We start from the raw sequence: 57,671 nt of genomic DNA, 5'->3' as shown, positions 1-57,671 counted from the left end.
GATGATGACTGACCCGCAAGGGATCATCTCCGACGTCAACAAACAGATGATGGCGCTGACCGGTCGCACCCGTGACGAGCTGATCGGCGCGCCGTGCAAAAACTTTTTTACCGATCCTGCGCGTGCGGACGCTGCCATCAAACGGGTGCTTAGCGAGAACAAGGTCAGTGATTACGAACTCACCGCCCGCGCCTACGATGGCACTGAAACCGTGGTTTCCTATAACGCGGCGACCTTTCACGACCGAGATCGCAAGCTGCAAGGCGTATTTGCGTCCGCGCGGGATGTCACCGAACGCAAACGTTTCGAGCGCACCCTGGAAGAGAAAAACATCGAACTGGAACGCGCCAGCAACATGAAGTCCGAGTTTCTGGCCACCATGTCCCATGAGCTGCGCACGCCGCTCAACGCGGTGATCGGTTTTTCCGAGGTGCTCAAGGACGGGATGGTCGGACCGCTCAGCGACACCCAGCGCGAATACATTACCGACATCTTCACCAGCGGCCAGCATTTGCTGTCGCTGATCAATGACATCCTGGATCTGTCCAAGGTCGAAGCGGGGATGATGGCGCTGGAACTTGAACCCGTGGAGCTGGCAAGCCTGTTGAGCAACAGCTTGCTGATCGTTCGCGAAAAAGCTGCCGGACAGCGCCTGCAACTGAAGCTGGAAACCGACACGGACTTTGGCGAGCTGGAGCTCGATCTGCGCAAGACCAAGCAGATCGTCTACAACCTGCTGTCCAACGCGGTGAAGTTCAGCCAGCAAGGCGGATCTGTGACACTGGCCGTGCGCCCCGTGCCGCGAGATCAGGTAGGACGCATCGCAGGCGACTGGCCCGTGCATAGCTTTCAAGTCCCGCATAGCGATTACTCGCAGTTTCTCGAATTGAGCGTCAGCGATGACGGCATCGGGATCGACGAGGAGGACATGAGCAAGTTGTTCAAGGCCTTCAGCCAGATCGACAGCAGCCTGGCACGCAAATTTGATGGCACGGGCCTGGGCCTGGCACTGGTCAAGCAATTGACCGAACTGCACGGCGGCAGCGTCGCGGTGTCGAGCCGAAAAGGCTTTGGCGCGCGTTTTGTCGCCTGGCTGCCATTGCGTCCGGCAGGCAAGGAGGCGCCGTGGCCGACATCCTGATCATCGAAGACAACGCGGCCAACATGCGCCTGGCATGCTTGTTACTGAGCAACGCCGGACATGGCGTACTGAGCGCGACCGACGCCGAAACCGGCCTGGCGCTTGCCCGCGAACGCCAACCCCAGTTGATCCTGATGGACATTCAGCTTCCCGGCATGGACGGGCTGGCCGCCACTTCGCTGCTGAAACAGGACGTGCGTACGGCGACGATTCCCGTGATCGCGCTCACGGCAATGGCGATGAAAGAAGACGAAGAAAAAACCCGCCTGGCGGGCTGCGACGCGTACATCGTCAAGCCACTGCGCTACCAGGAGTTGTATCGGGTGATCGACGCTTTGCTGGAAAAAACACTGCCCTCGCAGCCCCTTGCCTGAGTCCACGCTATGCCAGAAACCGCCGCTACACTGTTGATCATCGATGACGAACTTCATGTCCAGAAGCTGCTGCGACTGGTATTGAACAAGGAAGGCTATCGAACCCTCGCCGCCCGCTCCGGCGCCCAGGCGCTGGCAATGATCGACAAGAACCCGCCCGACCTCATCTTGCTGGACGTGATGATGCCAGGCATGGACGGCTACGAAGTAGCGCGCCGGCTGAAGGCGAACAAGATGACGGCGAACATTCCGATCATCATGTTGACCGCACTGGACGACCACAGCGCGCGGGTGCAGGGACTTGAGGCCGGCGCTGAAGAATTTCTCAGCAAACCGGTGGAGACCGGCGAGCTGTGCCTGCGGGTGCGCAATCTGTTGCGGCTCAAGGCCTTTGGCGACTACCTCAAAAGCCGCAGTCTGATCATTGAGGAACAGCTGCAACAGCGAACAATCGATCTGGAACGCTTCCGCTCGGCAATGGATGCCTCGGACGCCTCAATCTTCCTGATCAGTCGCACCACCATGGAACTGATCGAATTCAACCGGACCGCGTGCACCGTCATGGGCTACACGCCTGAGGAACTGCTGCGTCTGAGCCCTGCAGAACTGAGCGATGCCTCGATCCCCGAACTTGAGGTGCTGTACGACCAGATCATCGCCGGCAACGGTCCCAGCGAACCGGTTGAAGGCCGTATCCGCTGCAAGGACGGCAGTCATGTGCCGGTAGAGATATATCGGCAGGCCTACAAGACGGGCAATGACTGGATCATCGTCGGTATCGTGCGAGACATCACCCACCGCAAGGAGGCTGACCAGCGCCTGCTGAAAATGGCGCACTACGACACCCTCACCGGCCTGCCCAATCGCAATCTGTTCTACACCACGCTGCAAATGGGCCTGACCCAGGCGGCCATCAGCGGCTGGCAACTGGCTGTTGTCACGGTGGACCTGGACGATTTCAAAATGGTCAACGAGACCTGGGGCCATTTGATCAGTGACCAGATGCTGCTCGAGCTGAGTCAACGATTGGGCAACTGTCTCAACGTCAGCGACACACTGGGTCGAATGGACGGTGACGAGTTCGCAATGATCCTGATGGTGCGCGACGGTCAGGCGGGCACGCAGCAGATGATCGAACGTATAAGCGATGTGCTGCAAAGCCCGTACAAACTCAGCGGCCATGAAACGTCGATGACAGCGAGCATGGGGATTGCTCTTTACCCCGATGACGGGGACAACGCCCATACCCTGACCCAGTACGCCAACACCGCGATGAGTCGCGCCAAGCAGGTCGGCCGAAACACGTACCGGTTCTATACCGCACAGATGAACGCCGATGCCCTGGCGCGGGTAGAAATGGAAAGTGCCTTGCGCCAGGCCGTGCAGGACCAGGCATTTCAGTTGGTCTATCAACCCAAATTCAGATTGAGCGACGGTCAGGTGTGTGGGCTGGAAGCACTGCTGCGCTGGCCAAGGGTCGGTCTGCCCCACGTATCGCCAGCCGTGTTTGTGCCCATGCTTGAAAGCATGGGGCTGATCTCACGTGTTGGACGATGGGTGATTACGACGGTGTGCGAGCAGATTTCCCTTTGGCATCGTACAGGCCACCCGCAGTTGCAGGTCGCGGTGAACGTGTCGGGTCAGCAAATCATCCAGGGCGACCTGATTGGCGACATCAGCCTGGCGCTCAAAGACAGTGGGATCGAGGCGCGCTGGCTCGAACTAGAGCTGACAGAAAGCTCGTTGATGGATAACACCGCCCACACCATTGCCAGCCTGCAGCGCCTGCGCACGCTCGGGGTGAAAATCTCCATCGATGATTTCGGTACCGGATACTCCAGCCTTGCCTACTTGCGCAGATTTCCCATCGATAAACTGAAAATCGATATCGCCTTCGTCCGCGAAGTGACGAGCAACCCTCAAGACGCCGCCATTACGCGAACGATCATTGAGCTGGCACACAGCCTTAATCTTCAAGTGATTGCCGAGGGCGTGGAAACGAAGGAGCAATGGGCGCTGCTCAAGGAACAGGGCTGCGATCACGGTCAGGGGTATCTGTTCAGCAAGCCGCTTGCGCTGGCAGAACTCGAAACGCTGCTGGCCAAGGTGGAATGCGCCAAATGCTGAGTACAAAAAAAGGGCGAAAAACCACCCCACGCAAAAGCTTCGACGGTATGACTGTGCGAGTTGGCGTGAGGCTACTCACAAATCCGGGCTGTTCGAGATTCGTAAGAGCGTTGATGCCGCATCTGGGATAACGCTCATCCACTTCCGGAGCCATCCAACCAGCGCGGGCAATGTTGCGATCATGGAAAAAATCCCAATCACTGCGGCAAGCCTGAATCTCAATCCAAGTACCGGTGATGAAGAGGACTTGTTTTGCTGGCTCATCGTAAGCTTTCTCTGTGGCAAACGCATACAACAGGACGTTGCAGTGTCCGCTTACCGCGCCATCGTCGAGGCTCACAAAATCAACAGCGTTGAAAAGATGGCGGCTTGCAGCCATCGACAACTCGTAATCATGCTCGGCGAGGGCCACTACGTCAGATATGACGAATCCACTGCAACGCGATTGACGGCACTGTGCCGCAAGCTCATCGACCACTACGACGGTCAGGTTTCCAGGCTTGTTCAGCGCAGTCTCGATTCAAAGGACTTAACAAGACGGTTGCAAGAGTTTGACGGAATTGGGCCGAAAACAGCGGAGATCTTCATGCGTGAGTTGGCTTTCAAATGACAACTTTTAAAACCTTACTCAAAACCTTCTGGATCGCGCTCACAATGGCCTTCACTGGTTGTGGCTCACCGCCGCAAGGCCAAGCTGAGATCGGCTCGGTGCTGCCGATCAGGGTCGGCATTTATATCGACGAATCTCAGACATGCGCTGATCCTGCGAATGCAGGACTGCTGAGCTATGACGGCGAAGGTTTAAGCGGAGCACATACTCACGACTGCCACATGATCGTCGAGTCTCACCAAAGCAAGCTCTTCGCTTACTCACAACAGTGCGTGGATACGGGCGTCGGCTACGGCCCCGTCATCACTGAAAAAGGGCTCATGACCATCGAAAGCGACAAACGGTTTTTGCTGCACCGAAACGCAGGGCAGACGGCATTTACGTATTGCGCCCCTTCAGCGCTTCCACCAGAAATACCTGTGCCGCAGAGTAACGTGCGTCGCCTGCTCGATCACTAGCACAGGCCATCCTTTTACCATCAAAAAAACCCGCCGAAGCGGGTCGTTTTTCTCATCAATGCCATTCCAACATCCTGTCGGAAGCGGGCCAGGCTATAGCGATCATCCTTGACCTTAAGCGCCGGTTGTCCATTGTAGTCAAGGCATTTCCCGTCCTCCTCCTTGCTTTTAACCTCATCCGGTACTACATGTTGATTGGTTGCCTTGCTGCGACCATTTCACGAAACATAAAAATTAAGGCATTTATGTCGGGGCTTAGCTGCTCAATCAGAGCTGCGATTGTACTTGGAGTGGTCAGTGCAGGGATTTTGACATCCGGTTGCGCGACTAAACGTGGTCTATCGTTAGTGGATTACCAGTCGGTCAAAGCTGCACAGCCCCCGCAAACCTTAGCTACCCTATGGGCAGGCCCTCTACCTGGCGGAACATTATTGGTTGAAGTTTTTAGAGATGGCAGGTTGCGCAGCTGTTTAAGCGCACCTCCGTATTATCACCAGATGGCTGGGAAATATTCGGAGCAGGCTTTTTATTTTGAGGACGGATCCCGGATCGAGATCGAAGCTAGCAATAACGGCCACGAGATAACCATATATTCTCCGCCCGGAAATCCCCTCGCCAGGCTCACGCCTAATGCTGGAGGCCTTGAAGCTGCGGACTGCTTTGCGCGAGCCCCCATAGCAACCCACTAATCAGCGACTGCTTTTACCGGGTCAGGGGTGCGGCCCTTAGCTGGGAAAAACGAGCACCTGACCAGCGCCGTTCAGGTATTCGACGCGTTACGGCGATGAACTCGACTGCACGTCTGATGACATAAGGGTCGGAGAGAATACGCTTTTGACCGAGCCCTCTGGCATCTATCAAAGTCCAGCGCGTCCATGCCACATACAGTGCCTGCGCTTGTGCTATGGCTTTAGCACTGTCATCAGAATCATGAATTATCAAACCCGGATGCGTAAGGCCTACGGACAGCGCCTGGGGATCAATGGAGTCCAGAGTGACCCCTATGAATGTTTCCACCCAGGCAAAAATTCCGACTGAGAGTTCGCAATGCGGAGATCACCAAACGCGTCTACAGGCATGTGGGCGTGGAAGACCTAATCACAGAAACGAAAAAGCCCCGCAAATGCGAGGCTTTTTCACTGTGTTTGGCGGGGAACTAGGGATTCGAACCCTAGAAACGCTATTAACGTTCGCCGGTTTTCAAGACCGGTGCATTCAACCACTCTGCCAATTCCCCGTGCTACTGACCAAGTAGGCCAGTGCGTTGCGGGCGCCATAATACCCGAATGAAACACGCTGTCAAACTCTGCGACTACCCCATGGCAAGCGCTCTGTTATGATCTTTGCAACTTCACATTTCAACCACCAGGAGTAGCGCCATGCGCGAACAGGATTACGCAGTCAACAACAGCGTGCAGGTCGAGCAGCTAGAGGTTAGCCGCGTCCTGCGCAACACTTACGGTCTTCTGGCCCTGACCCTGGTTTTCAGTGGTGTCATGGCTTTCGTCGCTCAGCAGATGAACGTTCGTTACCCCAACGTTTTCGTGGTGCTGATCGGTTTCTACGGTCTGTTTTTCCTCACCAACAAACTCCGTGACTCGGCCTGGGGCATTGTTTCGACCTTCGCCCTCACCGGTTTCATGGGCTTCATCCTTGGCCCGATCCTCAACCGCTACTTAGGTATGCAGGGCGGCGCTGAAGTGGTCAGCTCGGCATTTGCCATGACCGCGTTGGTATTCGGTGGTCTGTCGGCCTACGTGCTGATCACCCGTAAGGACATGAGCTTTTTGGGCGGCTTCATCACCGCTGGCTTCTTCGTCTTGATGGGTGCGGTTCTGGTTAGCCTGTTCTTCCAGATCAGCGGCCTGCAACTGGCGATCAGCGCAGGTTTCGTGCTGTTCTCCTCGGCAGCGATTCTGTTCCAGACCAGCGCGATCATTCAGGGTGGCGAACGTAACTACATCATGGCAACGATCAGCCTGTATGTGTCGATCTACAACCTGTTCATCAGCCTACTGCAGATCTTTGGCATCATGAGCCGCGACGACTGATCACTGACCGCGTATCAACAAAAAGCCCGCTTCGGCGGGCTTTTTGCTGTCTAGGGATCGTGAATTCTTTATCATTGCGCCTATAGCCATGCCCACCCGCCGACAGAGCCGATCATGAAGTTCGCCATCGCCCTATATTCCGCCGCTCACGCGCCCTCCTCGCGCCGAGCGCTGCTGTACGCTCAGGCAGTTCTGGCGAGCGGGCATGAAATCGTGCGGTTGTTCTTTTATCAGGACGGCGTATACAGCGCGTCGGCCAACGTGGTGGCGCCTCAGGACGAACAGGACATTGCTGCCCAATGGCGAGCGTTCGTGTCCGAGCATCAACTCGACGGCGTGGTCTGCATCGCTGCCGCCCTGCGCCGTGGGGTACTTAATGAAGAGGAAGCCCAGCGCTATAGCCGACCTGCGGCAAATTTGCCAGCGGCATGGGAGTTGTCGGGTTTGGGCCAGTTGCACGATGCGGTGCAATCGGCTGATCGACTGATCTGCTTCGGAGGGCCCTGAAATGGCCAAATCTCTCTTGATCGTCAGCCGCCAGGCGCCATGGTCGGGCCTGAGTGCCCGTGAGGCTCTGGATATTGCGTTAGCGGGCGGCGCATTCGATTTGCCGATCGGCATGCTGTTTCTCGACGATGGCGTATTTCAGCTTTCGTCCCGGCAAGACGCCAGTCAGCTTCAGCAGAAAGACCTGATTGCGAACCTGAAGGCGCTGGCGATGTTTGGCGTTGAAGACGTCTACGCCTGCGGTACCAGCCTCGGAGAGCGAGGCATACTGCCCGATGAATTGAACGTCGAGCCGCTGACCCTGGTATACGACAAAGAGTTGGGCGCGCTCATGGACCGCTATGACCAGGTGATCACGATCTGATGTCGACCTTACACGTTCTGTCTCACTCACCTTTCGCCGACACCCGTCTGAGCACGTGCCTGCGCCTGATCGGAACCGAAGACGCCATCTTGCTGTGTGGCGATGCCACCTATGCCCTGACCGAATCGAGCGTCCCCTTCAAAGCGCTTGAAGCCCGGGTCGCTGAATTCACGCTGTTTGCCCTCGACGAAGACATCAACGCACGCAGCATTCCGGTCCCACATTGGGTAAAAACCGTTGATTACCCGGCCTTCGTTGCGCTGTCGATCCAGTACGACATGGTCAACACCTGGCTATGAAAAAGCTCATCGTCGACGGTCGCACCATCGCGCTGGACAAGGACGGGTATCTTGAGGACCTTCACGACTGGTCCAAACCTGTCGCCGAGTCACTGGCCCTCGAAGAAGACATTATCCTGACCGCCGAGCATTGGGAGATCCTTGAGTTGCTGCGCGCGTTCTACGCCGAGTTCCAACTGTCCCCCGCCACTCGCCCGCTGGTCAAATACACCGCGCTGAAACTCGGCACCGAAAAGGGCAATAGCCTGCACCTCAATCGCCTGTTCAACGGCACTCCCGCCAAACTCGCCGCCAAGCTGGCGGGCCTGCCCAAGCCGACCAATTGCCTATGAACATCCCCACCGCTCTTGTTACCGAAACGCCCGCCGAACACCCGTTTGCTCCTTTTGTGCGAATCCTTGGCAAAGGCAAACGCGGTGCTCGCAACATGACTCGCGAGGAGGCCCGCGAAGCGATGGGCATGGTGCTCGACGAAAAGGTCGAAGACACGCAATTGGGCGCGTTCCTGATGCTTTTGCGTCATAAGGAAGAAAGCGCCGAGGAACTGGCCGGTTTCACCGAAGCCGTACGCGAACGTCTCGACGCCCCGGCGCTTGCGGTGGACATCGACTGGCCGACCTATGCCGGTAAAAAGCGTCATTTGCCGTGGTACTTGCTGGCCGCCAAATGCCTGTCGCAAAACGGTGTGCGGGTCCTGATGCATGGCGGCGGCGCCCACACCGCAGGTCGCCTCTATAGCGAGCAATTGCTCGACCTGCTGGGCATCCCGCTGTGCCGTAACTGGCAAGAGGTGGGCGACGCGCTTGAGCGACAAAATCTGGCCTTCATCCCGCTGGTGGACTGGGCGCCGCAGCTTCAGCGCATGATTGATCTGCGAAATACCCTGGGGCTGCGTTCGCCAATCCACTCACTGGCCCGAATCCTCAACCCGCTGGGCGCACGCTGCGGCCTGCAGAGTATTTTCCATCCGGGTTATCAGGCGGTTCATCGCGATGCCAGTGGCCTGTTAGGGGACCACGCGATTGTGGTGAAGGGTGACGGCGGCGAAGTCGAGATCAATCCAGACACCATCAGCCATCTGTACGGCACCACTGACGGCCACCCGTGGGATGAGGAATGGCCAGCACTGTCGGATCGACGCCATGTCAAACCGGCGACCCTCGATCCTGCGCATCTGGTCGCGCTCTGGAAAGGTGAGGTGCAGGACAGCTACCCGCAACTGGCGCTGATTTCCACCATGGCATTAGCGCTCAAAGGCTTGGGCTTGAGCCGCGACGAGGCGTTTGTAAAAGCCGAACAGTTCTGGCTGAACCGCAACCCATCTATTTAACCGATCATTAGCGCCGATCCTTTGCGCTATTCGTTCGAACGATTGCCCTTAAACTGCTCTCCAACGTGCGTAAGTACACAAACTTTGGAGTCAGACATGGGCCTGCTCGTTGAAGGACGCTGGCAAGACCAGTGGTACGAAAGCAGCAAAGACGGGGCGTTTCAGCGCGAGCAGGCGCAACGCCGCAACTGGGTCACCGCCGATGGCAGACCCGGCCCATCGGGCGAAGGTGGCTTCAAGGCTGAGTCCGGGCGCTACCACTTGTACGTCTCGCTCGCCTGCCCATGGGCGCACCGAACGCTGATCTATCGCAAGCTCAAAGGCCTGGAAAACCTGATCGACGTCTCTGTGGTCAGCTGGCTGATGCGTGAAAACGGCTGGACCTTCGACACCGAAAAAGGCTCCAGCGGCGACGCTCTCGACGGTCACGAATTTTTCTACCAGCGCTACCTGGCCGACACCCCGAACTACACCGGGCGCGTCACAGTGCCGGTGCTTTGGGACAAAAAACTCCAGCGTATCGTCAGCAACGAATCGGCGGAAATCATCCGCATGTTCAACTCAGCGTTTGACGACCTGACCGGCAACGAGCTGGATCTGTACCCGGACGCATTGCATTCGTCGATCAACGAGTTGAACGATCGCATTTATCCCGCGGTGAACAACGGTGTTTATCGCGCAGGCTTCGCCACTTCCCAAGGTGCCTATGAGCAGGCTTTCGATGAAGTGTTTGCCGAACTAGATGCGCTGGAAACAATACTGGGGGAAAAGCGCTATCTGACCGGGGAATATCTGACTGAAGCGGACATCCGGCTGTTTACGACGATTGTGCGGTTCGATGCGGTGTATCACGGCCACTTCAAGTGCAATCAGCGCCGAATCGTGGACTATCCAAACCTGAGCAACTGGTTGCGTGAGCTGTATCAATGGCCGGGTGTGGCCGAGACGGTCGATTTCTACCACATCAAGCATCACTACTACGCCAGCCACAGCACCATCAATCCGACAGGCATCGTGCCGAAAGGGCCGAAGCAGGATTTGAATACGCCCCATGACCGCGAGCGGTTGAGTGGCCAAAGCATTTGGCGAAACGCGTAACCCTGTAGGAGCGAACTTGTTCGCGAAGCGGTCTCATGGCTCACCGCCAGAGCAGTCTCGCCAACAAGTTGGCTCCTACAGACTAAAAAGCAATCAAACGCTGGCCTGAGCCCCTTCGAACCAGGCCAGTTTCTCACGCAGCATGACCACTTCTCCCACGATCACTAGCGTCGGCGCATGCACTTCATGCTCCGCCACCAGTTGCGGCAGGTTGGCCAACGTTCCGGTAAACACTCGCTGATTAACCGTCGTACCCTGCTGAATCAACGCAGCCGGCGTGTCTGCCGAGCGGCCGTGCTTGATCAGCTCGTCACAGATGATCGGCAAGCCAATCAGACCCATGTAAAAGACCAGCGTTTGCCCGGGGGATACCAGGTCGCTCCACGGCAAATCGGTAGTGTTGTTTTTCAAATGGCCGGTCACGAACCTGACGGACTGCGCATAGTCGCGATGAGTCAGCGGAATACCCGCATACGCCGCGCAACCGCTGGCGGCCGTAATACCTGGCACCACCTGAAACGGAATGCCATGGGCCGCTAGTTCTTCGATCTCTTCGCCGCCGCGTCCGAAAATGAACGGATCGCCGCCTTTCAATCGCAGAACACGCTTGCCCTGTTTGGCCAGTGTCACCAATTGCTGATTGATTTGATCCTGCGGCAACGCGTGATCGGCGCGCTGCTTGCCGACGTATACCCGGTCAGCATCGCGACGGCACAATTCGAGAATCGCTGGCGCCACGAGCCGGTCATACAGCACCACATCGGCCTGTTGCATCAGGCGCAGCGCCTTGAAGGTCAGCAGATCCGGATCACCTGGCCCTGCGCCGACCAGATAAACCTCGCCAGCTTCACTGGGCGCCTCTCCGTCAATTTTGGCCTGCAACAGGCGCTCGGCTTCAGCGCCCTGCCCGGCCAGTTGCCGATCGGCAATGGGCCCCTGAAACACGTCTTCCCAGAACGCCCGACGCTGCTGGACATTGGGAAACAGGTTTTTGATCTGGTGCCTGAAACGCGCTGCCAAACCGGCCAGATGCCCGTAAGTCGGAGGGATCCAGGTTTCGATCTTGGCGCGAATCAACCGCGCCAGTACCGGGGCATCGCCGCCGCTGGAGACCGCGATCACCAATGGCGAACGATCGACGATCGCCGGGAAAATCACGCTGCACAGCGCAGGCGCATCCACGACATTGACCGGGACACAACGCTTGCGGGCATCGTGAGAAACCTGCGCATTGAGCGTCTCGTCGTCAGTGGCCGCAATCACCAAGACGCAGCCGTCAAGGTCGGACTCGGCATACCCGCGCAATACTTGCTCACCGCCACTGCTGTGGATCAGCTCCCGCAGTTCCGTACCAATTTCCGGTGCGACGACCTTCAGGACTGCGCCGGAGTCAGCCAGCAGGCGGGATTTGCGCAAGGCAATCTCGCCACCGCCGACGACCAGCACATGGCTGCCGCGAAGTTTGTGGAACAGCGGCAGAAATTCCATTTAACCGATGACCTCAATGCCGCCCATCCAAGGCTTGAGCACCTCAGGCACACGGATCGAGCCATCAGCCTGCTGGTAGTTTTCCAGCACTGCCACCAGCGTACGACCCACCGCCAGCCCGGAGCCGTTGAGCGTGTGAACCAGCTCAGGCTTGCCGGTTTCCGGGTTGCGCCAGCGCGCCTGCATGCGACGCGCCTGGAAGTCACCACAGTTGGAGCACGAGGAAATCTCGCGGAACTTGTCCTGGCTTGGAATCCACACTTCCAGGTCATAAGTTTTCACTGCGCTGAAACCCATGTCGCCGGTGCACAATGCCAGCACGCGATACGGCAATTCGAGCAACTGCAGGACGCGCTCGGCATTACCGGTCAGGCCTTCCAGCGCTTCCATGGATTTGTCGGGCTCGACGATCTGCACCATCTCGACCTTGTCGAACTGGTGCTGACGGATCATGCCGCGTGTATCGCGACCCGACGCGCCTGCTTCGCTTCGGAAACACGGGGTGTGAGCGACGAACTTCATCGGCAGCAGCTTGGCGTCGAGAATTTCACCGGCCACGATATTGGTCAGCGACACTTCAGCCGTCGGAATCAGGTACAGATCCGCTTCGCCTTCGCGGGAAATCTTGAACAGGTCTTCTTCGAATTTCGGCAGTTGCCCGGTACCTTGCAGCGCAGGCGCTTGAACCAGATAAGGGGTATAGGCCTCTTCGTAGCCGTGCTCGTTGATGTGCAGCGTGATCATGAATTGCGCCAGCGCGCGATGCAGGCGGGCAATCGGGCCGCGCAGCAAGGCGAAACGGGCGCCAGACAATTTGGCGGCGGTTTCGAAATCCAGCCAGCCGTACTTTTCGCCCAAAGCCACGTGATCTTTGACTTCGAAGTCGAAGGTTGCAGGCGTGCCCCAAGTGCGCACTTCAACGTTCTCTTCTTCGTCAGCGCCAACCGGCACCGATTCGTGCGGCAGGTTAGGCATGCTCAGCAGCATGGCGTCGAGTTCAGACTGGATGGCGTCCAGCTCTTTTTTGCCGGTGCTCAGCTCTTCTGCCATGCGGTCGATGTCAGCCATCAGCGGCGCGATGTCTTCACCGCGCTGTTTGGCCTGACCGATGGATTTTGAACGCGCGTTACGCTCGGCCTGCAGCTGCTCAGTGCGGGTCTGCACCGTCTTGCGCTGGGTTTCCAGCGCTTCGATGCGGGCCACGTCCAGTGTGAAACCCCGGGAAGCCAGGCGATCCGCTACGTCCTGAAGTTGGGTACGTAACAGTTTGGAATCGAGCATATCGTTCTCTCGTTGATTAAACGTTTATTAAATTCGGGTCATGGACAGGCCAGCCCATGTCGCGAGCAGCCCGCCCAATACGCTGATCAGCGCGTAGCCAATGGCCAGGGGTGCCTGACCGCTTTCCAGCAGACGAATCGTGTCCAGTGAAAAGGAAGAAAACGTCGTCAGACCGCCTAGAAAGCCCACCATCAATCCTGCGCGAATCTCGATCGGCACTTCCGGGCGAATCAGAAATAACCCGTAAAGCACACCGATCAACAGACAGCCCACGATATTAACGGCCAGCGTGGCGGTATAGAAGTAGCGCGGCCAGTTTGCCGCAACCAGATTACCTGTGGCGAAACGCAACAACGTGCCCGCCACGCCGCCGACAGACACAGCAACAATCAATGGGATCACTACTTTCTCCGCTTGCGAGGGCTTGCGCTGTCGAGCGCCGCCAGATGTTTGAGCTTTTCGCCGATCTTCAATTCAAGGCCACGGGGCACCGGCTGGTAATAGTGCTGCGGCTCCAGTTCGTCCGGGAAATAGTCTTCGCCGGCTGCGTAGGCATCGGGTTCATCGTGGGCATAACGATATTCTTCACCGTAGCCCAGTTGTTTCATCAGTTTGGTTGGCGCATTGCGCAGGTGCAGGGGAACTTCAAGCGAGCCATGCTCGGTGGCTTCGCGCATCGCCATCTTGAAGCCCATGTACACCGCATTGCTTTTCGGCGCGCAAGCCAGATAAACGATTGCCTGCGCAACAGCCAACTCACCTTCCGGGCTGCCAAGGCGTTCCTGTACATCCCACGCAGACATGCACAGGGGCAGCGCGCGGGGGTCGGCATTGCCGATGTCTTCACTGGCCATGCGCACCACGCGGCGGGCCAGATACAGCGGATCGCAGCCCCCATCGATCATCCGCGCGAACCAGTACAACGCAGCGTCGGGATTGGAACCGCGAATGGATTTGTGCAGCGCGGAAATCTGATCGTAGAACGCTTCGCCACCCTTATCGAAACGCCGACGACTGTCGCCCAGCAGGCTTTGCAGCAGCTCGACGTCGATCTCGCTGTTGTCCTCGGCCAGATCGGAAGCGTTTTCCAGCAGATTGAGCAAGCGGCGGCCATCGCCATCGGCGGCGGCCAACAGGATCTTGAAGCCCTCATCACCCAGGCTCAGGTGGTGCTTGCCCAGGCCGCGCTCCTCGGTCAGGGCACGATCAACCAGCTTGCGCAGTGCGACTTCATCGAGACTCTTGAGCACGTAGACACGGGCCCGGGACAGCAACGCGTTATTCAGCTCGAACGAGGGGTTTTCGGTGGTTGCGCCAATGAAAATCAGCGTGCCGTCCTCAACGTACGGCAGGAAAGCGTCTTGCTGCGACTTGTTGAAGCGGTGCACTTCATCGACGAACAGGATAGTGCGGCGACCGTACTGTCCGGCCTGCTGCTTGGCGGTTTCGACGGCCTGGCGGATCTCTTTGACCCCTGCCAGCACCGCCGACACTGTTTCAAAGTGAGCGTCCGAGACCTTCGCCAGGAGCCGCGCCAACGTGGTTTTACCCACGCCCGGCGGCCCCCAGAAAATCATCGAATGCAGCACGCCTTGCTCCAGCGCCTCACGCAGAGGTTTGCCGTGAGCGAGCAAGTGCTGCTGACCGACGTACTCATCCAGATTGGTCGCGCGCAAGCGTGCGGCCAAGGGTTGAGCGATCGGTTCACTGCTGAACAGGTCCATTGATGTACGTCGAGCCTCTTATTCCTGAATGACGTCAGCGCCCTTCGGGATCTGGAACTGGAATTTGCTCGCGGCCACAGGCTCGTTCGCCTTGACGCCGGTAAACAGGATGTTGGTGCGCTGTCCGACGCTGTCGACCAGTTGCATGTCGTTGATCAGGCCGTTGCGGAATGACAGGCGCAAGCTGTCGAACAGCGTGTCCTTGGATTTTGGCTTGAGCACAAAATCAATCACGTCACCGGCTTCCTTGGCAGTGATGTCGAAACTCTCGTTGATCTTGGACACGTCACCGGACAGCAGCAGCGCCGGAGTCTGGGTCAAACGCTGGTCCAGTGTCTTGATCGTGACCTGCTCCAGGTCCGGGTCCCACAGCGACACTTTCTTGCCGTCCGAGACCATCAGTTGCTCTTGCGGCGCGTCGGTGTGCCAGTTGAAAAGGCCAGGGCGCTGCAAGGTCATCTCACCGGAGGTTTCCTGCAGTTGCGTGCCGCCGCCATCGAGGGTCAGCTGGGAAAAGCGTCCGGTCAGGGTTTTGGAGGTTTCGAGCAATTGCGTCAGGCGTGCAACGTCTTTGCTGTCGGCGTGGGCCGAGACAGCGGAGAAGGCTAGAGCAGATACCAACAACATGCGGATAAGGCGCATGGGAGTCCTCTTTGATTCAGTTCAAGGCTGACGATGCGCTATGCATCGTCAGGTCAATAGGACGCGACGCCGACAATCAGTCGCGCATCGGGGCTGGGGCGATAACTTCACGCGAGCCGTTGGTGTTCATAGACGTCACGACCCCCGCCATCTCCATCGCTTCAATCATGCGCGCGGCGCGGTTGTAGCCGATCTTCAGCTTGCGCTGTACCGCCGAGATGGAGGCACGACGACTTTCGAGGACGAATTTGACCGCCTCGTCGTACAGCGCATCGCTTTCGCTGTCCTCGCCGTCGCCACCGCCGCTGCCGCCATCGAAGCCGCTGCCAGGCTCTTCAACGCCCGCCAGAATGTCTTCGTTGTAATCCGGCGTGCCGCGCAGCTTCCAGGCTTCTACTACACGGTGGACTTCGTCATCGGAAACAAACGCGCCGTGAACCCGAATTGGCAGGCTGGTGCCCGGCGGCATGTAAAGCATGTCACCGTGGCCCAGCAATTGTTCAGCGCCGCCCTGGTCAATGATGGTCCGCGAGTCGATCTTGCTGGACACCTGGAACGCCATTCGCGTCGGGATGTTTGCCTTGATCAGACCGGTAATCACGTCTACCGACGGACGCTGGGTCGCGAGGATCAGGTGGATACCGGCAGCACGGGCCTTCTGGGCGATACGCGCGATCAGTTCTTCTACCTTCTTGCCGACGATCATCATCATGTCGGCAAACTCATCGACCACAACGACGATGGTCGGTAATTTCACCAGCAGCGGGGCTTCGTCGTGAATGCTTTCGCGTTTGTACAACGGATCAACCAGCGGCGTTCCAGCATCCTGGGCATCCTTGACCTTCTGGTTGAAGCCGGACAGGTTACGCACGCCCATTTTCGCCATCAGTTTATAGCGACGTTCCATTTCGGCCACGGACCAACGCAGCGCATTGGCCGCGTCCTTCATGTCAGTCACTACGGGGCACAGCAAGTGCGGAATGCCTTCGTAGATCGACAGCTCAAGCATTTTCGGGTCGATCATGATCAGTTTGGCGTCGTCCGGCCCGGACTTGAACAGGATCGACAGGATCATCGCGTTCACGCCCACCGACTTACCGGAACCGGTTGTACCGGCCACCAGCAGGTGCGGCATTTTCGCGAGATCGGTAATGACCGGCTTGCCGCCAATGTCATGACCCAGCGCCAGGGTGACCGGGGATTTGGCGTCGTCGTATTCCGGTGTCGAAAGGACCTCGGAAAAGCGCACGATCTGCCGGTCTTCGTTGGGGATTTCAATGCCAACTGTGGTTTTACCAGGAATGACTTCAACCACACGCACGCTGGTAACGGCGAGCGAACGCGCCAGATCTTTTGCCAGGTTGGAAATGCGGCTGACCTTTACGCCCGCTGCCGGCTGAATCTCGTAACGGGTAATGACCGGGCCGGGATGGATGGAATCCACAGAAACTTCGACGCCGAATTCCTTGAGCTTGATTTCCAGCAGGTGCCCGACTGCAGCCAGGGACTCGGGGGAATAATTGAGCTGTTTCTTTTCCGCCGGATCAAGAATCGAAATTGGCGGCAAGGTGCCTTCGACAGCGCTGTCGACGAACAACGGCGCCTGTTTTTCCTTCTGCACACGCTTACTTGGCTCCGGCGCTTTGGCCGGTGCAGGGGCGATGACTGCGGGAACGTGCTTGGCACGCTCGCTCATGTGCTGAGTCAATGCCTGCTCGCGCTCGATCAAACGCTCCTTGGCTTTTGCCTGCTCGCGACGATCCGGGGCGATCGGCGCGACGACTTCATCGACTCGCGCATCGACCTCGCGCAACTGCGCCACCATTTGCTTGCGCTCGGTGCGCGCGCTCCACCAGCGGCTCATCGCACCGGAGAACAGCTCGAACAGGTCCAGAGTGATCTTGCCCGTGGTGTCCATGACCTTGAACCACGACAGGTCAGTGAACACGGTCAGACCAAACAGGAAGAGCGCGATAAACAACAGCGTGCTGCCCTGAATATTCAGTGCGCGCTTGGCCAGATCCCCAAGCACTTCGCCCAGGACGCCGCCCGCAGAACCCGGCAGACCGGCCGCAGAATGAAAATGGATATGAGCCAGCGCGGCGCCGGAAAGGATCAGAAATACCAGACCGATCATGCGCCAGGAGAACAGCCAGCCGCTCCACTGCCAAGGCTCGTGGCGCTGACGGAACACCTGATAGGCCTTTACGGCCAGGAGCAACGGGAAGATGTAGGCGAAATAGCCGAGCACCATGAACAAAATGTCGGCGGAAAATGCGCCAGCGCGGCCAGCGGCGTTTTGTACCTGGAGGGAGCTGCTGGTGTGACTCCAGCCAGGATCACCCTGATCGTAGGTCAACAGGGCCATCATCAGGTACAGACACAGAGCGCCAAAAGCGATCAGCGCACCTTCCTTGAGCCGGTAGTGCAAATGCTGCCGCCAAAGCGGAACGGGACTGGGTGCTGCGGTGGATTTCTTCAAAACGCTTCAATTCCTGCGCGCTAGCGCGAACATCTGATGATTGACTATGAACGACGGCATTGACGAAATAACACTGACCGATCCGGGCCAGCCGCGAGAGGACAACAATGTTGAACCCGCGCTCGACAGGTGACTTGGAATGAGGTTAAACAACGTCGCACATTGTACGGATTTGCACGCCGCGTGCCACGTTAGTCTCGCTTGCACTACACAGATGTTCAAGCACTGGCGGGACCGGGCAATTTGAGCATGCATTCTCTTTGCTGACAAAGGCTTATGACGGGTTTATATCAAGGTTAAGCAACTGAACGACGAATGCAACTTGAGCACACGCGATGTAACGCTGTATTGACACATAATTGCCATCATTTGCATCACCGGACAACCGCGTGTGACCACGTTCCCGGCACGGAGTTGCAAACCGGCGTCAACCGCCCTCCCCTCTCGCAAAGTCTGGATGCCATGCTGACTTGGTTACAACGCAATAACCTCGAATTCCCGCCGCTCGCGAAGGCCATGCGCGAACCCAACGGACTGCTTGCCGCCGGAGGCGATCTGTCGCCTGACAGGCTGATCCAAGCCTATCGTCACGGCTGCTTTCCGTGGTTTCAGGAAGGTCAGCCGATTCTCTGGTGGTCGCCAGACCCGCGCACGGTCTTATTGCCCGATGAACTGCATGTTTCCAGGAGCCTGGGCAAATTGCTGCGCCAACAGCGCTATCAAGTGACCTTCGATCGGGACTTCGCTGCGGTGATTCAGGCCTGCGCCGCCCCGCGCAGTTACGCTGACGGGACATGGATTACAGACTCGATGCAGGCGGCCTACCTGCAACTGCATCAGCGGGGCCTGGCTCACAGTGTAGAAGTCTGGGATGGCGAGGAGTTGGTCGGAGGGTTGTACGGTCTGGCGATGGGGCAGCTGTTTTTTGGCGAGTCCATGTTCAGCCGCGCCGACAATGCGTCCAAGGTCGGTTTTGCAACGTTGGTCGCGCATCTCAAGGCGTGGGGTTTTGTCCTCATTGATTGCCAGATGCCGACTCACCACCTGCAAAGCCTGGGCGCGCGCTCGATCCCTCGCGCTACGTTCGCCGATTACCTGCGCCAACACCTTGATCAGGGCAATTGTGCCGACTGGCTGCCTAGGCGAGTTTGACTCGCCTGACATACACTCTTACCAAAGCTTTTTTCTCGAGGGTTGATCATGACAGAGCTGGCGCGGCTTAAGTTTTATGCCACTCAACCCCATTCCTGCAGCTACTTGCCTGACGAGCAGGCGACCACGCTGTTCCTCGACCCCAGCCAGCCCATGGACGTGCAGGTCTACGCCGACCTTTCAGATATGGGATTCCGTCGCAGTGGCGATCATTTGTATCGCCCCCATTGCCAGAATTGCAGTGCGTGCGTTCCCGCGCGGATTCCGGTCGGGTTGTTCGAGCCGGATCGTCAGCAGAAACGTATCTTCAAACGCAACGCGGATCTGGAAGTCATCAGCACCAAGCCGCATTTCAGTGAAGAGTATTTCGACCTCTACAAGCGCTACATCGAACAGCGGCATGCCGATGGCGATATGTTTCCGCCCAGCCGAGACCAATTTTCGACGTTTCTGGTGCGTGATCTGCCGTTTTCTCGCTTTTACGAGTTTCGTGCCGAGGGACGGTTGCTTGCAGTGGCCGTCACGGACCTTCTGCCTAACGGCCTGTCGGCGGTTTACACCTTTTATGAACCGACCGAAGAGCGCCGTAGCCTGGGACGTTACGCGATTCTCTGGCAGATCGCCGAAGCGGCCCGAATGGAACTGCATGCGGTCTATCTGGGGTACTGGATAAAGAACTGCAAAAAGATGAATTACAAGACGCAATATCGGCCTATCGAGCTGTTAACTAACCAAAGATGGGTCACTCTTTACTAAGCCCTTGGCTAAAACCTCAGTTTTCGGGCACAATGCAGCCCGCTTTTGCCTGGCTGCCAGTTGCACCGGGCCATTCATTGGATACCGAGGGCTTTACTGCATGTCGAAAGAAGACAGCTTCGAAATGGAAGGCACTGTCGTCGACACCCTGCCCAACACCATGTTTCGTGTGGAGTTGGAAAATGGGCACGTCGTAACCGCGCATATCTCCGGCAAGATGCGCAAGAACTACATTCGTATTCTTACCGGTGACAAGGTGCGTGTTGAGCTGACGCCCTACGACTTGAGCAAAGGGCGCATCACATACCGCGCCCGTTAAGCAGGTCTTAACAAAAACGCCCGGCATCTGCCGGGCGTTTTTGTGTGCGCGCGAATTGATGGTCTGTAGGAGCGCGCTTGCCCGCGATTGTGACTTGCCTGAAACATTTCAGTTGGCTGATGAAACGCTATCGCGGGCAAGCGCGCTCCTACAGCAATTGGGTGCTTTGAAGAATCGGTACAAAGCAAAAAGGCGCCAATCGGCGCCTTTTGCTTTATTGACGTGAAGCTTCAGGCAAGCTCAGCCGTGGTCTCGAAATCAAAGGTGATTTCGCCGTCTTTCAGGTCGATGTGTACAACACCGCCATGCTCGGCCAATTCACCGAAGAGGATTTCTTCCGCCAGCGGACGCTTGATCTTGTCCTGAATCAGACGCGCCATCGGACGAGCGCCCATTTGCGCATCGTAGCCACCTTCTGCCAGCCATCCGCGAGCAGCATCGGTCACTTCCAGCAGCACACGCTTGTCTTCCAGTTGCGCCTGAAGCTCGGTGAGGAACTTGTCCACCACGCTTTTGATGACCTCATGGCTGAGGCGACCAAACTGGATAATGGTGTCCAGACGGTTCCGGAATTCCGGCGTGAAGCTCTTCTTGATCACTTCCATCGCATCAGAGGAGTGATCCTGATGGGTGAAACCGATCGAAGCACGCGCGGCCGTTTCAGCACCGGCGTTGGTGGTCATGATCACGATGACATTACGGAAATCCGCTTTGCGCCCGTTGTTGTCGGTCAGCGTACCGTGATCCATGACCTGCAGCAGCAGGTTGAAGACTTCCGGGTGAGCCTTTTCGATCTCATCGAGCAGCAGCACGCAATGCGGCTGCTTGGTGATCGCTTCAGTCAACAGTCCGCCCTGATCGAAACCGACATAGCCTGGTGGCGCACCGATCAGGCGCGACACGGTATGACGCTCCATGTATTCGGACATGTCAAAGCGCAACAGCTCGACACCCAGCGCTTTGGCCAACTGACGAGCGGCTTCCGTTTTACCGACACCGGTAGGCCCTGCGAACAGGAACGAACCGACTGGCTTGTCCGGAGACTTCAGGCCAGCACGGGACAGCTTGATAGCTGTAGCCAGCGAATCGATTGCAGCGTCCTGACCAAACACCGTGAGCTTGAGATCGCGCTCCAGGTTACGCAGCAGCTCTTTGTCGGAACTGTTGACGTGTTTCGGGGGAATCCGCGCAATCTTGGCGACAATGTCTTCGACCTGCGGCACTTCGATGCGTTTGACGCGCTTCTCGACCGGCTGCAGACGTTGGTAAGCACCAGCCTCATCGATGACGTCGATAGCCTTGTCAGGCATATGACGGTCATTGATGTAGCGCGAAGCCAGTTCAGCCGCCGCACGCAGTGCCTCGTCGCTGTACTCGATGTTGTGATGCTGCTCGAAACGCCCTTTCAGGCCACGCAGAATGCTGATGGTGTCTTCAACCGATGGCTCGGACACATCGACTTTCTGGAAACGACGGGCCAGTGCACGGTCTTTTTCGAAGATCCCGCGAAATTCCTGGAACGTGGTAGAGCCAATGCAGCGAATATCGCCCGATGACAACAGCGGCTTGAGCAGGTTGGAAGCGTCCATTACGCCGCCAGACGCCGCGCCCGCACCAATGATCGTATGAATCTCATCGATGAACAGGATGGCGTGTGGACGTTTTTTCAGCTCGCCGAGCAGCGCCTTGAAGCGCTTCTCAAAATCACCGCGGTATTTGGTGCCCGCCAGCAAAGCGCCGAGGTCCAGCGAATACACAACGCTGTTCATCAGCAGGTCCGGGACCTGATTGTCGACAATGCGCTTGGCCAGGCCTTCAGCGATGGCGGTTTTACCGACGCCGGCTTCACCTACCAGCAGCGGGTTGTTCTTGCGGCGACGGGCGAGAATCTGAGCGACACGCTCGACTTCAAGCTCCCGGCCCACCAACGGGTCGATGCGGCCTTGACGGGCCAATTCATTCAGGTTGCTTGCATAGGCATCCAGAGGATTGCCCGAAGAAGAAGACTCACCGCCCTCATCGTCCTGCATATCTTGCTCACCTTCAGAATGATCGCCGTTACCCGGCACCTTGGAAATGCCATGAGCGATGTAATTGACCACATCGATTCGGGCAACGCTCTGCTGTTTGAGCAGAAACACTGCCTGGCTTTCCTGTTCACTGAAAATTGCGACAAGTACGTTGGCGCCGGTGACTTCACGCTTGCCGGAGCTTTGTACGTGAAAGACTGCTCGTTGCAGGACGCGCTGGAAGCCCAGGGTTGGCTGGGTCTCACGATCCTCGTCATGGACGGGGATCAGCGGTGTGGTGGAGTCAATGAACTCCTGCAGGTCATGCTTGAGTTTATCGAGGTTTGCGCCGCAGGCACGCAGTACGGTGGCTGCAGCTTCGTTGTCCAATAGAGCCAGCAGAAGGTGTTCCACGGTCATGAATTCATGACGTTTGGAACGGGCCTCCTTGAAAGCCAAATTGAGGGTGACTTCGAGCTCACGGTTTAACATAGCTTCACCTCATACCCAAGTGTCCGGCGTTTAACCGTCCTTCTCGATCTCACAGAGTAGCGGATGCTGGCTTTCCCTGGCGTATTGGTTCACCTGCATTGCCTTGGTCTCGGCGATGTCGCGGGTGAACAATCCACATACTGCACGTCCCTCGGTATGGACGGCCAGCATGACCTTGGTCGCCAGCTCACGATTCAGGTTGAAAAAGACCTCGAGGACTTCAACAACGAAATCCATCGGCGTGTAATCGTCGTTGAACAAAACCACCTTGTACATCGGTGGCACCTGCAAAATCGGCTTGGCATCCTGAACCGCGACGCCTGCCGCCTCATCCTCATGGGACTGCGGATCATCCTGATTGAATGTTAGTCGAATCTTGCTGATTGCATGCATGGAAAGAAAGGTTCGTTAGGGGGCGAATTGAAATAGTGCGTCGCAGTCTGACCGGTTTTCAAATGGACCGCCGCGTGACCTTGACTATCGGCTAAACGGTGTTACAAACAATAGAACCCACATTGGGTAAAAAGGGTCCGCGCAGTCAACCAAAATTTTTTAGGTCCGGCGGATGAGGTGGATGATACTCCCAACGGAGTCCTTTGCAGAGGGATGTGACTATGGCAAGCGGTAAAGTCAAATGGTTCAACAATGCCAAGGGTTATGGGTTCATCGTCGAGGACGGGAAGACAGAGGATTTGTTCGCCCACTACTCGGCTATCAAGATGGACGGCTACAAAACGCTGAAGGCAGGCCAACCGGTAAAGTTCGACATTATCCAGGGTCCTAAAGGGTTGCATGCGGTAGATATTGCTTCTGCAGCCGAATTGGTCACCCCGGCATTGAACCAAGAGCCCCACGCGCAAGTGCAGCAAAGAGATCACGCCTGAGCCGGACCGTTCAAGCGCGAGACCTGAAAAGCCGGTCAGTTCACACCTCGGACTGATCGGCTTTTTTTCGCCCGATTTATTTATACGTCGGCATACGTGGACGGCAAACCGCATGCGCCTTTAGTCGAAAACTGACTTGAGATTCATTTGTCCTACAGCGCGGGCCCGCCACTGCGACAGCTTGCCGCAGGGCGCAGACGGCGTGGGTTGAGCGAGATTTCGAGACTTTATGAGGATCGACCAACGGCGTAAAATGCACCCCCGCAACTGCCAGGCCGTCACACTACCCTCGTATCAATGGTCCGGACCGGTGGTATACTGCCGCCGGTGACCACTGGGTCATTGAGGGCCCAGCCATCTCGAACGAGACATTGAGCCCTCCACAGAACCTGTTGACGCTCGACTGATACATCCCATATCACGCGACGAAATTCTCGACTTTCGGCTCATCGATACCTTGGGCGAAAGTGCCTACCCTGCGCATCTCGAAATTTTGTGTACGCTCAGCAAAGAAGAGAGTTATCCCGAAATGCCCAACCGTTCGAAGATCATCTATACCTTCACCGACGAAGCGCCTGCCCTCGCCACCTACTCACTCCTGCCTATCATCGAAGCCTTTACTTCGTCTGCTGATATCTCTGTCGAAACCCGCGACATCTCTCTCGCCGCCCGTATTCTGGCCAGCTTCCCCGAGCGCCTGGGTGACAAGAAAGTGTCCGACGATCTGGCAGAGCTTGGCGCACTGGCGACTACGCCTGAAGCCAACATCATCAAATTGCCGAACATCAGTGCCTCGGTTCCGCAGTTGAAAGCGGCGATCAAGGAGCTGCAGGACAAAGGCTACGACGTCCCGAACTACCCGGACGAAGAGATCACCGACGCTGACAAGGCTGCCAGGGCTGGCTACGACAAAGTGAAAGGCAGTGCCGTGAACCCGGTGCTGCGCGAAGGTAACTCTGATCGTCGCGCCCCGCTTTCGGTGAAGAACTACGCTCGCAAGCACCCGCACAAGATGGGCGCCTGGAGTGCAGACTCCAAATCCCACGTCTCGCACATGGACAACGGCGACTTCTACGGCAGCGAAAAATCCTCGCTGATCGCAGCAGACGGCGCCGTGAAGATCGAACTGGTCGGCAAGAACGGCACCACCACCGTCCTGAAGGAAAAAACTTCAGTACTGGCCGGTGAAGTGATCGACTGCGCCACCATGAGCAAGAAAGCCCTGCGTTCTTTCATCGCCAAAGAGATCGAAGACGCCAAGAAGCTGGGCGTGCTGTTCTCCGTCCACCTCAAAGCCACCATGATGAAGGTCTCCGACCCGATCATGTTCGGCGAAATCGTCGCCGAGTACTATCAGGACGCGCTGAACAAGCACGCCGATGTACTAAAAGAAATCGGCTTCAACCTGAACAACGGCATTGGCGATCTGTACTCGCGCATCAAGTCGTTGCCGGCTGACAAACAAGCCGAGATCGAAGCAGACCTGAAAGCTGTCTACGCGACCCGCCCTCCTCTGGCCATGGTCAACTCGGACAAAGGCATCACCAATCTACACGTACCGAGCGACGTGATCGTCGACGCCTCGATGCCCGCGATGATTCGTGATTCCGGCAAGATGTGGAACACCGACGGCGTCCTGCAGGACACCAAAGCTGTGATCCCGGACCGCTGCTACGCGACCATCTACCAAGCGGCTATCGAAGACTGCAAAAAGAATGGCGCCTTCGATCCGACCACCATGGGCAGCGTGCCAAACGTTGGCCTGATGGCGCAAAAAGCCGAAGAGTACGGTTCGCACAACAAGACCTTCCAGATCGACACCGACGGTGTTGTCCGCGTCACGGACGACAAAGGTGTTGTCCTGATGGAACAGGCTGTTGAAGCCGGTGACATCTGGCGCATGTGCCAGACCAAAGACGCGCCGATCCAGGACTGGGTCAAGCTCGCCGTCAACCGCGCCCGCGCCAGCAACACCCCGGCCATTTTCTGGCTGGACCCTGAGCGCGCCCACGATGCGGTGATGATCAGCAAGGTCGAAAAATACCTGAAGGATCACGACACCAGCGGTCTGGACATCACCATCAAGTCGCCAGTCGACGCGATGAAGGTTTCTCTGGAGCGCATTCGCGTTGGCAAAGACACCATTTCGGTGACCGGTAACGTGCTTCGCGACTACCTGACTGACCTGTTCCCGATCATGGAGCTGGGCACCAGCGCCAAGATGCTGTCGATCGTTCCGCTGATGAATGGCGGCGGTCTGTTCGAAACCGGCGCCGGCGGTTCGGCACCCAAGCACGTTCAGCAGCTGGTTGAAGAAAACTTCCTGCGCTGGGATTCGCTCGGTGAGTTCCTGGCACTGGCAGCGTCCCTGGAACACCTGGGCACCATCTACAACAACCCTAAAGCGCTAGTGCTGGCGACTGCCCTGGACAAGGCCACTGGCCAATTCCTGGACAACAACAAGTCGCCATCGCGCAAAGTCGGCGGCATCGACAACCGCGGCAGCCACTTCTACCTGGCCATGTACTGGGCTCAGGCGCTGGCTGCGCAGACCGAAGATACCGCGCTGCAAGCGCAGTTCACTCAGCTGGCAAAAACCCTGGCCGACAACGAAGCGACTATCGTCGAAGAGTTGAACTCGGTACAGGGCAAGCCACTGGATATCGGCGGTTACTACTTCGCCACGCCAGAACTGGCAAGCAAAGCCATGCGCCCAAGCAAAACCCTGAACGACGCGATCGACGCGCTCAAGTAAGGCTTGCCTGAAACGCAACTAAAAGCCCCGGCCCAGTGCCGGGGTTTTTATTGATGTTGGAGCGAGTGGGCGGCAACCCGACTTGCCCGCGAAGCTAACGATGAGGTAGCGAAGCTGATTGACCGCGCCGCTGGCTTCGCGGGCAAGCCTCGCTCCAACAAAACGCCCCTGTCCGCTTTCAGGAGATTGCCATATGGATTTCAAACCCCACATCACCGTCGCCACTATCGTCGAAGACAACGGCCGCTTCCTGTTCGTTGAAGAACAGAAAAACGGCAAGCTGGTGCTCAATCAACCCGCCGGTCATCTGGACCCCGACGAAACCCTGCGTGACGCTGCTATCCGCGAAACCCTGGAGGAAACCGGTTGGGACGTCGAACTCACAGGCGTCGTGGGCATTTACCTGTACACCGCCCCCAGCAACGGCGTCACTTATCAACGAGTGTGCTTCTCGGCCAAAGCCGTCAAACATCATGTTGACCGCGCACTGGACACGGGCATCGTGGGCGCGCCCTGGATGACCCGCGACGAACTGGCCAGCCAACCCGACCGCTGGCGCAGCGAACTGGTGCTGCGCTGCATCGACGAATACCTTGCTGGCCCGATTCACAGCCTGGAAGTCATACGTGACTGAACAGCTTTTTCGCCTTGGCGCCGACTCCCTGCTAGAATCGCGTCCTTTTCCAAGTCACCCAATGAACTCCTATGTCTGATTCAGCCTTTTCCCCTACAGAAAAGAAGCGCGTCATTGTCGGCATGTCCGGCGGCGTGGATTCTTCAGTTTCCGCCCTCCTGCTCATGGAGCAGGGCTACGAGGTGGAAGGCCTGTTCATGAAGAACTGGGAAGAAGACGACGGAACGGAATACTGCACCGCCATGGACGACCTGGCAGACGCCCAAGCCGTGTGCGACCGCATTGGCATCAAACTGCACACTGTCAATTTCGCCTCGGAATACTGGGATAACGTCTTCGAGCACTTCCTCGAAGAGTACAAGGCCGGCCGTACGCCTAATCCGGACATCCTGTGTAACCGCGAAATCAAGTTCAAAGCCTTCCTCGATTACGCCTTCATGCTCGGTGCCGATCTGATCGCCACCGGCCACTACGTGCGTCGCCGTGACATCGATGGCCGTACCGAACTGCTCAAGGGCCTGGACCCGAACAAAGACCAGAGCTACTTCCTTCATGCAGTCGGCGGCGAACAGATCGCCAAGACGCTGTTCCCCGTAGGTGAGCTGGAAAAACCAGAAGTACGCGCCATCGCCGAGAAATACGAACTGGCAACTGCGAAGAAGAAAGACTCCACCGGCATCTGCTTCATCGGTGAGCGTCGTTTTACCGACTTCCTCAAGCAGTATCTGCCCGCCCAGCCCGGCGAGATCAAGACCACCGAAGGTGAAGTCATTGGCCGCCATGCAGGCCTCATGTATCACACCATCGGCCAGCGTCAGGGTCTGGGCATCGGCGGATTGAAAGATGCAGGCGACGAGCCTTGGTACGTGCTGGTCAAGGACCTGGAGCACAACGAACTGATCGTCGGCCAGGGTAATGAACATCCTTGGCTGTTCTCCCGCGCCCTGCTTGCCTCGGAAATCTACTGGGTCAATGAAATCGATCTGACCACTCCGCGCCGGCTGACCGCAAAAGTCCGTTATCGCCAGGGTGATCAGCAGTGCACGCTTGAACGCACCGCCACCGGTTATCGCGCCACGTTCGACGAACCGCAACGCGCGGTTACGCCGGGCCAATCGGTCGTCTTCTACGATGGCGAAATCTGTCTGGGCGGCGGCGTCATTGAAATTGCCGAACCCTGGCACAGCAAGGATGGGCACTGATGAGTCCGCTTCAGGAGCAACTGGTGGCATTGGGCGGCGTGTTTCAAGCCGCGGTGCTGGTGGATCGCATCGCCAAGACAGGACAGGCAGCCGAGGCCCAAGTGGGCTGTATGCTCGGCAGCCTGTTGGTGCTGGACCCCAAGGACACGCTGGAAGTCTACGGCGGCGACGACCTGAACCTGCGCGAAGGCTATCGCGCCCTTGCCAGCGCCCTGGAGCGTGACCCTGGCACCTTGCAGCGCGAGCCGCTACGTTACGCGCTATCGATGCTCGGTCTAGAGCGTCAACTGTCCAAGCGCGACGACATGCTGGAAGTCATCGGCAAGCGCCTGCCGCAGATCAAATCCCAGGTTGAACACTTTGGTATCGTTCATGAGAACGTGATTGCTGCCACGGGTGCGCTGTATCAAGACACACTTAGTACATTGCGCCAGCGGATTCAGGTACACGGCGACATGCGCAACCTGCAGCAACCCAACAATGCATCGAAAATCCGCGCGCTGTTACTGGCCGGTATTCGCTCCGCTCGTCTTTGGCGACAAGTGGGCGGTCATCGCTGGCAGCTGGTCGTCAGCCGTCGCAAGTTGTTGAAAGAACTGTACCCATTGATGCACGGTTGATTTTCGTCACGCCATCGACCCTCCAATTTTCATGCACTGCGCGATCTACGGCGACGAGTCCAAGTCGGCTCGGCGGATTTTTAATGTATGATACGCGCCCCTTTTCGTTGCCCGACTGTCCGAGAACACCCTATGCAGCTTTCTTCGCTCACTGCGGTTTCCCCTGTAGACGGCCGCTACGCCGGCAAAACCCAGGCCCTGCGCCCTATTTTCAGCGAGTACGGCCTGATCCGTTTTCGCGCCTTGGTAGAGGTTCGCTGGCTTCAACGCCTGGCGGCTCACCCACAAATCCCTGAAGTCCCGGCCTTTTCCGCCGAAGCCAACGCGATCCTCAATGCGCTGGCCGATGACTTCGCCCTCGAACACGCCGAGCGCGTGAAAGAGATCGAACGCACCACTAACCACGACGTGAAAGCGATCGAGTACCTGCTCAAGGAGCAGGCGGCCAAGCTGCCGGAGCTGGCCAAGGTCAGCGAATTCATCCACTTTGCCTGCACCAGTGAAGACATCAACAACCTGTCCCACGCGCTGATGCTGCGCGAAGGTCGCGACACCGTGCTGCTGCCGCTGATGCGTCAGATCGCTGAATCCATCCGCGAGCTGGCGATCCGTTTCGCCGCCGTGCCGATGCTGTCGCGCACCCACGGCCAACCTGCCTCCCCGACCACCCTGGGTAAAGAGCTGGCGAACGTCGTTTACCGTCTCGAACGCCAGATCGCTCAGGTCGCTGCGGTTCCGCTGCTGGGCAAGATCAACGGCGCCGTCGGCAACTACAACGCGCACCTGTCGGCTTATTCGGACATCGACTGGGAAGCCAACGCCCGCGCTTTCATCGAAGACGAGCTGGGTCTGGGTTTCAACCCGTACACCACGCAGATCGAGCCGCACGACTACATCGCCGAGCTGTTCGATGCCATCGCGCGCTACAACACAATCCTGATCGACTTCGACCGCGACATCTGGGGCTACATCTCCCTGGGCTATTTCAAGCAGCGCACTATTGCCGGCGAAATCGGTTCCTCGACGATGCCGCACAAGGTCAACCCGATCGACTTCGAAAACTCCGAAGGCAATCTGGGCATCGCCAACGCGCTGTTCCAGCATCTGGCGAGCAAGCTGCCTATCTCCCGCTGGCAGCGTGACCTGACCGACTCCACCGTACTGCGCAACCTGGGTGTGGGCTTCGCTCACAGCGTGATTGCCTACGAAGCGAGCCTCAAAGGCATCAGCAAGCTGGAACTCAACGAGCAAAAGATCGCCGCCGATCTGGACGCGTGCTGGGAAGTCCTGGCTGAGCCGATCCAGACCGTCATGCGTCGCTACAACATCGAAAACCCGTACGAGAAGCTGAAAGAGTTGACGCGCGGCAAGGGTATCGGCCCTGAAGCGCTGCAAACTTTCATCGACGGCCTCGAGATGCCTGCTGCAGCCAAGGCCGAACTGAAAAAGCTGACCCCGGCCAACTACATCGGCAATGCCGTGGCGCAGGCCAAGCGCATCTGATCGCACCGCCTACGCTCTGAACGCCCGGCCGAGCCGGGCGTTTTTATTTCATTCAGAAAAATACATTTTTTCAATAGGTTACACATGAATCCTGATATTCCTCTTCAGCTCCTTGGCGGCATCAGTGCGCGCGTTTTCCTGCGTGACTACTGGCAGAAAAAACCTCTGCTGATCCGCCAGGCAATTCCGGACTTTCAGAACCCGATCGATCCCGACGAGTTGGCTGGCCTTGCTCTGGAAGAAGAAGTTGAGTCGCGGCTGGTCATCGAAAACGGCGAGCGACCTTGGGAGCTGCGTCGCGGACCGTTTGCCGAAGACGAATTCAGCAAACTGCCGGAGCGCGAGTGGACCCTGCTGGTGCAGGCCGTTGACCAATTCGTACCGGAAGTCAGTGAGCTGCTGGAAAACTTCCGTTTCTTGCCGAGCTGGCGCATCGATGACGTGATGATCAGCTTCGCCACGCCAGGCGGCAGTGTCGGCCCTCACTTCGACAACTACGACGTGTTCCTGCTGCAAGGCCAGGGCAAACGCCATTGGCAGATCGGTCAGATGTGCGACGGTGAAACGCCGCTGCTTGAACACGCTGACCTGCGCATTCTGTCCGACTTCCAGGCCACTGAAGAGTGGACGCTGGAGCCGGGAGACATGCTGTATCTGCCGCCGCGTCTGGCCCATTGCGGTGTTGCGGTTGATGACTGCATGACCTACTCGGTGGGCTTCCGCGCCCCGAGCGCCGCTGAAGTGCTGACCCATTTCACAGACTTCCTCAGCCAGTTCATCCCGGATGAAGAACGCTACACCGATGCCGACGCGCAACCGGTCAGCGATCCGCATCAGATCCAGCATGATGCGCTGGATCGGCTCAAGGCCCTCCTCGCCGAACACATGAGCGATGAACGCCTGCTGCTGACCTGGTTCGGCCAGTTCATGACCGAGCCGCGTTACCCCGAGCTGGTGGTCGGGCCGGAGCTGGAAGAAACCGAACTGCTGGAAAGCCTGGAACAGGGCGCCGTGCTGATTCGCAACCCGAGCGCACGCCTGGCATGGTCCGAGGTCGACGACGATCTGCTGCTGTTCGCCAGCGGCCAGAGCCGACTGTTACCGGGTAGCCTGCGTGAACTGCTCAAGCTCATCTGCGCTGCCGATGCGCTGCACAGCGATAACCTCGGCCCATGGCTGGCGGACGAAAACGGTCGCAATCTGATCTGCGAACTGGTCAAACAAGGAAGTCTGGGATTTGCCGATGAATAGCATCCGCGTACGCAAGGCCGATTGGCACAAAAACAATGCCGATATCCGGCGCATCCGCGAAGCCGTGTTCGTTGCCGAACAATCGATTCCGCCAGAACTTGAGTGGGACGCAGAGGATGCCAGCGCACAGCATTTTCTCGCGTTCGAAGGCGATTTTCCTATCGGCACTGTGCGTCTGCTGCCCGACGGTGAAATCGGTCGCCTGTCAGTACTCAAGGACTGGCGCGGGCTGAATGTCGGGGACGCTTTGCTCAATGCGGCCATCGAACAGGCCGAACAGCGCGACCTCAAGCAACAGAAGCTCAGTGCTCAGGTGTATGCCACGGCCTTCTACGAGCGCTTTGGCTTCACCGTTGTCAGCGACGAATTTCTTGAAGCGGGTTTGCCCCACGTTGATATGGTTCGCAACTCGAAATAAGTTGAGACTTGCATGACCCCGAACGCCCCGGGTTGCAGCTGACTATGCTGGAACTGTCGGGGCGTTTTGCCGTGTGCCATTCAACTTGGCTCAGTTGGGGCCGACACCCTGTCAAACTCAACGCTTTGCTGCGCCCCATCGCGGAGATCACACATATGTCGTTACGCCCCCTGCTCGCTTCCCTGTTGTTGGCGTGTAGTTTTGCGGCCACCGCTGCTACCGAAGTTGTGCCGCTGAACTACCGCACCAGCGATGATCTGTTGCCCACCGTCAAATCAATGCTCGGGAGCGAGGGCAGCGTCAGCGCCTACGGCAACAAGCTGGTCATCAATGCGGAGCCCGGCAAAATCAACGAAATTCGCGACTTGGTGGAGCAGTTGGACACCGCGCCGAAACGCTTGCTGATCAGCGTGGACACCAGCGACAGTAGCAATCAGAATAATTCGGGTTACTCGGTCAACGGCCAGGTAGTCGGGCAGAATGGCCAAGTCAGCGGGCGCAGCCAGACGCGGATCATCAATTATGGTTCTACCAGCCGTGACGGTGGCGTACAGCAAGTTCAGGCCAACGAAGGTACGCCCGCGCTGATTCAGGTCGGACAAAGTGTGCCGATCACCAGCACTCAGACGGATGCTTATGGTTATCCGCAGAGCAACACCCAATACCGCAACGTCACCCAGGGTTTCTACGTCACAGCCAGCGTCACCGGCGATATCGTGCACCTGAGCATCAGTACCAATCGCGACCGTATGAGTCAGGAGCGACCGGACGCAATCAAGGTGCAGAGCACCGACACGCAAGTCAGCGGCCGGCTGGGGGAGTGGATCACCCTGGCCGGGACGAGCGATCAATCTCGCGCCGATGAGCAAGGCGTGATTCGGCGCTATTCCACCCAGGGTCGCGATGACATGACGTTGCGAGTCAAGGTCGATAGCCTCGACTGAAAGCGCCCTTCGGTTCGCATCGAATCTGTAGGAGCGCGCTTGCCCGCGATTCATTACAGCACCGGGAAAATCACTGCACCAATGATTTTTACGACTGCTTCGCAGCCGATCGCGGCCTCGCGCTGCTCGTACGCTCCCACGGGTACGGCGGACACCTGCGAATGTGTGGCAACGCGATTGGCAGTTACTCAGCAGATAGGTCGTGCCGCGATCCCCTGTAGCAGCAATCCGAGGTAACGAGGGTCGCGATCCAGTGCGCAGCGCTGGCAACGTCGGCGAATCCAACATCGATACGACTGCTTCGCAGCCGATCGCGGGCTCGTGTTGCTCGTACGCTCCTACAGGTACGGCGGACACCTGCAAATGTGTGACGCGATTGGCCGGTACTCAGCAGATAGGTCGTGCCGCGATCCCCTGTAGGAGCAATCCGAGGTAACGAGGGTCGCGATCCAGTGCGCAGCGCTGGCAACGTCGGCGAATCCAAGATCGTTACGACTGCTTCGCAGCCGATCGCGGCCTCGCGCTGCTCGTACGCTCCTACAGGTACGGCGGACACCTGCACATGTGTGGTAACGCGATTGGCAGTTACTCAGCGGATAGGTCGTGCCGCGATCCCCTGTAGGCAATCCGAGGTAACGAGGGTCGCGATCCAGTGCGCAGCGCTGGCAACACTGGCGAATCCAACATCGTTACGACTGCTTCGCAGCCGATCGCGGCCTCGCGCTGCTCGTACGCTCCTACAGGTACGGCGGACACCTGCGAATGTGGTAACGCGATTGGCAGTTACTCAGCGGATAGGTCGTGCCGCGACCCCCTGTAGCAGCAATCCGAGGTAACGAGGGTCGCGATCCAGTGCGCAGCGCTGGCAACACTGGCGAATCCAAGATCGTTACGACTGCTTCGCAGCCGATCGCGGCCTCGCGCTGCTCGTATGCTCCTACAGGTACGGCGGATACCTGCACATGTGTGGCAACGCGATTGGCAGTTACTCAGCAGATAGGTCGTGCCGCGATCCCCTGTAGGAGCAATCCGAGGTAACGAGGGTCGCGATCCAGTGCGCAGCGCTGGCAACACTGGCGAATCCGCCATCGTTACGACTGCTTAGCAGCCGATCGCGGCATCGTGCTGCTCGTGCACTCCTACAGGTACGGAGTTCACCGGAGAAACGCGTTGCCAGTTGATTTGAAGCGTTAATGATGCCGCGCCGCAGTTCCCGCAAATCCAGCACCAAACGGACCAAAACTGACTGATGAGTCGTATTAGACTAATTATGTAGTGCCTGCAGAAAAGCACTACAAAACGTTTGACGGACCAAAATTGACGAGGCATGATTGCCTCGCTCCCGCTAATCAGAGGTTTGCACAAAGCCTCCGGATCGATGCTCTAACCCACCCAACTTGAGCCGGTTCGTGTCTGTATCGCCCACAAGGCAGTTTGATGAGATGGCGACTGGAACGAAGTTGTCCTGAGGGACGGAAGCGTTATTGGTCGATTGGTGAAACAGTTTGAGGTCTGCACTACACGGCATCCACGAGCCAGGGTATGCAGCTTCATCTCACTTCTTTGCCGCACTCTTCCCTCCCCTGAACCCTTCGATCACCTGTCGCTATCGCGTCCAATGCAGGCTTGATGTCCCGCTGATCAGCGAGCAACCGCTGACGCGCTTTTCGAAACCGGCCGTCATGCGGTGGAGCAAGGAGCTTTCCCTCAAGACTCACCAAGACCTATGCGACGAGGTTTACCCCATGGCACAGACACGCGAACAACAAATTGCAGCCATCGAGAAAGACTGGGCCGAGAATCCACGCTGGAAAGGCGTGACTCGCACTTATTCGGCTGCTGACGTCGTCCGCCTGCGCGGTTCGGTTCAACCTGAACACACATTCGCAAAATTGGGCGCTGATAAACTTTGGAATCTGGTCACGCAGGGCGCTAAGCCGTCCTTCCGACCAGACAAGGATTTCGTCAACTGCATGGGCGCCCTCACCGGCGGCCAGGCTGTACAGCAGGTAAAAGCGGGCATTCAGGCGATTTACTTGTCTGGCTGGCAGGTCGCGGCGGACAACAACTCAGCAGAGTCGATGTACCCGGACCAGTCGCTGTACCCGGTTGACTCGGTACCTACCGTGGTCAAGCGCATCAACAACTCGTTCCGCCGCGCCGACCAGATCCAGTGGAAAGCTGGCAAGAACCCTGGCGATGAAGGCTACATCGATTACTTCGCGCCGATCGTGGCTGACGCAGAAGCCGGTTTCGGCGGCGTATTGAACGCCTACGAACTGATGAAAAGCATGATCGAAGCAGGCGCCGCTGGCGTGCACTTCGAAGACCAGTTGGCTTCGGTGAAAAAATGCGGTCACATGGGTGGCAAGGTCTTGGTGCCGACTCAGGAAGCCGTGCAGAAGCTGGTTGCAGCACGCCTGGCAGCTGACGTTGCTGGCGTTCCGACCATCATCCTGGCGCGGACCGATGCCAACGCGGCCGATCTGCTGACCTCTGATTGCGACCCGTATGACCAACCGTTCGTGACCGGCACTCGTACCGCAGAAGGCTTTTATAAAGTGCGTGCCGGTCTGGATCAGGCAATCGCTCGCGGCCTGGCTTACGCCCCGTATGCCGATCTGATCTGGTGCGAAACCGCCAAGCCGGATCTGGACGAAGCGCGTCGCTTTGCCGAAGCGATCAAGAAGGAATACCCGGACCAGTTGCTGTCGTACAACTGCTCGCCTTCTTTCAACTGGAAGAAGAACCTGGACGACGCGACCATCGCCAAATTCCAGCGCGAACTGTCGGCGATGGGCTACAAGCATCAATTCATCACTCTGGCTGGCATCCACAACATGTGGCACAGCATGTTCAACCTGGCGCACGACTACGCCCGCAACGACATGACCGCCTACGTGAAGCTGCAGGAACAAGAGTTCGCTGACGCGGCGAAGGGCTACACCTTCGTGGCCCACCAGCAGGAAGTGGGCACCGGTTACTTCGACGACGTGACCACCGTGATTCAGGGTGGTAAGTCGTCGGTCACCGCGCTGACCGGCTCCACCGAAGAAGAGCAGTTCCACTAAGCATCAGGAACGCTCGGCAGAAGGCCGCCCTCAGAGGCGGCCTTTTTTTGCGCCTCGTTTTTTGTAACCGGACAGGCAAAGATTAAATAGCGGCCGTAATTATCCAAGCTATGGTTAGCGCTGCACCGCTAACTTTTTTGAAGAGGCCCTTCATAAACAACCTGACAACCGTTAAATGATATTAATTATCATTTAAGCCGTCGATTTCCTGTTGCCGTTTGTGTGAAACATAATTAACAGAAACAGTCGTAATGCCCGCAGCCCATGGCCCTAAGCACTAAAAGCGTGACCTATCTCATTAATCCTACGAATAAATTTGATGCAGAAAATTTACTTGCCTACGGTTTGCACATAAAATCCCGGAATTGGTTCACTGCGACATATCGTCACTGCCTAATCTTTTTTCAAGCACAGAGACCTTTGCTCTCTGATAAGGACTGCCAGCATGCCCGAATCGACAGGTTTGATTGCCCACAACTGGGGCTTCGCCATTTTCCTTTTGGGTGTTGTCGGCCTTTGCGCCTTCATGCTCGGCCTCTCCAGCCTCCTGGGTTCGAAAGCCTGGGGGCGCAGCAAAAACGAACCTTTCGAATCCGGCATGCTGCCCACTGGCGGCGCCCGTCTGCGTCTCTCCGCAAAATTCTATCTGGTCGCGATGCTCTTCGTGATTTTCGACATTGAAGCCCTTTTTCTCTTTGCCTGGTCTGTGTCCGTCCGCGAAAGCGGCTGGACCGGATTCGCCGAAGCTCTCGTTTTCATAGCAATTCTGTTGGCAGGTCTTGTCTACCTATGGCGTGTGGGGGCTCTCGACTGGGCGCCTGAAGGACGTCGTAACCGGCAAGCGAAGCTAAAACAATGAGGCTTTGGCAATGCAATACAATCTCACCAGGATCGACCCGGATGCTCCTAACGAGCAATACCCCATCGGCGAGCGGGAAACCGTTTCCGATCCGTTAGAAGACCAAGTCCACAAAAACATTTACATGGGCAAGCTTGAAGACGTGCTGAGCGGCGCGGTCAACTGGGGACGCAAAAACTCCCTGTGGCCGTACAACTTCGGCCTTTCGTGCTGCTACGTGGAAATGACCACTGCCTTCACGGCGCCCCACGACATCGCACGCTTTGGCGCCGAGGTTATCCGGGCATCGCCGCGTCAGGCGGATTTCATGGTTATCGCCGGTACCTGCTTCATCAAGATGGCGCCGATCATTCAGCGTCTCTACGAGCAAATGCTCGAACCTAAATGGGTCATCTCCATGGGTTCGTGTGCCAACTCTGGTGGCATGTACGACATCTATTCCGTGGTCCAGGGTGTGGACAAATTCCTCCCCGTGGATGTCTACGTGCCCGGCTGCCCGCCCCGCCCCGAAGCGTTTCTGCAAGGCTTGATGCTGTTGCAGGAATCCATCGGCAAGGAACGTCGCCCTCTTTCCTGGGTTGTCGGTGATCAAGGCGTTTACCGCGCCGAGATGCCGTCGCAAAAGGAACAGCGCCGCGAACAGCGAATCGCAGTCACCAATCTGCGCAGCCCCGACGAAGTCTGATCCAGATCTGTTCCTTACAAAGAAACGAGTCCCTGGCTTCATTCGTTACGTTGACCCAAAGCGATAAAAAACCATGACTACAGGCAGTGCTCTGTACATCCCGCCTTACAAGGCTGACGACCAAGATGTCGTCGTTGAATTGCATAACCGTTTTGGCGCCGAGGCGTTCACCGCCCAGGAAACCCGCACTGGCATGCCGGTGCTTTGGGTAGAACGCGCCAAGCTGTTCGAAATCATGACGTTCCTGCGCAACGTGCCCAAGCCGTACTCGATGCTGTATGACCTGCACGGCGTCGATGAGCGTCTGCGCACCAAGCGTCGCGGTTTGCCGGGCGCCGATTTCACCGTGTTCTACCACCTGCTGTCGGTTGAGCGGAACAGCGACGTGATGATCAAAGTGGCGCTGTCCGAGGGCGACCTCAGCGTGCCAACCATCACCAGCATCTGGCCCAACGCCAACTGGTACGAGCGTGAAGTGTGGGACATGTTCGGCATCGACTTTGCCGGTCACCCGCACCTGAGCCGCATCATGATGCCGCCGACCTGGGAAGGTCACCCGCTGCGCAAGGACTACCCTGCCCGCGCCACGGAATTCGATCCGTACAGCCTGACGCTTGCCAAACAGCAACTGGAAGAAGAAGCCGCGCGCTTCCGTCCGGAAGACTGGGGCATGAAGCGCTCCGGCACCAACGAGGACTACATGTTCCTCAACCTGGGGCCGAACCACCCTTCGGCTCACGGTGCGTTCCGTATCGTGCTGCAACTGGACGGTGAAGAAATCGTCGACTGCGTGCCGGACGTCGGTTACCACCACCGTGGTGCCGAGAAGATGGCCGAGCGTCAGTCCTGGCACAGCTTCATTCCCTACACCGACCGTATCGATTACCTCGGCGGGGTGATGAACAACCTGCCGTACGTGTTGGCGGTCGAGAAGCTGGCGGGCATCAAGGTGCCGGACAAGGTCGACACCATCCGCATCATGATGGCCGAGTTCTTCCGGATCACCAGCCACCTGCTGTTCCTGGGTACTTACATCCAGGACGTCGGCGCCATGACTCCGGTGTTCTTCACCTTCACCGACCGGCAAAAAGCCTACACGGTGATCGAAGCCATCACTGGTTTCCGTCTGCACCCGGCCTGGTATCGCATCGGCGGCGTCGCCCACGACCTGCCGCGCGGCTGGGAAAAACTGGTCAAGGACTTCGTCGAGTGGTTGCCAAAACGTCTGGACGAATACCAGAAGGCTGCGTTGGACAACAGCATCCTCAAAGGTCGGACCATCGGCGTCGCTGCCTATAACACCAAGGAAGCGCTGGAATGGGGCGTCACTGGCGCCGGCCTGCGTTCTACCGGTTGCGATTTCGATCTGCGTAAAGCGCGTCCGTACTCGGGCTACGAGAACTTCGAGTTCGAAGTGCCGCTGGCCGTCAATGGCGATGCCTATGACCGTTGCATCGTGCGCGTCGAAGAGATGCGCCAGAGCATCAAAATCATCGACCAGTGCATGCGCAACATGCCGGAAGGCCCGTACAAGGCGGATCACCCGCTGACCACGCCGCCGCCAAAAGAGCGCACCTTGCAGCACATCGAGACCCTGATCACCCACTTCCTGCAGGTTTCGTGGGGCCCGGTCATGCCGGCCCAGGAATCCTTCCAGATGATCGAAGCGACCAAGGGCATCAACAGTTATTACCTGACGAGCGACGGCGGCACCATGAGCTACCGTACCCGGATCCGCACCCCAAGCTTCCCGCATCTGCAACAGATCCCTTCGGTGATCAAAGGCAGCATGGTCGCGGACTTGATCGCGTACCTGGGTAGTATCGACTTCGTTATGGCTGACGTGGACCGCTAAGCATGAATAGCACGCTTATCCAGACAGATCGTTTCGCCCTGAGCGAAACCGAGCGCTCGGCCATCGAGCACGAAATGCATCACTACGAAGACCCGCGCGCGGCGTCGATCGAAGCCCTGAAGATCGTTCAGAAGGAACGCGGCTGGGTCCCGGACGGCGCGATTTACGCCATCGGCGACGTGCTGGGCATTCCCGCCAGCGACGTTGAAGGCGTGGCGACGTTCTATAGCCAGATCTTCCGTCAGCCGGTGGGCCGCCACATCATTCGCGTGTGCAACAGCATGGTCTGCTTCATCGCCGGTCACGAAGATATAGTCGGTGAAATCCAGAGCAAGCTGGGCATCGGCCTTGGGCAAACCACCGCCGATGGCCGCTTCACCCTGTTGCCTGCCTGCTGTCTGGGCAATTGCGACAAGGCGCCAGCGGTGATGATCGACGACGACACTTTCGGCAATCTACAGCCAGCTGGCGTCGCCACCTTGCTGGAGGGTTACGTATGACCATTACCTCCTTCGGCCCGGCCAACCTGATCAAGCGCGCCCCGGAAACCCATCCGCTCACCTGGCGTCTGCGTGATGACGGCGAACCGGTGTGGTTCGATGAATACCAGACCAAAGACGGTTACGCCGCAGCGCGCAAAGCGTTCGCCACGCAATCGCCCGATGAAATCGTCCAGGCCGTCAAAGACTCCGGTCTCAAAGGCCGCGGCGGTGCAGGCTTCCCCACGGGCGTTAAGTGGGGGCTGATGCCCAAAGACGAATCCATGAACATCCGTTACCTGCTGTGTAACGCCGATGAAATGGAGCCCAACACCTGGAAAGACCGCATGCTGATGGAGCAACTGCCCCATCTGCTGATCGAAGGCATGCTCATCAGTGCCCGCGCGCTGAAAGCCTATCGCGGCTACATCTTTCTGCGCGGCGAATACACCACTGCGGCGGTGCATCTGCGTCGCGCGGTGAAAGAAGCCGAAGCCGCTGGCCTGCTGGGCAAGAACATCCTCGGCACCGGCTTTGATTTCGAGCTGATCGTGCACACCGGCGCCGGGCGTTATATCTGCGGCGAAGAAACCGCACTGATCAACTCCCTCGAAGGACGTCGCGCCAACCCGCGCTCCAAGCCGCCCTTCCCCGCTGCTGTGGGCGTGTGGGGCAAGCCGACGTGCGTGAACAACGTCGAAACCCTGTGCAACGTCCCGGCCATCGTCAACAACGGCAACGACTGGTACAAGTCGCTGGCCCGTGAAGGCAGTGAAGACCACGGCACCAAGCTGATGGGCTTCTCCGGCAAAGTGAAGAACCCTGGCCTGTGGGAATTGCCATTCGGCCTGCCCGCTCGCGAGCTGTTCGAAGACTACGCCGGTGGCATGCGCGACGGTTACAAGCTCAAGTGCTGGCAGCCCGGCGGCGCGGGTACTGGCTTCCTGCTCCCTGAACATCTGGACTGCCTGTTCTATGCCGGCGGCGTCGCCAAAGTCGGCACCCGTATGGGCACCGGTCTGGCGATGGCGGTGGACGACAAGGTCAACATGGTCTCCTTGCTGCGCAACATGGAAGAGTTCTTCTCGCAAGAGTCGTGCGGTTTCTGCACCCCTTGTCGCGACGGCTTGCCTTGGAGCGTGAAGATGCTGCGCGCCCTCGAAAATGGTCAAGGCCAAGCGGGCGATATTGAGACGCTGCTGGGGTTGGTCAACTTCCTCGGTCCAGGCAAGACCTTCTGCGCCCACGCACCGGGCGCCGTGGAACCCTTGGGCAGCGCGATCAAGTACTTCAGGCCGGAATTTGAGGCAGGCATTGCACCCACACGTGCAGGCGACCTCAATCAGGTCGTGACGCCGACAGTGGTTGGCGCATAACAAGACAGACCGGTCGGTGGCTCACAAGGCTGCCGTCCTTAATACCCGACTGCGCCGAAAAGGCTGTTTGAGTCGGGTAGCACCGAGATTCCATTAGCCACGCCCGCTGACACCGGGCCAACGAAGACCTTTGAACCATGGCCACTATCCACGTAGACGGCAAAGCGCTCGAAGTCGATGGCGCAGACAACCTGTTACAGGCGTGTCTGTCGCTGGGCCTCGACATCCCTTATTTCTGCTGGCACCCGGCACTTGGCAGCGTTGGCGCCTGTCGCCAGTGCGCGGTCAAGCAGTACACCGACGAGAACGACACCCGTGGTCGTATCGTCATGTCCTGCATGACCCCTGCCACCGACGGCAGCTGGATCTCCATCGAAGACGAAGAAGCGAAAGTGTTTCGCGCCAGCGTCGTCGAATGGTTGATGACCAACCACCCGCACGACTGTCCGGTGTGCGAAGAAGGCGGTCACTGCCACCTGCAAGACATGACGGTGATGACCGGCCACAACGAGCGCCGTTATCGCTTCACCAAACGCACGCACCAGAACCAGGACCTTGGTCCGTTCATTTCCCACGAAATGAACCGCTGCATCGCCTGCTATCGCTGCGTGCGCTTCTATAAAGACTACGCGGGCGGCACTGACCTGGGCGTGTTCGGCGCCCACGACAACGTGTACTTCGGTCGTGTTGAAGACGGCGTGCTGGAAAGCGAGTTCTCCGGCAACCTCACCGAGGTCTGCCCGACCGGTGTGTTCACCGACAAGACTCACTCCGAGCGTTACAACCGTAAATGGGACATGCAGTTTTCGCCGAGCATCTGCCACGGCTGTTCCAGCGGTTGCAACATCAGCCCGGGCGAGCGTTATGGCGAAATCCGCCGTATCGAAAACCGCTACAACGGCTCGGTGAACCAGTACTTCCTGTGTGACCGCGGCCGTTTTGGTTATGGCTACGTCAACCGCGAAGACCGTCCGCGTCAGCCGCTGCTGGCCGACGGCAACGTCAAGCTGAGCCTCGACGCTGCTCTGGACAAGGCGGCTGAGCTGCTGCGCGGTCGCAACATCGTTGGCATCGGTTCGCCCCGCGCCAGCCTTGAAAGCAACTTCGCCCTACGTGAACTGGTCGGTCCCGAGCACTTCTATTCGGGTATCGAAGCGGGCGAGCTTGAGCGTATTCGCCTGATCGCCAAGGTCCTGAAAGACAGCCCGCTGCCGATTCCCAACCTGCGCGAAGTCGAAGAGCACGACGCCGTGTTCGTGCTTGGTGAAGACGTCACGCAAACCGCTGCGCGCATGGCCCTGGGCTTGCGTCAGTCGGTGAAGAACAAAGCCGAAGACATGGCCGCTGCGATGAAAGTCCAGCCATGGCTCGACGCTGCAGTGAAGAACATCGGTCAGCACGAGCTGAACCCGCTGTTCATCGCCAGCCTGGCTGAAACTCGTCTCGACGACGTCGCCGAAGAATGCGTTCACGCAGCTCCGGACGATCTGGCACGCATCGGTTTCGCCGTGGCTCACGCCATCGACCCAAGCGCACCGGCCGTGGCGGGTCTGGACAGCGAAGCGCTGGAACTGGCGCAGCGTATCGCCACTGCCCTGCTCGAAGCCAAACGTCCGCTGATCATCTCCGGCAGCTCGCTGGGTTCCAACGCGCTGATCGAAGCCGCGGCCAACATCGCCAAAGCCCTGAAGCTGCGCGGCAAAAACGGTTCATTGAGTCTGATCGTACCGGAAGCCAACAGCATGGGCCTGGCCCTGTTCGGTGGTGATTCGCTGGATGATGCGCTGCAAGCGGTGATCTCCGGTAAGGCCGACGCCCTCGTAGTGCTGGAAAATGACCTGTTCACCCGCGTCGATGCGGCGACGGTCGATGCCGCGCTCAAGGCTGCGAAAGTGGTGATCGTTGCTGACCATCAGAAAACTGCGACTTCCGATCGTGCTGATCTGGTGCTGCCAGCGGCAAGCTTTGCCGAGGGCGACGGCACGCTGGTCAGCCAGGAAGGCCGCGCCCAGCGCTTCTTCCAGGTCTACGACCCGACGTATCTCGATGCCAGCATCCAGATTCACGAAGGCTGGCGCTGGCTGCATGCCCTGCGCGCTACCCTGCTGAATCAGCCAGTGGACTGGACTCAGCTCGACCACGTGACCGCTGCCGTTGCCAAGAGCAACACGCAACTGGCGGGCATCGTCGGTGCCGCGCCGTCTGCCGCGTTCCGTATCAAAGGTCTGAAGCTGGCTCGCGAACCGCTGCGTTATAGCGGCCGGACTGCCATGCGCGCCAATATCAGCGTGCACGAGCCACGTACCTCTCAGGATGTCGATTCGGCGTTTTCGTTCTCGATGGAAGGCTATTCGGGTTCGGTCGAACCGCGTCAGCAGGTGCCGTTCGCCTGGTCCCCGGGCTGGAACTCGCCCCAAGCGTGGAACAAGTTCCAGGATGAAGTCGGTGGTCACCTGCGTGCGGGCGATCCGGGCGTGCGCCTGATCGAAAGCAGCGGCGACAACCTGAGCTGGTTCGCCAATGTGCCGCGCGCTTTTGCCCCGGCTCAAGGCACCTGGCAGGTCGTGCCGTTCTATCACCTGTTCGGCAGCGAGGAAAACTCCTCTAAAGCCGCACCGGTTCAGGAACGCATTCCGCAAGCCTACGTCGCGCTGGCCAAGTCCGAAGCGGACCGCCTGGGCGTCAACGACGGTGCCCTGCTCAGCCTGAACGTTGCCGGCCAGACATTGCGTCTGCCGCTGCGCATCGATGAAGAACTGGGCGCAGGCCTGGTGGCATTGCCTGCAGGTCTGCCGGGCATTCCGCCAGCCCTGTTCGGCAAAACCGTGGACGGTCTGCAGGAGGCAGCGCAATGACGTGGTTCACCCCTGAAGTGATCGACTCGATCATCGCCGCCCTCAAAGCCATCGTGATCCTGCTGGCCGTGGTGGTTTGCGGCGCCTTCCTCAGCTTCGTCGAACGTCGTCTGCTGGGCTGGTGGCAAGACCGTTACGGTCCGAACCGCGTCGGCCCGTTTGGCTTGTTCCAGATTGCGGCGGACATGCTGAAAATGTTCTTCAAGGAAGACTGGAACCCGCCCTTCGTCGACAAGGTGATCTTCACCCTGGCGCCGGTGGTTGCAATGAGCGCGCTGTTGATCTCGTTCTCGATCATCCCGGTCACTCAGACCTGGGTCGTCGCTGACCTGAACATCGGCTTGCTGTTCTTCTTTGCGATGGCAGGTCTGTCGGTGTACGCGGTGCTGTTCGCCGGTTGGTCGAGCAACAACAAGTACGCTCTGCTGGGCAGCCTGCGGGCCTCGGCGCAAACCGTGTCCTATGAAGTGTTCATGGGCCTGTCGCTGATGGGCATCGTGGTTCAGGCTGGCTCGTTCAACATGGGCGACATCGTTGCCTATCAGGCGAACAACCTGTGGTTCATCATTCCGCAGTTCTTCGGTTTCTGTACCTTCTTCATCGCAGGCGTAGCTGTGACTCACCGTCACCCATTCGACCAGCCGGAAGCGGAACAGGAATTGGCCGACGGTTACCACATCGAATACGCCGGCATGAAATGGGGCATGTTCTTCGTCGGTGAATACATCGGCATCATCCTGATCTCGGCGCTGTTGGTGACGTTGTTCTTCGGTGGCTGGCACGGCCCGTTCAACATCCTGCCGCAGCTGTCGTTCATGTGGTTTGTACTGAAAACCGCGTTTTTCATCATGATCTTCATTTTGCTGCGGGCCTCGATCCCTCGCCCGCGCTATGACCAAGTGATGGATTTCAGCTGGAAATTCTGCCTGCCGCTGACCCTGATCAATCTGCTGGTGACCGCTGCCGTCGTGTTGTTGAACACGCCAGCGGGCTCGGTTCAGTGAGGATTTGACCCATGTTCAAATATATTGGCGACATCATTAAGGGTACCGGTACCCAGTTGCGCAGCATGGTCATGATCTTTGGTCATGGCTTTCGCAAGCGCGACACCCTGCAATACCCCGAAGAAGCGGTTTACCTGCCACCGCGCTACCGTGGCCGCATCGTCCTGACCCGCGACCCCGATGGCGAAGAGCGCTGCGTGGCCTGCAACCTGTGCGCCGTGGCCTGCCCGGTGGGTTGCATCTCGCTGCAGAAAGCTGAAACCGAAGACGGTCGCTGGTACCCGGACTTCTTCCGTATCAACTTCTCGCGCTGCATCTTTTGCGGTCTCTGCGAGGAAGCTTGCCCGACTACCGCGATCCAGCTGACACCGGATTTCGAGATGGCCGAGTTCAAACGTCAGGATCTGGTCTACGAGAAGGAAGATCTGCTGATCTCCGGCCCGGGCAAGAACCCTGATTACAACTTCTACCGCGTTGCGGGGATGGCGATCGCTGGCAAGCCTAAAGGCTCTGCGCAGAACGAAGCCCAACCGATCAACGTCAAGAGCTTGCTGCCTTAAGGAAGAAAGATGGAATTCGCTTTCTATTTCGCATCCGGCATCGCTGTTGTGGCCACCCTTCGGGTGATCACCAACACGAACCCGGTGCATGCCCTGCTCTACCTGATCATCTCGCTGATCGCCGTGGCCATGACCTTTTTTGCCCTCGGCGCGCCGTTCGCCGGTGTGCTGGAAGTGATCGCCTACGCTGGCGCCATCATGGTGCTGTTCGTGTTCGTGGTGATGATGCTGAACCTGGGCCCGGCCTCGGTTCAGCAAGAACGCGCCTGGCTTAAACCCGGCATCTGGCTGGGTCCGATCCTGCTTTGCGGCCTGTTGCTGGCTGAACTGCTTTACGTCCTGTTCGCCAATCCGACCGGCGCTGGCATCGGCCACACCACGGTAGACGCCAAGGCAGTCGGTATCAGCCTGTTCGGTCCTTACCTGTTGGTGGTCGAACTGGCTTCGATGCTGCTGCTCGCTGCCGCCGTTACGGCGTTCCACCTCGGCCGCGAGGCGAAGGAGTAAAGCCATGAATGCAATCCCTCTCGAACACGGTCTGGCTGTCGCCGGCATCCTGTTCTGCCTCGGCCTGGCGGGCCTGTTGGTACGCCGCAACATTCTTTTCGTGTTGATGAGCCTGGAAATAATGATGAACTCTGCCGCTCTGGCCTTCGTCGTGGCGGGTAGCCGCTGGGCGCAGCCGGACGGTCAGATCATGTTCATTCTGGTGATCAGCCTTGCCGCCGCCGAAGCCAGTATTGGCCTGGCGATCCTGCTGCAGCTGTATCGCCGCTTCCACACGCTCGATATCGACGCTGCCAGCGAGATGCGCGGATGAACCTACTCTTTCTCACTTTCGTCTTTCCTCTGATCGGCTTCCTGCTGCTGTCGTTTTCACGCGGGAAAATCTCGGAAAACCTTGCGGCCCTAATCGGTGTCGGTTCCATTGGCCTTTCAGCCATTGTCGCCGCCTACATTATCTGGCAATTCAACGTGGCGCCGCCTTCGGGTGGTCACTACACCCAAGTGCTGTGGCAGTGGATGTCGGTTGACGGCTTCGCACCCAACTTCGCGCTGTATCTGGACGGCTTGTCCGTCACGATGCTGGGCGTGGTGGTCGGTGTCGGCTTCCTGATCCACCTGTTCGCTTCCTGGTACATGCGTGGTGAAGAGGGCTATTCGCGCTTCTTTGCGTACACCAACCTCTTCATTGCCAGCATGCTGTTCCTGATCCTTGGCGATAACCTGTTGTTCCTGTACTTCGGCTGGGAAGGCGTGGGCCTGTGCTCGTACCTGTTGATCGGTTTCTACTACAGCAACCGCAACAACGGTAACGCCGCACTCAAGGCCTTTATCGTCACCCGCATCGGCGACGTGTTCATGGCCATCGGCCTGTTCATCCTGTTCCAGCAACTGGGCACGCTGAACGTGCAAGAGCTGCTGGTGCGTGCGCCGGAGCACTTCAAGGTAGGCGACTTCTGGATTGTGCTAGCGACGTTGATGCTGCTGGGCGGTGCTGTCGGTAAATCCGCTCAACTGCCGCTGCAGACCTGGCTGGCGGACGCGATGGCCGGTCCGACGCCTGTTTCGGCACTGATCCACGCCGCAACCATGGTAACGGCCGGTGTTTACTTGATCGCCCGTACTCACGGCTTGTTCGCCCTGGCGCCGGACATCCTGCACCTGGTCGGCATCGTTGGTGGTGTGACATTGGTGTTGGCAGGTTTTGCCGCACTGGTGCAGACCGACATCAAACGCGTCCTCGCCTACTCGACCATGAGCCAGATTGGCTACATGTTCCTGGCACTGGGCGTCGGCGCCTGGGAAGGCGCGATCTTCCACCTGATGACTCACGCGTTCTTCAAGGCGCTGTTATTCCTTGCCTCCGGTGCGGTAATCGTGGCCTGCCATCACGAGCAGAACATCTTCAAGATGGGCGGTCTGTGGAAGAAACTGCCTTTGGCGTACGCCAGCTTCATCGTCGGCGGCGCGGCATTGTCTGCCCTGCCGTTGCTGACTGCAGGCTTCTACTCCAAAGACGAAATCCTCTGGGAAGCCTTTGCCAGCGGCCACGACTATCTGCTTTACGCAGGTCTGGTTGGCGCGTTCATGACTTCGCTCTACACCTTCCGCCTGATCTTCATCGCCTTCCACGGCGAAGCGAAGACCGAAGCCCACGCCGGTCACGGCATCGCTCACTGGCTGCCATTGAGCGTGCTGATCGTGCTGTCGACGTTCATCGGCGCGTGGATTCACCCACCGTTGGCGGGTGTGTTGCCAGAAAGCGTTGGTCACGCAGGCGGCGAAGCCAAGCACAGTCTGGAAATCGCCTCGGGCGCCATCGCCCTGGCCGGTATTCTGCTGGCAGCCTTGCTGTTCCTGGGCAAGCGTCGTCTGGCTACTGCCATCGCCAACAGCGGTCCGGGGCGTTTCCTCTCGGCCTGGTGGTTCGCGGCATGGGGTTTCGACTGGGTCTACGACAAGCTCTTCGTCAAGCCGTATCTGGCGATCAGTCACGTGCTGCGTGGCGACCCACTGGACCACACCATCGGTGTGATCCCTCGACTGGTCAAAGGCGGTCACGTCCTGATGACCCGCACCGAGACTGGACAACTGCGTTGGTACGCCGCTTCGATCGCCGCAGGTGCCGTTCTGGTACTCGGCGCGATTGTGCTGGTCTGATGAGTCGATCTGACATGAACCTTGCGAATTTGCGAAAGGAATTGAGCCCGTCATGATTCTGCCCTGGCTAATCCTGATCCCCTTTATCGGCGGCCTGCTGTGCTGGCAAGGTGAGCGCTTCGGCCCTACCCTGCCGCGCTGGATTGCGCTGTTGACAATGTCCCTCGAAACGGCCCTGGGCCTCTGGGTGTGGAGTACTGGCACGTTCAGTTACGCACCTGCTCCCGGCGCCGACCCGACCTGGGCCCTTGAATTCAAGCACATGTGGATCGAACGCTTCGGCATCAGCGTCCACCTGGCGCTCGATGGCCTGTCGTTGCTGATGATCCTGCTGACTGGCCTGCTCGGCGTGCTGTCGGTGTTGTGCTCGTGGAAAGAGATCCAGCGTAACGTTGGCTTCTTCCACCTCAACCTGATGTGGATTCTGGGCGGTGTGGTTGGCGTGTTCCTCGCCATCGACCTGTTCATGTTCTTCTTCTTCTGGGAAATGATGCTGGTGCCGATGTATTTCCTCATCGCGCTCTGGGGTCACAGTTCGGCAGACGGCAAGAAGACCCGGATCTACGCCGCGACCAAGTTCTTCATCTTCACTCAGGCCAGCGGTCTGATCATGTTGGTGGCGATCCTGGGTCTGGTGCTGGTCAACTTCAACCAGACCGGCGTGATCACCTTCAGCTACGCCGAGTTGCTTAAAGCCAAGCTGTCCAACAGCACCGAGTACATCCTGATGCTGGGCTTCTTCATCGCCTTCGCGGTGAAGCTGCCGATCGTGCCGCTGCACTCCTGGTTGCCGGACGCTCACGCCCAGGCGCCAACGGCAGGTTCGGTCGATCTGGCCGGTATCCTGCTGAAGACAGCGGCTTACGGCCTGCTGCGTTTTGCCCTGCCGCTGTTCCCTAACGCCTCGGCCGAGTTTGCACCGATCGCGATGACCCTGGGTTTGATTGGGATCTTCTACGGCGCCTTCCTGGCTTTCGCGCAGACCGACATCAAGCGCCTGATCGCGTTTTCCAGCGTTTCGCACATGGGCTTCGTGCTGATCGGCATCTACTCCGGCAGCCAGCAAGCACTGCAAGGCGTAGTGGTTCAGATGCTGGCTCACGGTCTGTCGGCTGCGGCGCTGTTTATCCTCAGCGGCCAGTTGTACGAGCGTCTGCACACCCGGGACATGCGTCAGATGGGCGGCTTGTGGAACAAGATCGCATACCTGCCGGCCATCAGCCTGTTCTTCGCGGCCGCCTCTCTCGGCTTGCCGGGGACCGGTAACTTCGTCGGCGAGTTCCTGATCCTGCTGGGCGCGTTCGTGGCGACCCCGTGGATCTCCTCGATTGCGACGACAGGTCTGGTGTTCGGTTCGGTCTACTCGCTGATCATGATTCACCGCGCCTACTTCGGCCCGTCCAAATCGGACGACGTCTTGAAGGGCATGGATGGACGGGAATTGACGATGGTGCTCGGTCTGGCGGTGTTGCTGGTGCTGCTCGGGGTTTACCCGCAGCCAGTGCTCGACACCTCGGCGGCGACCATGCATGGCGTGCAGCAATGGCTCAGCACCGCCTTCACTCAACTCGCTTCGGCCCGGTAAGAGCGCTATGGACCTGACGATTCAACACTTTATTGCGCTGGCGCCGCTGCTGATCACCAGTCTCACCATTGTTGTGGTGATGCTCGGGATCGCATGGCGTCGCAATCACTCGCAATCGTTCCTGCTGACCGTGGCAGGACTCAACCTGGCGCTGCTGTCGATCTACCCGGCCCTCAAGGTCGCGCCTCTAGTGGTCACGCCACTGCTGCAGATCGACGCGTTCGCTTGCCTGTACATGGCGATCATTCTGGTCTCGACGCTGGCCTGCGTGACTCTGGCTCACGCCTATCTGGGTGAAGGCAAAGCGGGCTATCCCGGCAACCGTGAAGAGCTTTACCTGCTGATCCTGATGGCCGCTGCTGGCGGTCTGGTTCTGGTAGCCGCGCAACATCTGGCCGGTTTGTTCATCGGTCTGGAGTTGCTCTCGGTGCCGGTCTACGGGCTGGTGGCGTATGCCTTCTTCAACAAGCGTTCGCTGGAAGGCGGCATCAAGTACATGGTGCTGTCGGCCGCAGGTTCGGCGTTTCTGCTGTTCGGTATGGCATTGCTTTACGCAGATGCGGGCACGTTGAGCTTCACCGGTATTGGCAAGGCCATCGAAGCCACCGGTATGCCAAGCACCCTTGCTTCGCTGGGCTTGGGCATGATGCTGGTAGGTCTGGGCTTCAAGCTGTCGCTGGTGCCGTTCCACTTGTGGACACCGGACGTGTACGAAGGCGCCCCTGCCCCGGTGGCCGCTTTCCTCGCCACGGCCAGTAAAGTGGCGGTGTTTGCGGTGATGGTGCGTCTGTTCCAGATCTCCCCTGCTGCCAGCAGCGGCGTGTTGACCGATGTGATGTCGGTGATCGCGGTGGCCTCGATCCTGGTGGGTAACCTGCTGGCCCTGACGCAAACCAACCTCAAACGTCTGCTGGGTTACTCGTCCATCGCTCACTTCGGTTACCTGATGATCGCCATGGTGGCGAGCAAGGGCATGGCCGTCGAGGCGATCAGCGTTTACCTGGTGACCTACGTGCTGACCAGCCTGGGCGCGTTCGGTGTGATCACGTTGATGTCGTCGCCTTACACCGGCCGCGATGCTGATGCGCTGTTCGAGTACCGTGGTCTCTTCTGGCGCCGTCCGTACCTGACAGCAGTGCTGACCGTAATGATGCTGTCGCTGGCGGGTATTCCGCTGACGGCGGGCTTCATCGGCAAGTTCTACATCATCGCCACCGGCGTTGAGTCGCACTTGTGGTGGCTGACCGGTTCGCTGGTGCTGGGTAGCGCGATTGGCGTTTTCTACTACCTGCGCGTGATGGTCACCCTGTATCTACAGGACTCCAAGATCCAGCGCCACGATGCCCCGTTCAACTGGGCGCAGCGTGCGGGTGGTGTGATGCTGCTGGGGATTTCGCTGCTGGCATTTTTCCTCGGTGTTTATCCGCAACCGCTGCTGACGCTGGTGCAGCACGCTGGGTTGTGATGGATATCTGAGGTACAAAAAACCCTGCTCTTTAGCAGGGTTTTTTTATGGGTGTTCTGTGCAGGTTGCGCGATCCCGTAGGAGCTGCCGAAGGCTGCGATTGTGGGGGCTGGCGCAGCGGGATTGCGTTTATATCCGTTATTTGGGGTGTTGCTGATATCGGTTGCGCCCTTACGGCGCGTCACTTTGTCTTGGCAAAGTAACCAAACCGTTTCGCTCCCGTGTCCGGCCCCTCCTTCGTCGGGGTTCCCTCGACTCCGGCATTGCTCCGCCGGGACGCGCCAAACGGACATCCATGTCCTGGTGGCGCTCGCACGACATCCCTGTCGTGCGCCCGGCTCCGCAACACCTGCGCTCGGCCTCCCAAAGTCGCAATTTTTGGCGTTTACAAAATCTCGGCATGACAGAAAAAAAAGCGAAAAGCCCAAAGCGCGCTTCGCTTTTGCTCTTCACGCGCAACAGTCTAAACATCACAAAACGCGACTTGGGTGCAGGCCGAACGCAGGCGGCGCGCAGTGGGATGGCAGGCAGGGACGCCCGCCAAGCGCCGTCAGGACATAGATGTCCGTTCGGCGCGTGCCACACCATCACACAAGACCCAAAAACCAAAAACCAAAAACCAAAACGCTATCCCGGCAATCTCACCGTCTGCTTGGCACTGGTGAACAACCCCCACGTCGACATGAACAACGCAGCGATCATAGGCCCGATCACAAAACCATTGAGCCCAAACACCGCCATCCCGCCAAGGGTCGAAATCAGAATCAGGTAATCAGGCATCCGCGTATCCTTGCCCACCAAAATCGGCCGTAGCACGTTATCCACCAGACCAATCACAAACACCCCGAACAAACTGAGCACTACACCCTGCCAAATCATTCCGCTAAGCAGAAAATACGCAGCAACGGGCGCCCAGACGATTCCCGCCCCGACGGCGGGCAGTAGCGACAGAAACGCCATCAGTACTGCCCACAGCAACGCGCTGGGGATGTCGAGAATCCAGAAGATCAGTCCGCCCAGCGCACCTTGTGTGATAGCCACCACGACGTTGCCTTTCACTGTCGCCCGCACGACGCGGGTGAACTTCAACTGCAGACGGCGCTTCTGAGGTTCCGCCAATGGAAAGGCGATACGGATTTTCCGTACCAGATCCTGCCCATCACGCAGAAAGAAAAACAGCAGATACAACATGATGAAAAAGCTCACCACGAAGTCGAAAGTGCCCTGGCCGAAGCTGAACGCCTGAGTCGCCAGATACTGGCTGCCCTGCATCGCGCCTTTGGCGATCTTGTCGCGCAGGCCTTCGAAATCCCCCATGCCCATGCGATCCAGCAAATGCTGTATCGGGGCAGGCAGCAACACTTTGAACTCAGCCAGGTATTTGGCCACGTCGAGCTGGCCGCTTTCGACACTCTTATAAAGCGTGGCGCCTTCTTGAACCATCAGGGCACTAATGATGATGACGGGCAGAATCGCTATCACCAGACAGATCATCAGCGTGCACAAGGACGTGATATTGCGCTTCCAGCCGAACTTGGCGAGCAGGCGGCGTTGCAGCGGTGCGAAAATGATCCCCAAGATCACCGCCCAGAACACTGCTCCGTAAAATGGCAGCATGATCCAGATGAACGCGATGGTGACCAGCACCAACAGCAGCATCAGGGTTTTGTATTGAAGTGTGGTTTCGTTCATTTCTCGTCCGTGTCCATCGAGCCGCACTTTGCGCGCGTCCTGTTGGTTAGTCCGTCAAACGCAACAGGAGTGCCGCTGCTTCTGCGCGCTGGACTAAGGCCGAATGGGCGTGGACGTCAGTCGGGCGTGTTGCGATCAGGCAATTGGATTCGAATCTGCAGTCCTCCGGACTGGCTTTCCAGCAGCTGCAGCGCGCCACCCCAAGACTCAACGATGTCTTTAACGATCCCAAGCCCCAAGCCATGCCCGTCAACCTGCTCATCAAGACGGTTGCCTCGGCCAAGGACCTCATCACGGCGCACCTCGGGAATTCCGGGGCCATCATCGTTGATCAGCAGCAAATAAGACTGATCCTGATGCCGGATGTCCAGGCTGACCATGCTGTCTGCCCACTTGCAGGCGTTATCCAGCAGGTTACCCAGTAACTCAAGCACGTCCTCGCGATCCCACGGCAAGGTCAGACCGGGAGACACCTGATTGATGAGGTCAAGGTGTTCGCCATGAATCATGCGCAGGGTTGAAAACAAGCCGGGCAGTTCAGCGTCACAATTGAAATGGCTGCCCGGCAAAGCATCGCCGGACAATCTCGCACGGTTTAACTCGCGCTCAAGGCGGTGCTGAATCTGCTGCAACTGTTCGCGCAACGTCTGGCGGACGTGCGCAGGCAGATCGTAGCGCTTGCCTTCAGCGATACTGATCAACACCGCCAACGGCGTCTTCAAGGCGTGTCCGAGATTTCCCAAGGCGTTGCGCGAACGCTTGAGGCTGTCTTCTGTGTGGGCCAGCAGGTGGTTGATCTGCGCCACTAGCGGTTCGAGTTCCAGCGGCACCTGGTTATCCAGTTGAGAGCGCTGCCCCTGCTGCAATTGCAGGATTTGCGCGCGCGCTTTGTCCAGCGGACGCAAGGCGCGGCGCACGGTGACCCGCTGCAGGACAAGAATCAGAATAAGCGCTGCCAGTCCCAGCCCCAGGCCGATCTGCTGCACGCGCTGAAAGCTGGCTTTGACCGGACTGTAATCCTGGGCGACAGTAATGGAGATCTGTTGGCCAAACTTGCGGTATTCCTGGTGTAGCAACAGAAGCGACTGGTCACTTTTTTCCAGTTTGAGGTCAGCGTAGAGACCCGTTTGATCAGGCTGCGGCAATTCGAGGTCCCACAACGAGCGGGAACGCCAGTGACCATCCTCGAAATCGATCCGAAAATAATGCCCGGAATACGGGCGCTGATAGCCTGGCGACAGGCGATGCTCATCGAGTTGCAGGCCGTCAGGGCCTTTCACCAAGGCCACCAGCAGCAATTCACTGTCGTTGCGTAAGCCGGATTCGAGATAGCGCTGAAGCCCGACTTCGAACAACCACAGACTGGTCTGCGCGAGCACCAGGCCCACTATCAACAGCACGCTGATCAACCCCAGACTGAGTCGCGCCTGTATCGACTTCAACCTAGCTTCCCGCCAAATCGATAGCCCTGACCTCGGCGCGTTTCGATGACAGTCTTGCCGAGTTTGCGACGCAGATGATTGACGTGCACTTCGATCACATTGGAATCGCGCTCGTTCTCACCGTCGTACAAGTGTTCAGCCAGATGGCTTTTAGAAAGGATTTGCTCCGGATGCAGCATGAAGTAGCGCAGCAAACGGAACTCAGCAGACGTTAGTTGTATTTCCAGACCGTCGCGGCTTACCGTTTGCCGACCTTCATCCAGATGCAGCCCGGCCGCCTGCAGCGTCGGTTGGTTGGCCAGCCCGTGTGAGCGTCGCAGCAGCGCCTGAATCCGCAGCTGTAGCTCCTCTGGATGGAAGGGTTTGGTGAGGTAATCGTCGGCGCCGACCTTCAGCCCTTCGATTCGCTCAGCCCAGGAACCGCGCGCGGTCAGTACCAGCACCGGCGTCGATAGTCCTTTGGCGCGCCATTGCTGCAATACCTCAAGGCCGGACAACCCCGGCAAACCCAGATCAAGAACGATGAGGTCGTAGGGCTCGCTGGCGCCCTGATGGACAGCATCACGACCGTCCGCGAGCCAATCTACGGCATAGCCCTGTCGCCCCAGCGCACTGATCAGTTCGTCGGCTAGGGGAACGTGATCCTCAACCAATAACAGGCGCATTCAGTCATCTTCCTTGTCATCGAGCAATCGTGTATCACGGGCGTCGAATTTAAGCTCACGAACAACGCCGTCCTTCGTGAGCAATTCGATTTCGTAGATCAACACGCCATGTTTTTCTTCAAGCTCGGCCTCAAGAAGCTTCGAACCGGAATAGCGTCCCAAGGCCTGTCCGATGAATTGCTCCAGCGGCAGAATGACGCCCTGCTGACGTAGCGCCAGAGCCTCGTCCTGATTCAGGTCCTTGGCGTGGCTCAGAGTCGATAACGATATCGCGATCAGCCCGATACATTGCCAAGGGCGCTTATTTACCCTCATTACGTGTCCTGATGGTCCTTGAGTACCTGGCCGGTCGCAGCGTCCAATTCGATATCCCATTCAACGCCTTTGGCGTCACGCAGCTCGACTTGATAAACATGCTTGCCATACTGCTCTTCCAGCTCGGTATCGGTGATTGTCGCATTGGCGTGTTTGGCTAGTGCAATGGCGTTGAGTTTTTCGAAGGATTGGATAGTACCCGCATCGCGCAGACGAAGGGCTTCATCCGGTCCCAAATCTTTTGCCTGGACGATGCCGGCCGAGACAGCGATGGCGCACGCAGTGAGAAGAGCAGTCAAAGTTTTCATGTTGGAACTCCGTTTTGTTTATGAGGTTTACGGAGCCCACGTTAACCAGCTCAACTTAATTCAAACTGAATTTTCTGGCTACATGCCATCATTAACTGACTTCGCGGGCGCGAGGTTCTGATGAATGAAAACTCGATATAATTCGCCGAGAATCAGAACGGAGGGTTGATGAGCGCTATTCACATAAAGTCGCGGGCGTTGACGATCAGGGCTGGCAAACGTGCGATGGCGCGAATTCGCCGTAACGGTTTGTCGCCTGAGGATGTCGGCATAATTCCGGGCGCCGCCGGTGGACCCAAAGCGTTGGGGATTCAAGGCCTCGATCTTGCGCTATTTGGTGACTGGCTGCTTCGCGCACCTAGAGAGCGCTCCCTTATCGGAGCCTCGATTGGCTCGTGGCGATTTGCGAGTGCGTGTCTGCCTGATCCTGTCGAAAGCATCAAACGACTCGGAGCGCTCTACAACGAACAGAGCTTCGCCAAAGGCGTGACAATGGCTGAAGTCAGCCACAGTTGCATCAAGATGCTCGATGACCTTTTTCAGGGACGCGATGCCAGTGTTCTTGAGAACCCACACTATCGTCTCAACATCATGATCGTCAAAAGTCATGGCCTGCTGGCGGGAGATCACCGAGGCGGATTGGGGCTTGGGCTTTCGTCGGTGATCGCGAACAATCTTATCGGGCGTGGGCGTCTGTCGCGTCATTTTGAGCGGCTGATCATGCACGACTCGCGCTTGCCCCCTCCCCTCGCACCGCTGACTGATTTCCCGTCACGTTACTTGCCTCTGGCAATATCGAATCTGCGGCAGGCGTTGCTCGCATCTGGGTCTATTCCGATGGTGATGCAAGGCGTGTTGGACATCCCGGGAGTGGGGCCGGGTACGTTCAGGGATGGTGGGTTACTCGACTATCATTTGGATCTTCCATACAGCGGCAGCGATATCGTCCTTTATCCGCATTTCACCGACAAAATCGTTCCGGGCTGGTTTGATAAAGCATTGCCTTGGCGCCGTGGTGATCTTGGCCGTCTTCAGAATGTGGTGCTGCTTTCGCCATCGCCCGAGTACCTGGCGAGTCTGCCAGCAGGCAAACTTCCAGACCGCAGTGATTTCAAACGGTATGTGGGCAGAGCTAAGGAGCGGCAAGCGCATTGGCGCAAAGCCATGGCAGAGAGTGAGCGCTTGGGCGATGAGTTTCTGGCGCTGGCTGGCAGCGGACGCATTGGCGAAATGCTATTGCCCTTGGTTTAACCGCTTGGTCAGGTTCTGGTTGCCCAATGAGTAAACCAATGCGGTAAACTCGCGCCCTGCCTTTATCGCCTTGGCGATCGCCCTACTTCAGGACCCAAGACACTGTGGAAATTTTTAAAGAGTTTACGTTCGAATCTGCGCACCGCCTCCCCCACGTACCAGAGGGTCATAAATGCGGACGCTTGCACGGACACTCGTTTCGAATCGCTATCTATCTGGAAGGCGAGCCTGACTCTCACACTGGCTGGATTCGAGACTTTTCGGAGATCAAGACGATCTTCAAGCCCCTGTATGAGCGGCTTGATCATAACTACCTCAATGACATTCCGGGCCTGGAAAATCCAACCAGTGAAGTGCTGGTGAAATGGATCTGGAAGGAGCTCAAGCCTCTTCTGCCGGAACTCTCCGCGCTTCGCATCCACGAGACCTGTACCAGTGGCTGCGTATACCGCGGGGATTGATGCGGGTATGTCGTTACGAAAAACCACCTTCGGGTGGTTTTTTATTATCTGTAGGTCGAGCGGCCAACATGAGTGTTTTGAAAGTTTCCGAGCGCCCAAAACAAAACCCCTCACCGCGTAAGCGATGAGGGGTTTCGGAATTTAATCTTGACGATGACCTACTC

Annotated in this window: 53 protein-coding genes and 1 tRNA gene (1 of these 54 running past the window's edge); 40 read left to right on the top strand and 14 right to left on the bottom strand. The window is 58.0% G+C overall.

The features are described from left to right. From ACWKV9_RS24835 to ACWKV9_RS24815, 5 genes are all read left to right on the top strand, one after another. Positions 1 to 1,141 carry the 3' portion of a PAS domain-containing sensor histidine kinase gene (locus tag ACWKV9_RS24835; protein WP_483838752.1) on the top strand. 587 nt of this gene lie to the left of the window's left edge, so 1,141 of the gene's 1,728 nt are visible here — the last part of the coding sequence; its start codon lies off the left edge, out of view; the stop codon is at positions 1,139 to 1,141. Beyond that, positions 1,126 to 1,515, top strand: a complete 390-nt coding sequence (locus ACWKV9_RS24830) for a response regulator (RefSeq protein ID WP_483838751.1) — start codon at positions 1,126 to 1,128, stop codon at positions 1,513 to 1,515. The genes ACWKV9_RS24835 and ACWKV9_RS24830 overlap by 16 nt, the downstream gene beginning before the upstream one ends. 9 nt (positions 1,516 to 1,524) lie before the next feature. After that, positions 1,525 to 3,642 (top strand): putative bifunctional diguanylate cyclase/phosphodiesterase, encoded by a 2,118-nt coding sequence (locus tag ACWKV9_RS24825; protein WP_483838750.1) that lies wholly within the window; start codon positions 1,525 to 1,527, stop codon positions 3,640 to 3,642. Between the two features lie 181 nt (positions 3,643 to 3,823). Continuing rightward, entirely contained in the window at positions 3,824 to 4,252 is a 429-nt protein-coding gene (locus ACWKV9_RS24820; protein ID WP_483838749.1) for an HhH-GDP family DNA glycosylase, read from the top strand. Further along, positions 4,249 to 4,710: a hypothetical protein gene (locus ACWKV9_RS24815; protein WP_483838748.1), complete on the top strand. Its 462-nt coding sequence runs from the start codon at positions 4,249 to 4,251 to the stop codon at positions 4,708 to 4,710. Before ACWKV9_RS24820 ends, ACWKV9_RS24815 begins: the two co-directional genes overlap by 4 nt. Before the next feature lie 1,146 nt (positions 4,711 to 5,856). Here ACWKV9_RS24815 and ACWKV9_RS24810 read toward each other — a convergent pair. After that, positions 5,857 to 5,947: transfer RNA gene (locus ACWKV9_RS24810), tRNA-Ser, on the bottom strand. 142 nt (positions 5,948 to 6,089) lie between these two features. Here ACWKV9_RS24810 and ACWKV9_RS24805 point away from each other — a divergent pair. The 7 genes from ACWKV9_RS24805 (at position 6,090) to ACWKV9_RS24775 (ending at position 10,359) form a co-directional block, all read left to right on the top strand. Then, the gene (locus ACWKV9_RS24805) at positions 6,090 to 6,761 is read left to right on the top strand and encodes a Bax inhibitor-1/YccA family protein (RefSeq protein ID WP_483838747.1); all 672 of its coding nucleotides are present in this window, start codon (positions 6,090 to 6,092) and stop codon (positions 6,759 to 6,761) included. Between the two features lie 114 nt (positions 6,762 to 6,875). Further along, on the top strand, positions 6,876 to 7,268 hold the full coding sequence (tusD, locus tag ACWKV9_RS24800) for a sulfurtransferase complex subunit TusD (RefSeq protein WP_483838746.1): 393 nt from the start codon (positions 6,876 to 6,878) through the stop codon (positions 7,266 to 7,268). A gap of 1 nt (position 7,269) precedes the next feature. Next, complete coding sequence (gene tusC, locus ACWKV9_RS24795) at positions 7,270 to 7,632, top strand: sulfurtransferase complex subunit TusC (protein WP_483838745.1); 363 nt, start codon at positions 7,270 to 7,272, stop codon at positions 7,630 to 7,632. Beyond that, the gene (gene tusB / locus ACWKV9_RS24790) at positions 7,632 to 7,931 is read left to right on the top strand and encodes a sulfurtransferase complex subunit TusB (protein ID WP_483838744.1); all 300 of its coding nucleotides are present in this window, start codon (positions 7,632 to 7,634) and stop codon (positions 7,929 to 7,931) included. The genes tusC and tusB overlap by 1 nt, the downstream gene beginning before the upstream one ends. Next, a complete protein-coding gene (locus tag ACWKV9_RS24785) occupies positions 7,928 to 8,263 on the top strand; it encodes a TusE/DsrC/DsvC family sulfur relay protein (RefSeq protein ID WP_483838743.1) in 336 nt (111 codons plus the stop codon). Before tusB ends, ACWKV9_RS24785 begins: the two co-directional genes overlap by 4 nt. After that, positions 8,260 to 9,261 (top strand): glycosyl transferase family protein, encoded by a 1,002-nt coding sequence (locus tag ACWKV9_RS24780; protein ID WP_483838742.1) that lies wholly within the window; start codon positions 8,260 to 8,262, stop codon positions 9,259 to 9,261. Before ACWKV9_RS24785 ends, ACWKV9_RS24780 begins: the two co-directional genes overlap by 4 nt. A 96-nt stretch (positions 9,262 to 9,357) precedes the next feature. Continuing rightward, a complete protein-coding gene (locus tag ACWKV9_RS24775; protein ID WP_483838741.1) occupies positions 9,358 to 10,359 on the top strand; it encodes a glutathione S-transferase family protein in 1,002 nt (333 codons plus the stop codon). 93 nt (positions 10,360 to 10,452) lie between these two features. On the opposite strand, the gene cysG is transcribed toward ACWKV9_RS24775, so the two are convergent. The 6 genes from cysG to ftsK all read right to left on the bottom strand — a co-directional run bounded on the left by cysG (position 10,453) and on the right by ftsK (position 17,976). After that, complete coding sequence (cysG, locus tag ACWKV9_RS24770) at positions 10,453 to 11,847, bottom strand: siroheme synthase CysG (RefSeq protein WP_483838740.1); 1,395 nt, start codon at positions 11,845 to 11,847, stop codon at positions 10,453 to 10,455. Beyond that, on the bottom strand, positions 11,848 to 13,128 hold the full coding sequence (gene serS, locus ACWKV9_RS24765; protein WP_483838739.1) for a serine--tRNA ligase: 1,281 nt from the start codon (positions 13,126 to 13,128) through the stop codon (positions 11,848 to 11,850). It abuts the gene before it with no gap. A 27-nt stretch (positions 13,129 to 13,155) separates the two neighbouring features. Further along, a complete protein-coding gene (gene crcB / locus ACWKV9_RS24760; protein ID WP_483838738.1) occupies positions 13,156 to 13,530 on the bottom strand; it encodes a fluoride efflux transporter CrcB in 375 nt (124 codons plus the stop codon). Next, positions 13,530 to 14,852, bottom strand: coding sequence for a replication-associated recombination protein A (locus ACWKV9_RS24755; protein WP_483838737.1), 1,323 nt, complete (start codon positions 14,850 to 14,852; stop codon positions 13,530 to 13,532). The genes crcB and ACWKV9_RS24755 overlap by 1 nt, the downstream gene beginning before the upstream one ends. A gap of 18 nt (positions 14,853 to 14,870) precedes the next feature. Further along, positions 14,871 to 15,494: an outer membrane lipoprotein periplasmic chaperone LolA gene (gene lolA, locus ACWKV9_RS24750; RefSeq protein ID WP_483838736.1), complete on the bottom strand. Its 624-nt coding sequence runs from the start codon at positions 15,492 to 15,494 to the stop codon at positions 14,871 to 14,873. A 76-nt stretch (positions 15,495 to 15,570) separates the two neighbouring features. Then, the gene (ftsK, locus tag ACWKV9_RS24745) at positions 15,571 to 17,976 is read right to left on the bottom strand and encodes a DNA translocase FtsK (protein ID WP_483838735.1); all 2,406 of its coding nucleotides are present in this window, start codon (positions 17,974 to 17,976) and stop codon (positions 15,571 to 15,573) included. Between the two features lie 462 nt (positions 17,977 to 18,438). Between ftsK and aat the strand changes: the two genes are divergently transcribed. The 3 genes from aat to infA all read left to right on the top strand — a co-directional run bounded on the left by aat (position 18,439) and on the right by infA (position 20,203). Further along, entirely contained in the window at positions 18,439 to 19,128 is a 690-nt protein-coding gene (gene aat, locus ACWKV9_RS24740; protein WP_483838734.1) for a leucyl/phenylalanyl-tRNA--protein transferase, read from the top strand. A 48-nt stretch (positions 19,129 to 19,176) separates the two neighbouring features. Continuing rightward, on the top strand, positions 19,177 to 19,884 hold the full coding sequence (locus tag ACWKV9_RS24735) for an arginyltransferase (protein WP_483838733.1): 708 nt from the start codon (positions 19,177 to 19,179) through the stop codon (positions 19,882 to 19,884). A gap of 100 nt (positions 19,885 to 19,984) precedes the next feature. Next, positions 19,985 to 20,203 (top strand): translation initiation factor IF-1, encoded by a 219-nt coding sequence (gene infA / locus ACWKV9_RS24730; protein ID WP_002553999.1) that lies wholly within the window; start codon positions 19,985 to 19,987, stop codon positions 20,201 to 20,203. A 230-nt stretch (positions 20,204 to 20,433) separates the two neighbouring features. Here infA and clpA read toward each other — a convergent pair whose 3' ends face one another. Continuing rightward, positions 20,434 to 22,704, bottom strand: a complete 2,271-nt coding sequence (clpA, locus tag ACWKV9_RS24725; protein WP_483838732.1) for an ATP-dependent Clp protease ATP-binding subunit ClpA — start codon at positions 22,702 to 22,704, stop codon at positions 20,434 to 20,436. A gap of 30 nt (positions 22,705 to 22,734) precedes the next feature. Next, positions 22,735 to 23,097 carry an ATP-dependent Clp protease adapter ClpS gene (gene clpS / locus ACWKV9_RS24720; protein ID WP_483838731.1) on the bottom strand — a complete coding sequence of 121 codons (363 nt, stop codon included), beginning with the start codon at positions 23,095 to 23,097 and terminating at the stop codon, positions 22,735 to 22,737. Positions 23,098 to 23,318: 221 nt separating this feature from the next. Between clpS and cspD the strand changes: the two genes are divergently transcribed. The 23 genes from cspD to nuoN all read left to right on the top strand — a co-directional run bounded on the left by cspD (position 23,319) and on the right by nuoN (position 51,373). Next, positions 23,319 to 23,588: a cold shock domain-containing protein CspD gene (gene cspD, locus ACWKV9_RS24715; RefSeq protein ID WP_483838730.1), complete on the top strand. Its 270-nt coding sequence runs from the start codon at positions 23,319 to 23,321 to the stop codon at positions 23,586 to 23,588. A gap of 529 nt (positions 23,589 to 24,117) precedes the next feature. After that, entirely contained in the window at positions 24,118 to 26,343 is a 2,226-nt protein-coding gene (locus ACWKV9_RS24710; RefSeq protein WP_483838729.1) for an NADP-dependent isocitrate dehydrogenase, read from the top strand. Positions 26,344 to 26,536: 193 nt separating this feature from the next. Then, positions 26,537 to 26,977 carry an NUDIX hydrolase gene (locus ACWKV9_RS24705; RefSeq protein WP_483838728.1) on the top strand — a complete coding sequence of 147 codons (441 nt, stop codon included), beginning with the start codon at positions 26,537 to 26,539 and terminating at the stop codon, positions 26,975 to 26,977. 71 nt (positions 26,978 to 27,048) lie between these two features. After that, positions 27,049 to 28,179, top strand: a complete 1,131-nt coding sequence (mnmA, locus tag ACWKV9_RS24700) for a tRNA 2-thiouridine(34) synthase MnmA (RefSeq protein WP_483838727.1) — start codon at positions 27,049 to 27,051, stop codon at positions 28,177 to 28,179. Beyond that, entirely contained in the window at positions 28,179 to 28,799 is a 621-nt protein-coding gene (hflD, locus tag ACWKV9_RS24695) for a high frequency lysogenization protein HflD (protein WP_483838726.1), read from the top strand. Before mnmA ends, hflD begins: the two co-directional genes overlap by 1 nt. A 132-nt stretch (positions 28,800 to 28,931) precedes the next feature. Next, on the top strand, positions 28,932 to 30,302 hold the full coding sequence (gene purB / locus ACWKV9_RS24690) for an adenylosuccinate lyase (protein WP_483838725.1): 1,371 nt from the start codon (positions 28,932 to 28,934) through the stop codon (positions 30,300 to 30,302). 84 nt (positions 30,303 to 30,386) lie between these two features. Further along, on the top strand, positions 30,387 to 31,553 hold the full coding sequence (locus ACWKV9_RS24685) for a ribosomal protein uL16 3-hydroxylase (protein WP_483838724.1): 1,167 nt from the start codon (positions 30,387 to 30,389) through the stop codon (positions 31,551 to 31,553). Continuing rightward, entirely contained in the window at positions 31,546 to 31,971 is a 426-nt protein-coding gene (locus ACWKV9_RS24680) for a GNAT family N-acetyltransferase (RefSeq protein WP_483838723.1), read from the top strand. Before ACWKV9_RS24685 ends, ACWKV9_RS24680 begins: the two co-directional genes overlap by 8 nt. A 155-nt stretch (positions 31,972 to 32,126) precedes the next feature. Continuing rightward, positions 32,127 to 32,915, top strand: coding sequence for a secretin N-terminal domain-containing protein (locus ACWKV9_RS24675; RefSeq protein WP_483838722.1), 789 nt, complete (start codon positions 32,127 to 32,129; stop codon positions 32,913 to 32,915). Between the two features lie 1,745 nt (positions 32,916 to 34,660). Beyond that, the gene (aceA, locus tag ACWKV9_RS24670; protein WP_483838721.1) at positions 34,661 to 35,986 is read left to right on the top strand and encodes an isocitrate lyase; all 1,326 of its coding nucleotides are present in this window, start codon (positions 34,661 to 34,663) and stop codon (positions 35,984 to 35,986) included. Positions 35,987 to 36,431: 445 nt separating this feature from the next. Then, positions 36,432 to 36,845: an NADH-quinone oxidoreductase subunit A gene (locus ACWKV9_RS24665; protein ID WP_268796984.1), complete on the top strand. Its 414-nt coding sequence runs from the start codon at positions 36,432 to 36,434 to the stop codon at positions 36,843 to 36,845. A gap of 10 nt (positions 36,846 to 36,855) precedes the next feature. After that, a complete protein-coding gene (locus tag ACWKV9_RS24660; protein ID WP_003174719.1) occupies positions 36,856 to 37,530 on the top strand; it encodes a NuoB/complex I 20 kDa subunit family protein in 675 nt (224 codons plus the stop codon). A gap of 73 nt (positions 37,531 to 37,603) precedes the next feature. Beyond that, complete coding sequence (gene nuoC / locus ACWKV9_RS24655; protein WP_483838720.1) at positions 37,604 to 39,385, top strand: NADH-quinone oxidoreductase subunit C/D; 1,782 nt, start codon at positions 37,604 to 37,606, stop codon at positions 39,383 to 39,385. A 2-nt stretch (positions 39,386 to 39,387) separates the two neighbouring features. Then, positions 39,388 to 39,885: an NADH-quinone oxidoreductase subunit NuoE gene (gene nuoE, locus ACWKV9_RS24650; protein ID WP_483838719.1), complete on the top strand. Its 498-nt coding sequence runs from the start codon at positions 39,388 to 39,390 to the stop codon at positions 39,883 to 39,885. Continuing rightward, complete coding sequence (gene nuoF, locus ACWKV9_RS24645) at positions 39,882 to 41,240, top strand: NADH-quinone oxidoreductase subunit NuoF (protein ID WP_483838718.1); 1,359 nt, start codon at positions 39,882 to 39,884, stop codon at positions 41,238 to 41,240. Before nuoE ends, nuoF begins: the two co-directional genes overlap by 4 nt. Positions 41,241 to 41,377: 137 nt before the next feature. After that, entirely contained in the window at positions 41,378 to 44,095 is a 2,718-nt protein-coding gene (nuoG, locus tag ACWKV9_RS24640; protein WP_483838717.1) for an NADH-quinone oxidoreductase subunit NuoG, read from the top strand. Further along, positions 44,092 to 45,099 (top strand): NADH-quinone oxidoreductase subunit NuoH, encoded by a 1,008-nt coding sequence (nuoH, locus tag ACWKV9_RS24635; RefSeq protein ID WP_483838716.1) that lies wholly within the window; start codon positions 44,092 to 44,094, stop codon positions 45,097 to 45,099. The genes nuoG and nuoH overlap by 4 nt, the downstream gene beginning before the upstream one ends. 11 nt (positions 45,100 to 45,110) lie before the next feature. After that, positions 45,111 to 45,659, top strand: coding sequence for an NADH-quinone oxidoreductase subunit NuoI (gene nuoI, locus ACWKV9_RS24630; protein WP_268796992.1), 549 nt, complete (start codon positions 45,111 to 45,113; stop codon positions 45,657 to 45,659). Between the two features lie 9 nt (positions 45,660 to 45,668). Then, complete coding sequence (gene nuoJ, locus ACWKV9_RS24625; RefSeq protein WP_483838715.1) at positions 45,669 to 46,166, top strand: NADH-quinone oxidoreductase subunit J; 498 nt, start codon at positions 45,669 to 45,671, stop codon at positions 46,164 to 46,166. Between the two features lie 4 nt (positions 46,167 to 46,170). Further along, complete coding sequence (gene nuoK / locus ACWKV9_RS24620; protein ID WP_268796994.1) at positions 46,171 to 46,479, top strand: NADH-quinone oxidoreductase subunit NuoK; 309 nt, start codon at positions 46,171 to 46,173, stop codon at positions 46,477 to 46,479. Then, positions 46,476 to 48,323, top strand: a complete 1,848-nt coding sequence (gene nuoL, locus ACWKV9_RS24615) for an NADH-quinone oxidoreductase subunit L (protein ID WP_483838714.1) — start codon at positions 46,476 to 46,478, stop codon at positions 48,321 to 48,323. Before nuoK ends, nuoL begins: the two co-directional genes overlap by 4 nt. Positions 48,324 to 48,375: 52 nt before the next feature. After that, the gene (gene nuoM / locus ACWKV9_RS24610; protein WP_483838713.1) at positions 48,376 to 49,908 is read left to right on the top strand and encodes an NADH-quinone oxidoreductase subunit M; all 1,533 of its coding nucleotides are present in this window, start codon (positions 48,376 to 48,378) and stop codon (positions 49,906 to 49,908) included. Between the two features lie 7 nt (positions 49,909 to 49,915). Continuing rightward, positions 49,916 to 51,373, top strand: coding sequence for an NADH-quinone oxidoreductase subunit NuoN (nuoN, locus tag ACWKV9_RS24605; RefSeq protein ID WP_483838712.1), 1,458 nt, complete (start codon positions 49,916 to 49,918; stop codon positions 51,371 to 51,373). A gap of 627 nt (positions 51,374 to 52,000) precedes the next feature. On the opposite strand, the gene ACWKV9_RS24600 is transcribed toward nuoN, so the two are convergent. The 5 genes from ACWKV9_RS24600 to ACWKV9_RS24580 all read right to left on the bottom strand — a co-directional run bounded on the left by ACWKV9_RS24600 (position 52,001) and on the right by ACWKV9_RS24580 (position 55,795). After that, positions 52,001 to 53,065, bottom strand: coding sequence for an AI-2E family transporter (locus tag ACWKV9_RS24600; RefSeq protein WP_483838711.1), 1,065 nt, complete (start codon positions 53,063 to 53,065; stop codon positions 52,001 to 52,003). A 116-nt stretch (positions 53,066 to 53,181) separates the two neighbouring features. Further along, complete coding sequence (locus ACWKV9_RS24595) at positions 53,182 to 54,507, bottom strand: sensor histidine kinase (RefSeq protein WP_483838710.1); 1,326 nt, start codon at positions 54,505 to 54,507, stop codon at positions 53,182 to 53,184. Beyond that, positions 54,504 to 55,172 carry a response regulator transcription factor gene (locus ACWKV9_RS24590; RefSeq protein WP_483838709.1) on the bottom strand — a complete coding sequence of 223 codons (669 nt, stop codon included), beginning with the start codon at positions 55,170 to 55,172 and terminating at the stop codon, positions 54,504 to 54,506. The genes ACWKV9_RS24595 and ACWKV9_RS24590 overlap by 4 nt, the downstream gene beginning before the upstream one ends. After that, positions 55,173 to 55,487: a PepSY domain-containing protein gene (locus ACWKV9_RS24585; RefSeq protein ID WP_483838708.1), complete on the bottom strand. Its 315-nt coding sequence runs from the start codon at positions 55,485 to 55,487 to the stop codon at positions 55,173 to 55,175. It lies immediately after the preceding gene. Beyond that, positions 55,487 to 55,795 carry a PepSY domain-containing protein gene (locus ACWKV9_RS24580; protein ID WP_483838707.1) on the bottom strand — a complete coding sequence of 103 codons (309 nt, stop codon included), beginning with the start codon at positions 55,793 to 55,795 and terminating at the stop codon, positions 55,487 to 55,489. The genes ACWKV9_RS24585 and ACWKV9_RS24580 overlap by 1 nt, the downstream gene beginning before the upstream one ends. A gap of 168 nt (positions 55,796 to 55,963) precedes the next feature. Here ACWKV9_RS24580 and ACWKV9_RS24575 point away from each other — a divergent pair, with 168 nt between their 5' ends. Both ACWKV9_RS24575 and queD read left to right on the top strand, forming a co-directional pair. Further along, positions 55,964 to 57,046: a patatin-like phospholipase family protein gene (locus ACWKV9_RS24575; protein WP_483838706.1), complete on the top strand. Its 1,083-nt coding sequence runs from the start codon at positions 55,964 to 55,966 to the stop codon at positions 57,044 to 57,046. A gap of 104 nt (positions 57,047 to 57,150) precedes the next feature. Next, positions 57,151 to 57,507 carry a 6-carboxytetrahydropterin synthase QueD gene (gene queD / locus ACWKV9_RS24570; RefSeq protein WP_483838705.1) on the top strand — a complete coding sequence of 119 codons (357 nt, stop codon included), beginning with the start codon at positions 57,151 to 57,153 and terminating at the stop codon, positions 57,505 to 57,507. Positions 57,508 to 57,671 lie beyond the last annotated feature (164 nt).

The sequence above is a fragment of the Pseudomonas corni genome (assembly GCF_057128765.1).
Note: the sequence above shows the minus strand (reverse complement) of the source record. Positions and strands in the feature narration are given on the sequence as shown.

Bases quoted from the DNA above. Each gene is read 5' to 3' on its own strand.
- tusD (WP_483838746.1), top strand. From the start codon at position 6,876: ATGAAGTTCGCCATCGCCCTATATTCCGCCGCTCACGCGCCCTCCTCG.
- ACWKV9_RS24680 (WP_483838723.1), top strand. From the start codon at position 31,546: ATGAATAGCATCCGCGTACGCAAGGCCGATTGGCACAAAAACAATGCC.
- ACWKV9_RS24590 (WP_483838709.1), bottom strand. From the start codon at position 55,172: ATGCGCCTGTTATTGGTTGAGGATCACGTTCCCCTAGCCGACGAACTG.
- nuoM (WP_483838713.1), top strand. From the start codon at position 48,376: ATGATTCTGCCCTGGCTAATCCTGATCCCCTTTATCGGCGGCCTGCTG.
- ACWKV9_RS24575 (WP_483838706.1), top strand. From the start codon at position 55,964: ATGAGCGCTATTCACATAAAGTCGCGGGCGTTGACGATCAGGGCTGGC.
- ACWKV9_RS24660 (WP_003174719.1), top strand. From the start codon at position 36,856: ATGCAATACAATCTCACCAGGATCGACCCGGATGCTCCTAACGAGCAA.
- nuoC (WP_483838720.1), top strand. From the start codon at position 37,604: ATGACTACAGGCAGTGCTCTGTACATCCCGCCTTACAAGGCTGACGAC.
- infA (WP_002553999.1), top strand. From the start codon at position 19,985: ATGTCGAAAGAAGACAGCTTCGAAATGGAAGGCACTGTCGTCGACACC.
- nuoF (WP_483838718.1), top strand. From the start codon at position 39,882: ATGACCATTACCTCCTTCGGCCCGGCCAACCTGATCAAGCGCGCCCCG.
- ACWKV9_RS24820 (WP_483838749.1), top strand. From the start codon at position 3,824: ATGGAAAAAATCCCAATCACTGCGGCAAGCCTGAATCTCAATCCAAGT.
- hflD (WP_483838726.1), top strand. From the start codon at position 28,179: ATGAGTCCGCTTCAGGAGCAACTGGTGGCATTGGGCGGCGTGTTTCAA.
- ACWKV9_RS24735 (WP_483838733.1), top strand. From the start codon at position 19,177: ATGACAGAGCTGGCGCGGCTTAAGTTTTATGCCACTCAACCCCATTCC.
- ACWKV9_RS24775 (WP_483838741.1), top strand. From the start codon at position 9,358: ATGGGCCTGCTCGTTGAAGGACGCTGGCAAGACCAGTGGTACGAAAGC.
- nuoH (WP_483838716.1), top strand. From the start codon at position 44,092: ATGACGTGGTTCACCCCTGAAGTGATCGACTCGATCATCGCCGCCCTC.
- nuoJ (WP_483838715.1), top strand. From the start codon at position 45,669: ATGGAATTCGCTTTCTATTTCGCATCCGGCATCGCTGTTGTGGCCACC.
- ACWKV9_RS24785 (WP_483838743.1), top strand. From the start codon at position 7,928: ATGAAAAAGCTCATCGTCGACGGTCGCACCATCGCGCTGGACAAGGAC.
- ACWKV9_RS24815 (WP_483838748.1), top strand. From the start codon at position 4,249: ATGACAACTTTTAAAACCTTACTCAAAACCTTCTGGATCGCGCTCACA.
- purB (WP_483838725.1), top strand. From the start codon at position 28,932: ATGCAGCTTTCTTCGCTCACTGCGGTTTCCCCTGTAGACGGCCGCTAC.
- ACWKV9_RS24600 (WP_483838711.1), bottom strand. From the start codon at position 53,065: ATGAACGAAACCACACTTCAATACAAAACCCTGATGCTGCTGTTGGTG.
- ACWKV9_RS24580 (WP_483838707.1), bottom strand. From the start codon at position 55,795: ATGAAAACTTTGACTGCTCTTCTCACTGCGTGCGCCATCGCTGTCTCG.
- nuoL (WP_483838714.1), top strand. From the start codon at position 46,476: ATGAACCTACTCTTTCTCACTTTCGTCTTTCCTCTGATCGGCTTCCTG.
- ACWKV9_RS24585 (WP_483838708.1), bottom strand. From the start codon at position 55,487: ATGAGGGTAAATAAGCGCCCTTGGCAATGTATCGGGCTGATCGCGATA.
- ACWKV9_RS24780 (WP_483838742.1), top strand. From the start codon at position 8,260: ATGAACATCCCCACCGCTCTTGTTACCGAAACGCCCGCCGAACACCCG.
- ACWKV9_RS24665 (WP_268796984.1), top strand. From the start codon at position 36,432: ATGCCCGAATCGACAGGTTTGATTGCCCACAACTGGGGCTTCGCCATT.
- mnmA (WP_483838727.1), top strand. From the start codon at position 27,049: ATGTCTGATTCAGCCTTTTCCCCTACAGAAAAGAAGCGCGTCATTGTC.
- tusC (WP_483838745.1), top strand. From the start codon at position 7,270: ATGGCCAAATCTCTCTTGATCGTCAGCCGCCAGGCGCCATGGTCGGGC.
- ACWKV9_RS24805 (WP_483838747.1), top strand. From the start codon at position 6,090: ATGCGCGAACAGGATTACGCAGTCAACAACAGCGTGCAGGTCGAGCAG.
- nuoN (WP_483838712.1), top strand. From the start codon at position 49,916: ATGGACCTGACGATTCAACACTTTATTGCGCTGGCGCCGCTGCTGATC.
- cspD (WP_483838730.1), top strand. From the start codon at position 23,319: ATGGCAAGCGGTAAAGTCAAATGGTTCAACAATGCCAAGGGTTATGGG.
- nuoI (WP_268796992.1), top strand. From the start codon at position 45,111: ATGTTCAAATATATTGGCGACATCATTAAGGGTACCGGTACCCAGTTG.
- nuoG (WP_483838717.1), top strand. From the start codon at position 41,378: ATGGCCACTATCCACGTAGACGGCAAAGCGCTCGAAGTCGATGGCGCA.
- nuoE (WP_483838719.1), top strand. From the start codon at position 39,388: ATGAATAGCACGCTTATCCAGACAGATCGTTTCGCCCTGAGCGAAACC.
- clpA (WP_483838732.1), bottom strand. From the start codon at position 22,704: ATGTTAAACCGTGAGCTCGAAGTCACCCTCAATTTGGCTTTCAAGGAG.
- ACWKV9_RS24705 (WP_483838728.1), top strand. From the start codon at position 26,537: ATGGATTTCAAACCCCACATCACCGTCGCCACTATCGTCGAAGACAAC.
- ACWKV9_RS24675 (WP_483838722.1), top strand. From the start codon at position 32,127: ATGTCGTTACGCCCCCTGCTCGCTTCCCTGTTGTTGGCGTGTAGTTTT.
- ACWKV9_RS24825 (WP_483838750.1), top strand. From the start codon at position 1,525: ATGCCAGAAACCGCCGCTACACTGTTGATCATCGATGACGAACTTCAT.
- ACWKV9_RS24710 (WP_483838729.1), top strand. From the start codon at position 24,118: ATGCCCAACCGTTCGAAGATCATCTATACCTTCACCGACGAAGCGCCT.
- ACWKV9_RS24755 (WP_483838737.1), bottom strand. From the start codon at position 14,852: ATGGACCTGTTCAGCAGTGAACCGATCGCTCAACCCTTGGCCGCACGC.
- nuoK (WP_268796994.1), top strand. From the start codon at position 46,171: ATGAATGCAATCCCTCTCGAACACGGTCTGGCTGTCGCCGGCATCCTG.
- lolA (WP_483838736.1), bottom strand. From the start codon at position 15,494: ATGCGCCTTATCCGCATGTTGTTGGTATCTGCTCTAGCCTTCTCCGCT.
- aat (WP_483838734.1), top strand. From the start codon at position 18,439: ATGCTGACTTGGTTACAACGCAATAACCTCGAATTCCCGCCGCTCGCG.
- cysG (WP_483838740.1), bottom strand. From the start codon at position 11,847: ATGGAATTTCTGCCGCTGTTCCACAAACTTCGCGGCAGCCATGTGCTG.
- clpS (WP_483838731.1), bottom strand. From the start codon at position 23,097: ATGCATGCAATCAGCAAGATTCGACTAACATTCAATCAGGATGATCCG.
- ACWKV9_RS24685 (WP_483838724.1), top strand. From the start codon at position 30,387: ATGAATCCTGATATTCCTCTTCAGCTCCTTGGCGGCATCAGTGCGCGC.
- tusB (WP_483838744.1), top strand. From the start codon at position 7,632: ATGTCGACCTTACACGTTCTGTCTCACTCACCTTTCGCCGACACCCGT.
- serS (WP_483838739.1), bottom strand. From the start codon at position 13,128: ATGCTCGATTCCAAACTGTTACGTACCCAACTTCAGGACGTAGCGGAT.
- aceA (WP_483838721.1), top strand. From the start codon at position 34,661: ATGGCACAGACACGCGAACAACAAATTGCAGCCATCGAGAAAGACTGG.